Source organism: Cryobacterium sp. TS_SC_7, assembly GCF_056156285.1.
In genome coordinates this window covers 1-57,671 of sequence record NZ_CM149589.1, presented here as the reverse complement: position 1 = coordinate 57,671, position 57,671 = coordinate 1, and the positions used below count along the sequence as shown (strand labels likewise).

Below are 57,671 nucleotides of genomic sequence, written 5' to 3'. Positions count from 1 at the left end.
GCCGCGCACGCGAGCGGGCTGACTCCGGCTTGGCAGCGCCTGCTGGGCCTGGTGAGTGGGAGCCTGCTGCTCGCCGCGGGGCTCGGCAGCCTCGCGATCGCCGACGGCTCGACGCTGATCTTCGTCGGGCTCCTAGGGTTCGCCGCCTGGCTCGTCTGGCTGCTCGCGACCGGCGTGCGCCTGGTCCGGTCGTGACCGAAATGAGGTCGGCGCCGAGAGACCAATTTCATGTACCACCTACCCTGAAAGCACTCCGCCCTACGGGAGCGCCCCGAAGGCGTTCGCCAACAGTCACTCTGACAAACTGTCCTCGTGACCGCGGATATAGAGGTAGTCCAATTCAACGATCCACGCCTGCAGCATCTAACCGACGCGGGGTACGTCGTTGTCGGCGAATCGTGGGGCGCCCGCCTACGCCTCAGCGATCCACCCGACCTATCGGTGTTGAGCGCGGCGGTCGTCGCGGCAACGGAACAAGGATTCCTGATCGAGGAACTCGATCCCGGCTGGGCGCCTCAGGTCACGGTCCTGGAAGCCTTGAACCACGCCGACTACCCGTTTACGCCCACAACATCCGTGCCGCACCGCGACGAGTCCGACATGCGCGAACTGTGGAAATCGGGGTATCGCCTCTTTGGTGCCATCACTGACGGGCAACTCGCGGCCGTCAGCGTAATTGGCCTGACGGCCACGCGCGCGGAAACCGAATTCACTTCCGTCCACCGCTCCTACCGCCTCAGAGGGCTCGCCGTTGCTGTGAAGGCCGCATCGATCACGGCATTAGCCGACGAGGGAGTCAGAATCTTCGGCACCGGGGGTGCTCAAATTAACGCCGGCAGCATCCGCATGAATGAACATCTCGGCTATGCCATCGAAGAACGCTGGCTCAGCCTCACAATGTCGCAATAGAACAAGGACACACGCCCGGAGACCGTTCCCGTCAGCGTCTCACTCCTGAGCTGTCGGTGGCCCAACGCTCCCGGAGTTGCGGAGAGCATCTTCGATTTCCGAGTCCTTGAATCCAGCCACCTGAAGCGAATCGCGAATCCGCGAATCGGAAAGCTCTTGCCTTCTCCGCGCCCGCTCCGCAGAGCGAGTCTGTCGCCAATATCTGAATAGCTTGGCTGCCAGGATCACCGCATAGAGCACGATTCCAAGGACGACCAGTGAGAGCACGGCCCCAGCGAATGCGGTCACAATCTCCACTGCGAGGATCCTTTCTTGAGCTCCGTCCCGGCCACATCACGTAACTGTTTTGAACAGGTGGGATGCGAGCGGAGGACCCAAAGCGATTCCCCGATGTCCCCCTCGGTTAGCCACAGCCTATTGCCGCGGCCACGCATACCCAACCCAAGTCTCCGGCTCCGGCTCCGAAACAAGCACTCGGCAAGACTGCCAAGCTCGCAGGCCACTTACCAACAAACACACGCCCGGAGACCGTTGGGTTTATGAGCCCACGTGCCGGTGTCTCAGTAGGGTGGGGTCATGGTCAACGCTGCAGGTACCTACCCGGTCGTCTCTGCAGATTTGACTGACACGCTCAACGCCTGGAAACCCCTAGGGCACACCCAGGGCGCGCTGCGTGATGAGTACGTCTCCTTCGTCGGTGCCTTTCCTGGATCTGCGCTGGATCGCGACGGGGGTGCGGAGCACGTGACTGCGAGCTGTTTCGTTTTCACCCCCGATCTGGACCAGGTCTTGCTCTGCTTCCATAGGAAGGGCCGATTCTGGGTGCAGCTTGGCGGTCACGTTGAGGCAACGGACATATCAGTTGCCGCGGCGGCCCTCCGCGAAGCCCGTGAGGAAGGCGGCATCAACGACATCCGTCTGGTCGGCGCCATCCTTGATGTCGACCGTCACGCCCTGGGTGCAGGCTTTGCACGGTGCAGCGTTCATTGGGACATCGGCTTCGGCGCAATCGCGAGAACAGACCTAACCCCGTCCACCAGCACTGAGAGCGAGGATGTCGCTTGGTGGCCAGTAACAGAACTGCCCGACAACGTGCCTGTGAACTTTGAGCACCGCTTACGCAGGGTTCTTGACGAAATCAGGCACCAAAGCAGTGTCTAGCTCCCGGTGAGGGCGCCACAACGATCTTGCGCCGTGGAATCTGGTCATCGGCGATTGGGAGCGAGCCCTTTCGCCATCGCAAAAGCATCCGACACGAGAGTCCCCGCGGTCTCGTCCGGCAACACGTTTCTAGTATCTCTAGGTGCGCTCGGGGCTGAGATCGCGGAGCATGACGAGCTCGTGCTGGCCACCCGGCAGCAGATCGCCGGGTTCATCGGACGCGGCAAAGCCGTTTCGTTCATAGGTTCGTCGGGCTGCGACATTGGTCGGCATCACGGACAGAGCGAGCGTCGTCGCTCCAGCGCTCGCCGCCCAACGTGCGATCGCGGTGATGAGCGCCGTGGCGACACCACGACTACGAACGGCGGGGTCGACCCACATGGAGATGAGCTCGGCGCGGCTGGCGGCATCCGTGCACGGGATCCCCGTGGCCATGCCGACGGGGGTGTTCCCGTCGACATCGACAGCCAGAATATCGATCGCTCCCGGGATCGACAGCCGCTCACGCCAACGGTCATCCGACGCGTGTGCCCACTCCTGCAGGCGTGAACCGAAGGCGCCAGGCGCGTCGGTCAGCGCCGCGAGCCGCACCGGCCGCCAGACCCGCCAGTCGTCGGCGGATACGGTGCGCAGTTCGATGGTCATGCCCCGACCATACCGACAGGCACGACGACATGAGGACCGACAATCACGACGAGGAGAGCATCTCGACTGCACCCGCAAGGTCTATGCCCGCTGAAAGGCGGACCGCCTGGTCGCGCAGATCGACGATGTTACGGGCCTCCACGTTGGGCGCGAACGGAGAAGCGCCGTGTCCTGATGTGAGGGATCAACGACGCGATGGAACGAGCCGTAGGATCCGTTGGACGTAGTGCTGCACCGTGATGTTCGTGTCCGTGTGGCCGAGCAGCCCTGTCGCGAATTCGATGCTGGCGTTGGAGTTGACCGCGGTCGCAACAGTGCGGGGGAACATGTGCGGGGTCACACCCTCGGCGCCCGCTCCCCCGAGCACGTGACGCAATTTTCGACGCGCGTTCGCGGTGGTCTGCGGGGTGCCGTTCTGCTCTTGGGCTTCTACGTGGTCAACATTTCGATGTTGCGGACGGCATCGGTGAACGATTTGTCCGTGACCGTGCCTTGCTTCTGCTGCTCTCTAATCTCGCTGATGTTCTGCTTAGCCATATCGGCGATGTCACGCGCTTCCTTGGTCTTCAACGCGGCGGTTACTCGTTCCTGCATCGCTGCGATTACGGCACCACCCGCCGAACCAATTACTAGGGAAAGACCCACGAGTGTCCGTAGCTCGTAGCCCTCAATCTTTGCGCCGCCAAGTTCAAAGACACCGGGCTGAAAGAATAGGAGCGCAGCCGAAGCGGCAACCGAGCCCACAATCACGTTGGCCCAGACGCCGAGATCGAAGAACCCCTTCACCTTTCTTGGCTTCTCGATTTGACCGGCTGCGCCCCTCAAAAGCAGTTCTGCGACGAACCCACCGATTGCACCACCGCCAATCGTGATCCCGTAGATGGCCCACCATGCCCAAGGTTCAGAAAACAGAATCATTGTCTGGCTCCTTTCTCGTGGCCACAACGTATACCCCGGTCGGCGGTGCCAACAGCCTCATGTGTCGTCCAGCTAGATCGACTGAGCGTTGCTGATGAATCCACCCAGTCAGCCCCGAGAGTTGCCACAACAGACTCGGACAGAGCGAGCACAGCCGTCAGGGGCGAGAAACTTGAGCAAGGACTCAGCCGGCCAGCCGGCCATCCGGCCACCGGCGGCCGAGCTACGCGTTCAGCGCGATTGTCAGCCGTTCGATTCCACGGTCAGCCCCGTCGATGGCGGGGATGATTGTCCCATCTATGCGGATGGCCCCGATCGCGTTACCGAGCAGCTGGCGGTCCCGCTTGCTCATCTGCACGGCCAGTTGGTCTTCACGGGTGACCAGGGTGCTGAGGACGGCGAATGTCAACGAGGGCTTTGGTGACCTGATGGAGGATGGTCGGCTGCGCGCGCACATCCAAAACAGCATCCGCGTCGTCGGTCGGCCGATTCGGCGTGGTGTCGCGTTCGACGCACCAGAAGTGCACCATCTGGCCGCCAACCAGGCACCAGTTATTCGGCACCTTCTCGGATAGATCGAAAAGGGCGTGCCAAGCCAGTGAGGACCTCTGACCGAGTACCGGCATGTCGATGACCCTTGTGACAAGCCACAGCACCAAATGAATGTGTCAGCCGGTGCACAGTCGTGGATTGACCGCGGACCCGACGTGGTCCATGACGCCGACCGGCGCACCGCGCGTCACCTCGGCAGCCGCGTCGCCAAGCTCGGGCAACTCGCCATCTAAGCTGGACTGTTGCCCACGGAAGGAACCTCAATGAGCATGGAAGGCGCGGCCTGGAGCTCGCTGTACAAGATCTCTACCGCCAGGGACGGCAAACACGGCTTCTCCCGTGAGTCCGTGCGGCGGATCATGACGTTCGCGGTGCCCTACCGGTCCAAGCTGCTGATCTTCATCGCCCTCTCCATCGTGGGAGCTTTCCTCGCGGTCGCGACGCCGGTACTCGCCGGCCAGGTGGTCGACGTCATCGTCGCCCAGGGCGAGGTCACCACGATCGTTTGGATCGCCGTCGTCATCGCCCTCGTGGCCGTGGCCGACGCCGCCGTGTCACTCGTGACGCGCTGGTACTCGGCGCGGATCGGCGAAGGCGTGATTCTGGACCTCCGCACCTCCGTCTTCAACCACGTGCAGAAGATGCCGATCGCATTCTTCACCCGCACGCGGACCGGCGCCCTCGTGAGCCGCCTTAACAACGATGTGATCGGCGCCCAGCAGGCCTTCAGCGGCACGCTGTCCGGCGTGGTCACGAACCTCGTGGCGCTGACCCTCACCCTGATCGTCATGCTCAACACGTCCTGGCTCGTGACGGTTCTCGCCATGATCATGCTCCCCATCTTCCTGATACCCGCGCGCCGCATGGGCAGCCGCCTCGCCGCGCTGCGCCGCGAGGCCGCCGATCACAATTCCGCCATGAGCACGCAGATGACCGAGCGCTTCTCAGCGCCCGGCGCCACCCTCGTCAAACTGTTCGGCCGGCCCGACGAGGAGGCCGAGGAGTTCCGCGTCCGCGCCGCCCGCGTCCGCGACATCGGAGTCCGGACCGCGATGCTGCAGTTCGTCTTCTTCACCGCACTGATGCTCGTCTCCGCTCTCGCCCTCGCCCTCGTTTATGGGCTCGGCGGCTTCCTCGCACTCGCCGGCCAGCTGAATACCGGTGACGTGGTCACCCTGGCGCTCCTCCTCACCCGCCTCTACGCGCCGCTCACCAGCCTCGCAAACGCACGGGTGGAGATCATGAGCGCGGTCGTCAGCTTCGAGCGCGTCTTCGAGGTGCTGGACCTCGACCCGCTCATCAAGGAGAAGCCCGACGCCGTCGCCGTTCCCGAAGGCCCCGTGGCCGTCGAGTTCGACAATGTCCGCTTCGCCTACCCGTCCGCAGACAAAGTGTCCCTCGCCTCTCTCGAGGAGGTTGCCACGCTGGACACCCGCGGCGGCGAGGAGGTGCTGCACGGCGTATCCTTCAGGATCGAACCGGGGCAGACCGTTGCCCTCGTTGGGACATCCGGTGCCGGCAAGTCCACAATTGCGCAGCTCCTCTCGCGCCTGTATGACGTCGACAGCGGCGCTGTGCGCCTCGCGGGGACGGATGTCCGCGATGTCACTTTCGCCTCCATGCGGCACAGCCTGGGCATGGTGACGCAGGACGGCCACCTGTTCCACGAGACCATCCTCTCCAATCTGCGCCTCGCGAGGCCGGAGGCGTCCGACGACGAGGTGTGGGACGCCGTGCGCCGTGCGCGGCTCGAGCCGCTCATCCGGTCCCTGCCGGACCAGCTGGACACCATGGTCGGAGAGCGTGGCTACCGGCTGTCCGGGGGTGAGCGCCAGCGGATGACCATCGCGAGGCTCCTGCTCGCCCAGCCGCGCGTCGTCATCCTCGACGAGGCCACGGCGGCGCTGGACTCGACGTCTGAGGCCGCCGTGCAGGCGGCGCTCAGCGAGGCGCTCGAGGGACGGACGGCGATGGTGATCGCACACCGCCTCTCCACCATCCGCAGTGCAGACCTGATCCTCGTGGTTGAGGACGGCTCGATCGTGGAGCGCGGTACGCACGAGGAACTGCTGGCTGTGGGTGGGCGGTACGAGGAATTGCACCGGACCCAGTTCGCCGTGCAGACGGATGTTGCGGCCGACGAGGAAACGCTGAGCCTGACCTAGTCACGAGCCCGGGGCCTGACAGTACGCTTGGGTCACCAGGCCCCAGAGGCGCTGAATCGCTGAGGAGGCACCATGTTCAAGCCATCTCGATCAATCACCACGGCCATGCCGTCGGATCTCGCTATCTCGCGCGCTGCGGTCCGTCGCCCGCTTGAAGAGGTTGCCGCCGAAATGGGCATCGGTCCACACCTGCTGGAACCGTACGGAAGTGCGGCGTCGAAGATCTCCCTCGATGCGATCGATGAGCTCCGTGACCGTCCACGGGCCAAGTATGTCGTCGTCACCGCAATCACACCGACTCCACTCGGGTCGGGCAAGACGACCACTGCGATCGGGCTCGGTCAGGGCTTCCGGCACATCGACAAGCTCGGGATCGTCGCGATACGGCAGCCGTCGATGGGGCCGACGTTCGGCATCAAGGGCGGAGCCGCTGGTGGCGGCTACGCTCAGGTGGTCCCGATGGAGGCACTGAACCTGCACCTGACCGGCGACACGCACGCCGTTACCGCGGCCCACAATCTCTTGTCGGCGATGATCGGCAACCACATCCACAAGGGAAACCGTCTCGGGTTCGACCCCCATGAGATCACCTGGCGACGTGTCCTCGACGTCAACGATCGCGAGCTGCGCACCATCATCACCGGGCTCGGCGGTCCTGACGACGGCAATCCGCTCCAATCCGGTTTCGACATCTCCGCAGCCAGCGAGGTGATGGCGTTGTTGTCGCTGTGCACGTCGTTGCGGGATCTTCGTGAACGGATGGGAAGAATCGTCGTCGGCTACAACCGCGGCGGCGAACCGGTGACCGCCGAGATGCTCAAGGCGGCCGGCGCCATGACCGCGATACTCAAGGATGCCATCAAGCCGAACCTGATGCAGACCGTGGAGCAGACCCCAGTGCTCGTGCACAGCGGTCCGTTCGGGAACATCGCCACCGGTAACTCCTCGGTGCTCGCCGATCTGATCGGCATCCATGCCGGCGACTACCTCATCACCGAGGCGGGGTTCGGTGCAGACATCGGCGCGGAAAAGTTCTTCAATATCAAGTGCCGTGCCTCCGGGCTGGCACCGGATGCCGCCGTCATCGTCGCGACCGTGCGTGACCTGAAAACTCACTCAAACAAGTACCGGGTCGTCGCCGGCCGGCCTCTGCCACCGGAGATGCTTGCCGAGAATCCCGACGACGTCATCGCCGGGGCAGCGAACCTGCGCCGGCAGATCGCCAACATCCGCCGTCACGGAGTGACGCCGGTCATTGCGGTGAACGCATTTCCCACCGACTACGACAGTGAGCATCAAGCGATCATGCACGTCGCGGCAGAGGAAGGTGTGCGCGCGGCGATCAGCTACCACTTCACCGAAGGCGGCAGGGGTGCGGTCGAGCTGGCCGAGGCGGTTGCGGAGGCCTGCGCTGAACCGTCGAGCTTCCACCGGCTCTATCCCGACGATCTTCCCTTGGTCGACAAGATCGATGTGATCGCGCGCGAGATGTACGGCGCCGACGGCGTGGACCTCTCGCCTCTGGCCGCTCGGCAACTCGACAAGTACGAGCGGGCAGGCTTCGGCAGCCTGCCGGTGTGCATCGCCAAGACACACCTTTCCCTGTCGGCCGACCCCAAAATCAAGGGAGCACCCACCGGGTGGCGACTGCCGGTGCGTGAGGTGCGTGCGTCGATCGGGGCCGGGTTCATCTATCCCCTCTGCGGCGACATGCGCACCATGCCCGGTCTCTCGTCCGCACCGGCAGCCGAAGGCATCGACATCGACGAGAATGGCGAGATCGTCGGGTTGTCCTGATCTGCGGACCCGGCCGGGCTGCCGGTGGCTACCTCGGTCGTCCCCGGCGTGAGCTGCTCATGCGCCCTGCCCCAACCTGACGCGCCCGAAACCGTGCGGAACCGGCCAAATCGCGGCGGCACCTCAAGAATCGTTCCCGCGAACACACCCAACAACATCAGAAACCAGGAATCGCTCCTGAGAAGTCTCAGGAGCGATTTCTTTATTTCGACCGGACCGTTTCGTGAAGAGTTTCGCGAACGGCCCTTTGGTCCTCTGTGGGGGTTTCATGCAATCCCACAACCCTTGCTATGACTGGTGGCTTTTGCGGCGTGGGGCAGGGCGTTCCAAGCTAAGCGGGCTTTCTCTCCAGGACCATTGACTACATCGACGTCGGGCTTGGCCGGGATGTCGATCGGCTCGGCTGCGATGAGCGAGCGCTGTTGGCTTGCACGCAGGGGCTAGAGCGACTCCCCGCAACTCATGCAGGTGTCCTCCCCCTCCTCGTAAATCATTCCGCAGCAGTACTTGGGGCCCGTGTAGTCGGAGTAACAGTTTTCACACTGGCCTTCCTGCATATCCTCTTCGTCGACGTCGTCGCCGCACGAGTCGCATGTAAGTGTCGTCAGCGGGCTGCTGGAACTGTCCTTGTCGCTGGCCGCGGAGCCACCAAACAAACTGCTAAAGAATCCCACGTCTCTCCTTCGAGGGTGCTTCCGGGCAGGGAATCTGCCGCGCTACTACGGGCCTTACTTTACCGAGGTCCAACCCTAGGGCCGCGCATCCCTTCACATGCAGGTTCATAACGAAATGCCTGAAGAGATACTCGACCGGGCCGCCCAGAGCGTCCGGGAAACATCCCGTTGATCTGGGGTGCCCACTGCGGAGAATGCGACGATGGCTGTGCTTGGCGCCGGCGCGAATGCCTTCGCTCCTGGTTCATGGTGTCGTACGCCGCACTTCTGAAGGCGATCGTCATTGACCGCGAGGAGGGTCTGTCGCGCACAGAACGACTCGACCGGTTTAGGTTCTGGCTTGAGCATGAGTTACAGGTGTCGGCGAGCCGGGAAGCCTGGATCGGGTTCCTCCTCCTTGCTGGTACCGGTGACTACCCAGATCGCGCCAGGCGACTCCTCAAGGTGGCCGGAGGCCGAGACATTCGCGACTCGGTGTGGGGCGCCACATGGGATCTGATGTACTCGCGCATCCCCGCGGTGATGACTCAGCCGATGTTCCGCAAGGACTGGAAATTGCCCATCGCGTTCGTTACAGATGATTCTGGCCTCATCGATGCCCTAGCCGGCACCAGAACCGCATTCGTCGTCGAGAACGCCCACGGTGTGGGCTTCAGCGGTGACGAGATCGATATGACCGCGCTGCACGAAGACGCACGACCGCTCATCCGGTCGTATATGGCTCGTGAACGGGAACGTGTAATGCTCCACTCCCGCGGAATGACTCCGGCCGTACTGAATCGCGCCGCCTACTTGGCCCGCAGGTCGGAAGGTGAAATCACAAGGTCTCTGTGAAACGCTTTTGGCCAGCGGTTTCTCCAGGGCAAACTTCTGAGACATCGATGAATCGCTAAAGGTCCTCAGAAAATGTTGCCCGTCGTGCTCGCCCGGCGCACAACAAAACGGGGCGGCCGGAAGATCTTCGGGCACCACGGTAGACGTTGCACGAAGCCCCATGCGTCCGACGAGACAACGCCTGGGATTGTCCAGAGAGGTGAAAGTGATGGGCCAGTCACGGGAACATCAAATCTCTAACCCAAAAGTCCCGAAAAACCTTGAGTCTCCGGGACATCTGGCGAGCCATTCGCGGAAGCCAGTAGGGCGCGGATTGTCCGTGACTCTGGAACTCAGATTTCCTCCGCAGCTCTCATTCTTTTCCTCCGGCATTTCCGGGACCTGACCACTGACACAGATCGACCCAAGCGCGAAACGCGGATTCAGTGGCCACTCAGCGGTGTCGACGACCAGTGCAGCTTGTTTGAGATGGGATAGGACAATCGCTTCGTTCGCGGATCTGCGAGACGAGCCGAAGCGCTTCTCCCCCGAATGTCGCGCCCAAGCTGCCCGTAACGGCCGCGAGAGGTGGGCACCGACGATTCAGAGTGTGGTGAATTCTGTGGGTCTACGTCTGCTTGGGTGACTCCGGACTGTCGTGCCGACGATAACCGGCGAGCGGATCGGCCTGATGCGCCCAAGCTGTTCCCGGCAGCAGATCGCCGCCGTTTCCCGCAGACACGACTGTGCCGATGACGCGCGCGGCGCCGGGGATGTCATTGACCGCGTCAGGTCTCACGGTGAAAAGCAGCTTGAAGTCGACCGACCCGCCGAACACGATGTCAAGGGCGGGGATCCCGGCCAACTCGGCGACCGCCACGACCGCATCGTCAACGGGAACAGCCTGGAGGTCGAGATCGATGTGCACCCTGCTCGCCGTCTCAATTTGCTCCACCGTCGCGCGCAATCCGTCCGAAGTATCCTGACAGCTGGTGGCGAACCCGCCCGTGGATAGAAGGCGCCCGAGGGCCACCTCTGGTTCAACCCGTTTCCATGCGCGAGCTAGGCGGCGCTCATGCTCGGCATCGAGTTGCCAGCCGTGCATCGAACGACCTTCGAAGTAAATCATCGCCGCGAGAGCGATTCCCGTCGCTCCGCTGAGCACGACGGCGTCACCAGCCTGCGCGCCAGCGCGGGTTAGCGTTGCACCGACCGAGGTCAGTCCGATCGCCGACGCCGAAAGGATGATCCGCTCAGCGGTGCCAATATCGCCCCCGACGTTGTGGCAGCCGTAACGCTGGCAGCAGTCGCGGATTCCGCGCATGATTGCCGAGAAGTTGTCATCAGACAAATCTTTCGGGTACCGCACGACCGAGGTTAGCGCGACAGGTTGAGCGCCCATGGCTGCGATGTCGCTGATATTGGCGGCGGCGAGGTAATAACCGATGTCGTAGTGATCCAGGATTCCGAGCTGAAAAAGCAGAAACTCGCTGCCGCGTACGTAGTCGGAGGCCACGACGATCTCAGCCGACCCGTCAAACCGGAACCATGCTGCGTCGTCGGCTCGATCGGCGCCGCCGAGCAGTGTCAATTCCGCGTCAGGCTGGCGCCAGGTGCTCCCGCTCTGGCCGGCGAACAGCCCCGACGTGATCTGACGCACGCGCTCCGGCTCTGTTGAGTGCTTATGCGACATTGTCTGCGTCCCACTCCGAGATGGTGGCGGCCACGATATTCGGCATGATGCACGTGTCGGAGTAAGTCTGGGATGCAGAGAGTCCGAGCGTTCGCCCGACCAGCGAACGAGCATATTGGCGCGTCGGTGGACGCCAATTCACCGCCATGGTGACGGACTCGCTGGTTCCGACGAGCACGTACTCGCGTCCCGACGCCCCCGGGACTTCCGACCAGGTCACCGTCGTCGCCGCGTTCCCCGAGTCTCGGGCAAACTCGGACTTGAGATCGTCGGCGGCGAGGGGCAGTAGATGAAAATGAGCATGCGCGATGCACGGACCTTCCCGTTCGACCTCGAGGGTGCTTCCATGCTCAATGACCGCGGGGGCGCCGTACTGATTTGCGTAGCGGCTCAGGAACTGGGGAATTTCGTTGGCACGGGTGTCGCCCACGGAGAGGTAGTCGGCCATGCTCAACGCGTGCCTGCGCGCAAACAGCAGAAGGTGGCCCGATATAAGCGGCGCGAAGTCAGGAACAAGGACAAAATGTTCAGTCTGTGCAAGGACACGCCCTGCCGATGGCACTCCGCGAAAGAGGTAGTGCTCGGGGGCATGCGCGGCGTCGAACTCAACGCATATCTCGCAGTCGTGCGGCTCCATAGATTGCTCGGTCCGGGGTCAGAACTCGAAGATGGCGCGACGCCGCGTCGCGACGACGTTGATCCACTGGCTGGTACTCCGGATGCCGCCGCTGACCGAGTGCCACACCACGTCGAAGTCGTGATTGTCGAGGAACTGGAGGAGCTCCCCGGTCGGCCACCGCGAGAACTTCCGGGTCGCGGGCAGGCGGGACTGCTTAGAAGTCGGCTCATACGCCTCACCGAACTTCGTGGAGAAGGAGAGCACGCCGTTGGGGCGGAGCGCGGAGCGCGCCCTGGCTAGAAACTGGCTGAATTGGGGTTTCTCAAAGTGGCAGACGACCGCGTTCGCGAAGATTACGTCGAGGTCGACGGGGAACGGATCTCGAACGGCGTCAAGGTACTCGGCCGAATTGCCCTGCGCACGCAGCCGATCCACGAAGGGCTGAGCAACATCGGTGCGTTGCACGCGGTATCCGAGCGACTCGAAGTAGTCTGCATCGCGTCCGCTACCCGAACCCACCTCGAGTATGCGGGCCCATGTAGGAACCTCGAGTACCGTACGGTCCATCCATTCCTTCATTGCACCCAAGACGACGGTGGGCGTCGTTTCAAGGTACTCGGCGTGCGATTCCTGGTAGGCATCGCGCACCTCATCCAGACGTTCTCTACTCGAAGCCAGAAGTCGCACGCGTCCCCTCCCTGTGTTCGCCAGCCGGACCACTCGGCAGAACGAGCGTACCTCCAGTATGGTACTTGAAGCTGGTACCGCGTAGGCGGGAATCGATGGAGAGGCTCACATCATGACCTGGGGGGACACAGGAACAACAAGACCTACCGGCAGCAGAGCAACTCGCGTGCGTACCGCCCTGCAGGCAATTACGACGGAAGTGGCGCAAAATCAGCGCTTACTCGGTGCGCGTCCTGCGTGGGGACAGTTTCTAGACGTCCCGGCGAGCAACGGGCAGGTAGGCATCTACGGCACCTCATCCGCCATCCAGATCCTGACGAATGCCTCGCTCGGAGGCGCGAGCGCAAATGACGCGTTGCCTACCCTTCCCGGCACTGACCTCACTGACTTGAGCAACGCGTTTAACGATGACGACCTGGCTCTCACACTAAAGTGCTGCTCAATCATCGAGGCACGCGCCTCGGCGGGACCGTCGACCACGCTGACGCGCGTCGAGCAGGTGGTGCTGGCATCGTTTATCGGCAACGCTGACTTGTCGCAACCCGTGCCCGCATCGGTCGCCGGCCAATACATGGGGTGGGGCTTCGCCACGAAGTACGCGGCCGTGGACTTCCACGATGTGCGTGCAGACGTGTTGGCGACGGTGCATGTCGTACTGGCCCTACGTTCTGCGCGTGTCGAATTACGCGTGCCCGCGACGGAGAAGGAGGCGGTGAACCGTCGGATCGCCTACGCGATGCGCTGGGCCGCTGCTGAGGTGATCTCAGGTGCCGACTCGTCCCCCGTCGCATGGGCGCTCACTCTGCTCGCCGCCAAGACGTTTCTTGGTGAGCCGGCGGTGTTGGGTGTGCCGGCGGACAAGCTGGTGCGCGAGTTGCAGAAAACCTTGAGGAGCCGTCTGCGCGGAAACCGCATCGCAGATCTGCCGCGCGCCGAACCCCGCTTCTACGCGGTCCCCCGTAGCGGTGGCCGCACAGAAAACCATTACGCAACGTTCCCGGTGCACTACATCGTATCGTGGGCCCTCGCCGCCGGAGTCTTGCGGCGGATGCCGCGACAGAGGCAGATTTTCGACGTGTGCGACCTGTTAAGCCAGGCCGTGCACGCGCACGGCGCCCCCGTCTCGATGGCAACGGGGCGCAAGAGCATCACCGATTCGCTGTACGCCGCCAAGCTATTGCGGGCGGTGACGGCACGGGTCAACACGATCGACTCAAATTGGGCGCGACGCTGGGGGCCTCACATAGCGGCGGTCACTGCGACCACGCTGGCTTGCCTGGCCCTATTGGGCGGTGCGGTCATTGCCGGCGTCGTCTCCGTCTCGGGCGACCCCGAGGAGGTCCGAGGGATCGCGACGTGCGCGGTTGGTCTACTCCCGATCCCCGCCGTCGCGTTCGGCCGCCATGCGTGGAAGCTTGGCCAGCGTGGTCCCTGACGCCTGCGCATTAACCGGATTCCTGAGGCGGCAGTAGCTCGGCACCATCGGACTCCGTCACCTCGACAGCTTGGTCTCGTTGCCAGGCCTGAACGCACTCACCCACCGGCCCAGCGTGGCCTCGTTGATTCTGAATTCTCGGGCGACGGTCGCGAACGCCCTGCCAGTGGCCAACACCAACTTCACGGCCTCGTCGTAGTACTCACGAGCTAAGCCCGACGTGATCACTCTCTCTTGTGAGGTTTGTCCGCCCTCCTAGTCAAGGCCACTTCGCCCTTGTGTCGTCCAGGCCCCCATACGAGGTAACAACGCCGAGCGGCACGATCACTCTTGGTGAGAAACAGAGGCGCCTTCCACCAACAACGTGAGTCGAGCTGACCGATAGGACCGGTTATGTCAGCAGGGCCGAAACCCGCAAATTGCCCGAACGCGGACGATTTTCAACTTCGCCGGGAAAGGTCGAACTTCACCTCCGGCGTTTCCACCCACGATGTCTAAGAATTTCGGCGGTCCTGCCACCAACGCGCTGACTTCAGGGAGGGTGGTACCAGCACGACACCGGCAGTGAATCAGGGACAGTTCGGTCGCCGTGGTCGGCATCGAACGTCCCCGCGGGAAACAGCATTTCGTCCCGGCAGACCGCACCTCCAACGCCCCAGACGCGCCAACCACGATTGGGAGCGAAGGTAAGTGTCATAAAGAGCACGTTGCGTTATCTGAGTTCGTCGTCACCGCCCGTGCGTCGAGTCCTTTCCCAGTGCGCTGGCGGCCTCGTCGCAAAATGGCGGCCCTATGCTGCCGGTATGGAACATTCACGAGTTGCAATTCCCGAGCCGAGCTACCTTGCTCGTATTGGAGAGGTTGCGTACACCGTGTCTTCGATGGAATGGATGATTCTCGGTGATCTCCATCGGCTGGCCGACATCCTGCCTGACAGCATGTCGCTCAAGCAGTTAGAGCCGGACATGACGTCGGGTATAGCGACCAAGATCAAGGCGGCGACCGCTGAGATGACAGATGGACCAGTCAAGGAATACTCGGTGGCGGTTTACCGAGCGCTCTACGCGGCGGCCGCGATTAGGAACGACGTACTGCATGCCCGCCCCGCCACACACCCAAACGGCAGTCAGCTTCTGCTGCGTGCGGAAACGACGAACAGGCAAACCACCGGCACGCGCTTCTGGATCGACGAGGAATGGTTCGACGGTGCATTCGTCAAGCTGAACGAATCGATATCTGCGATGAACGACCGGCGACCACCTCTCAGTTGACCCGCTCGATGTGTGTCTCGAGACTGCACGTTCAGGGATCGTACGAGGACGAGGAGGCTGTACGGCAATGGGCTGCGCCTAAGCGCAATATGGCTTAGCCATTGTGCTCTCGAAGCTTCCCCGCAACGCCGCGATGGATGGGGGGGGGGGGGTCAGCGCTTCTTACCTCCGACACCCGGCACGGACGTGAGGTCTGCGTCGAATGTCTCAAGGTCGACGATGTCGGGACGAAGCACCCTGAGGCGGGTCGAATAGATCACGAGGTCGCCGACGGCGCACACAACACGTGCCCGCAAGCAGCATCACTCATACGGCACAGGACGGGACATCCCAACCCCGCCACGTTCAGAGCCGCGAAGTCTTGCCGTTGAGCCGAAGCCAGGCGTCGAAGTCAACGAGACGCACGCGACGCGCGGATGCGTCACGATACGCATCCTGCCATCGCTCGATCTTGGCGATGACGTAGCCCACGTATCCAGCACCGTGCTCGATCCAGAGCGCATCGAAAGAAGCAACCTTGGACGGTCTTCCGCCGAGCACCTCGCGCCACCCGAGCCCGGTTGCCTCGCCGACGGCCGCGCGAACACTGCGGTATAGGTGTCGCCACTCACGGGGAAGCAACGACTGGTTGGCCTCAATGCCTTGCAGCGCGCGCTCAATGTCTTGCGACCACTTGACGGGGTTCCGCGAGAAGTCAATTTTCCGCATCCGTCGATGAAGCGGTCGAAGGTCGCTCAGGAGGCTTTCCGCGCTTGCTCGGCGTCTGTCCCTTCGGTCGCGTGCGCGATCGCGATGACTCCCGTGGATGAACTCAAGGAGCGCCCCAGTGACGGACCCCACCGTGGCAGAGATGACATCTGACATTCGGCTTCCCCCTCAACACTTCCCGTCGACATAGTCGGTGGCACCACCGACATTCGACTTTGCGCGCACCCGAGGCGCGGCCGGGGTCTTTACACGCACTGTCGTTTGACGCATCACTGATGACCGTACCGTACGCCTGCGCGTGGACATTGAGTGGACGCGCGTCGGATTCGATCGCCTCGACTTCAGGGGTTGGAAGCGATTTGGATCTGTCGAACGGGGCGACCTGCCTCCGGGGCACGGCGTGTATGTCGTCGTGCGCGAGCCTGGTGAGCGACCGACGTTCCTCGCTGAGCGCGTCGGCGGGCCACAAACCGAACACCGGGTTGGATCCGAAAACCGAACACATTGGCGCCGACGGTCAAGCCCGCCCTGCATGCCGTGGCCGGCACCAGGGCAGTCTCCTGAAATCGAGCGTCCGCCCGGTGTCGCCGTTCGACTCAGTCGATGCCCCAGAAGTCGGCTGTGGCGAAGCCGGTCTGCCGCCAGAACGGGGGTACGTCTCGGTCCACTGCCGGCCACGTCCGAGGGCCTAGTCTCCTACTTGAACCGTCCAAAGCCGAACTAAGGAGAGCCGTGGCCCAGACACTGCGCGCTGCGCGATGGATTGCCGTCGGCATTCTTACATCGGCGCTCCTCCTCACTGGCTGCAGCTACGGAAGCAGTAGCCAGTCAAACCAGATGCCCGAGTGCGACGAGGTACTTGCGAGCGCTCTGCAGAGCGTGCGTATCGATGACACCTCTGGCGCGACCGACTCGATGTTTCAATGGCTAACCGAGAACTGCTCGTACGAATACAACATCCTCGTCGATTACACGTCGGCGAGAGTCTCAGCACAGGGGACGCTTGGACCTGACGCCTGCGACGAACTCAACCAGTACCTCGTGCTGGAAGCCATCGACCTGCTGCGCGCCGACGGACTTTGCACAAGCGGAAGCGCTGCAGCCGCTACGCCCGCGCCCGTCGAACAGCCTGGCGGCGGAATCGCGTGGAACGAGGCGGTCAGCTACGCCGGAACCGAGCAGCGCGTTTGCGGACCGCTCGCTGGAAACGGCTACTCCGAGGACGATCTCTTCCTCAACCTCGGGCTCGACTACCCCGATCCAGAGCGCTTCCAGATCGTGGTCTGGGACGTCGGTGGAATCGAACCCATCGCGTACGGTTCGCGGCTCTGCACGTCGGGCCTCATTACCGTGTACAACGGGGTCGCCCAGATCGAACTCGAAGACCCAAGTCTGATATCGATCTACGAGTAGTGCTCGCCGCTGTACTGATCTCGCCCGAGAGAATCACCAACCTGAGTACGTCCACCCACTGACCGCGAGGAACCCCATGTCTGTCCAATCTGCGACGAATGCACCCCCAAAACCGTTCCTCAAGAGGCCCTGGGTGTGGGTCGCCATCACTATCGCCGCTGTCTTTATTTTGAGCAATGCGAACGCGTTCCCCGGCGGTCGATACACGTGCACATGGAGCGGTGACGGCCCGAGCGGCGAGCTTGCCGGCGACCTCGTTGTAACAGTTGGGACGTGGCCCTCCACATACCCGTTGAAAGCAAGAATCTTCACCCAAAACGGACCGGTCACCGTCAAGAACTGGTCGCACGCCCACTCCTCGTGGTCCCGGGAGATCAATGCGGAGATTCCGATCGGGAGTGACCGATTTCAAGCGTTGTGCGAACTCGGCTAAGACTTACCCGCCGGCCCCTCAATTCGAGTGGAATGAAGGCGAAGTTGTGCCGATAAGGGCTCATATGTCCGCGGGACCGAAACGCGCCATCATCGGCGACGGTGCCCAGACATTGGCTATCGCCCGGCGGCGACCATGTAACTTCGGAACTATGCGGTCGCCATGTATTTGGAGCCCTCCCCTCGTCCTACTGGCCTCGCTATCGCTGGTGCGCGATCGCCTCCAGAGTCTTCATCAGCCGCTCGAGTTCCTGCGGTGCGCGGTCCACACCCCGGGCGGCCTCCCGCAGCAGGTCCGGGTTGATGACGACCTTGTAGGTCGCTTCGAGCCACTTTTTGAAGTCTCTGGGCGACCCGTTGCGGGCTGCGAGAGCGCCCGCATGCTCTACCCGGAGGATGTCCCAGGATGCGTGCGTGGCGATGAGGGAGCCGACCGGAACGTACTCGATGATGTCCTTGGCCTCCAAGCTGTACGGTGTGACGCGACTCTCGACCCCCGTCCGGAGCGCTGCGGTGAGCCACTCACGGAGGAATCGGGCTTCGTCCCCATCGCCGAGGACGGCGTCGGCCAGACCGGCGGTCGCTGCTTCGAGGGTGCCGGATGCTCGATTTTCGAGCGCCTGCGCCCACGCCGCCCCAAGTTGCTGTAGGTCCTGATTGTCGACAAGGGCAACGAGGTGCGCGCCGGTGAAGTCGAACAGCACCCTGCTATCGATCGTCCCGGGGAGCTTCGTGGCCCCGCGCAGCGGCAATATTTGGACCCGGGCCGCACGCAGTCGATCTCCGAAGAAGGCGTCGAGCAGCGCTTCATCATGCGCACCTTCCACGAGTAGGAAGATTCGCGGCCATCGCAAGAGGTCACTCGGCGACAACCCGAGCTCACCAAGTGCTGCCTTGTCAGCAAGGTTAAGCTCGCGGACCACAGAAGCACCATTCTTTCCACCGCCTCGTTTGACTTCGATGATGCGTGCTTCCCGCGCATCGAGCAATTCCGGGGAGTGAGTGGCGGCAACAATAATTCTGCGTGGATCCCGTGCTCGGTCGACCAGGGCGCGAGCGGTGTGCGCCTCGGCGGATCGGTGGAGTGCGGTTTCCGGTTCGTCCAAGATCGTGACGACGGGTCGAAGTTCGTCGCCGGGCCGGGATGTGTGCTCCCGTCGATGCCAGTAGAGCGCATCGTCAACGGCTGCACCGGCCCAGATTCGTTCGGCTCGAGAAAGGTTTTCGAAGTTGACCAGCTGACCGCCTTCCCCGCGTCTAAATAGCCATTGCGCCGCTGGATTGGAAAAACGCGTGATGGCGGGGGTCAGCTGAAGCACTGGCGTCGGTGCGTCGATCATCATCTGCTCAATCGCTGCTTTCGCTCGCACCTCCAGTTCAAGCGAGACCTCCCCCGCCAATCGATCGACGAGCCTCGTCAGCACGGCGATCTCGTCCACGTCGTGTGAGCTGTCATCACCCCCGGAACGCGAGCGCAACTTGTGTTCGATGAGTCTCCGCGCACTCTCTAAATCCCATCCGCCCGAAAGAGCATCACGAACGCTTTCTCCCGGGGCCGACTTGTCCTCCAAAGTCCTTGCAATAGAGGCAGCACGGATCACGATCTCGCCGAGGTAATCGATCGTGTCCGCATTCGGATCACCAGTCGCCAGGAGAACATCGATACCGAGATCGAGCGCTCCTTGAATCGGGAAGGCATGGAACGGTTCGAAGGATGATGCATCGCCGGAGTACGGAATAAATGTCGTTGTATAGAATCGGCGGCGCTCTCGCGTGAGAAGGTGGTCCGCCTTATTACCTCGGAGCGGTGTGTTCCATACTGCTTCTTGGAACACATCCATGCCTTCGTCGGAGTATTCCAGCGCTTCGATTTCGTCGCCCGCGCGGTTCAACCGTTCTAGAGATTCACGGACCTCTGGTCCGGTTGGGTCCGCCACGGGCCAGACATCCCAACTGGGATCGGCCGAGGTGCCGGCGGGATGCATCAGGAAGAGGCGGTCTGCGGCGACCTCGTCACGGAGCTCTGCTCGTTCGTTGCGCGCGTCAAACTGAGCCCGAATAAACCGGTCAGTGACTTCATTTGCTTTGCTGACGGTAATGAATTGGCGATTCTCCATTGAAAACTCGAAGTCAGCAGGCACTGCGAATCTTTCGGCAATGGCCACCAGCAGCCCTGCGCCGGGAGTTGGTTGCTCGTCCTGGGACCTATCGTGTTTCAGATCCAGTTCAGTGGGCACCTGCAATCGCACGATCATGCTGACGTCAATGTGCGACTTCACTCCAGTGAGGGCGGCACGCATGCCTTCGGCTAGGCGAGTCTTCCCGGCTCCGTTTAGGCCGTACAGGACAGTCAGACCCTCGCAAAACGGAAGGAACGCTCCTTCGAGTAAAGGGTCACCCGTGAATTCAAAACCAACGACGCAATGCTGCATATGTGCAGGCTAGCAATGCGAATGGGTGGCGGTGGCCACGCCGAGCGGCTAGGGCGGACATAACCCCAGACGTCCTCTAGCGACTGCATGAAGACTACAACCTGAACACCTTCACTGCCGGCGATGAAGACGGAAGGTCCAACCTTGCTGTCGACGTCGCTCGGAAAAGAACCCCGGCCTCCGCCCAAAGGCGGACTGAGATGCCGTCATCCGATGGCTCTAAGACGACATCGTCGCCGGTCAGCTGCGCAAAGTGAACGCTCAAGACGCACGCGCGCTTCTGCGGAAGAACGCCCTTCCGCTGTTTCCCGCGCCGACCGGGCACTGACACGGTTTGCCAAGGGCGACAGCTTCGTCGCCGAGGGCTACGTGCGCAACTTTCAGTTTGGGCGCGACGGTGAGGTCGTCAATCGCGAGGAATTCGTCGCGAAGAAGATCGGCCACGACCTTGCACGCACCAACTGTGACGTCGACCGGACCCGCCGTTCAGTTGCAGGCACCGAACGGGATGCTCTAGCCGCCAAGAAGGCAGTTTTGCTTGAGGCTGAGCACGCTCGCGCCGGCTCCGCCGTGCTCGGAATGTGAGGCCAACGATGGCAGCGTCCCTGGTCGACTGGGCATCGGGCGACCAGGGTGCCTCATTCGGCGAAGATGAACTCGACGGGCCACTCTCGGCAGAGCCGCCGCATCCCATCAATTGGAATCTCCTCAGCGCAGACGACGCCGAAACAGAGTGGATCGAACTCAACCGGTGGGTGAACTGGCTACGACGGACCTACGGGCTCCCGGCATCCGTCGTGCCTCCCTTCTGGCATCGCCACCCTAAACTCGTCTGGGAACTCTCCGCACTGCACCTGCACTGGCTCTGCGCATACGACCCCGACCAGCACGGCTCGGCCCCATACGGATGGCACCGCGACTTCGCCGACGCTCGCCAGCGCCTCCACGACTGGGTTGCGACATCGGGGACGCGCCTGGACCGAGACCGGCCGACGCGTCAGACGGTTTGGCCGGGCGAACCGGCTGCGGATGCCGTTGACGAGGCGGTGATCAACGATCGCGACGAGGACTTCGTGCAGTTCGTCGTGGATGACGTCGCCAGGCGGCGTGATGCTGAGACTAAGTTCTATGCACGCGCCGGATCTCATTGATTCGTCGACTCATCAGTGCTTACTCGACTAGCAGCAGATGCCCTCCCCAGGGTCCGCGGCGAGACTATGACGGCTTGGCAGCCCGCTCCAGGTGGCGCATCGATTCAAATCTCTACCCAGCGGGGTAGTTCACGAAATTCAGGGTATCCAGTGTTGACACTGGCCCTTTAGCCGCAACCTGACACCGTGCCAACTGTTAGCAAGCATCGGAATGCGCATGCAGTGTCCACAACTGATAATCGGTCAAATGTCGATGTGGTGCGGGCGTCAATTCCAACCAGGAGCTGATGCTGGACGGGGCAACCACGTCGCGCCAGTCATCGTCGGCGACCTCGATTGCCTCGTCGCGGGGTGAGCAATTGCAAGCGCGATCAGGATCTTATAATTCCGAAATGCGCGCGGCGGCGCTCGTGAACGGTCCGAACCCGATAGGTTCACAAAATGCCATTGAAAGAACTTCGCGCATATCCAAGAGGTGGGGTGCCGGAGTTGGCCAACGCCTACCGATACCTCCGCGGCGCACACAGAAGCGTGAGCGGGCTACTCGACGTCGCTCAATCCCTTTCGGACCTCCGGCGGGCCGGCAATGGGTCTGGATCGGGACGCATGGCGGAGGAGGAAGTGGACGTACTGCGTTCAGCTATTGTCTTCACCTCGAGCGGACTAGACGCATCGATGAAACGGGCTGTCAACGACGTCGGCCGGTACCTGATCCCGAAAGCGGGAACAGGAGCCCAAGCTCAATACCGACAGTTTCTCAAACAGGAATTATCGGCAGACTCAATAGACGCCAATCTGAGGAACGCCGTGAGTACGGACGACGCTACCGGAGAACTTCTCAAGTATTATCTCGCCGCACGAACGAAGGCTAGCTTTCAAGGCAGTGGAGATTTGAGAACGCGAGCGTGCCGTGCACTTGGGATCTCGGACAAGCAGGTCCCTGAGACCGATCTGAAGGCACTCGACTCATTCTTCAAGGCACGGAACAGCATCGTGCACAGCATGGACTATGACCAGGTTTCCAATCCCACCAGCCGAGCGCGCGTCCACCGCTCGGTCGCTGAGACAACAGCCCAGTGCGATCGAGTGTTCACCGCGGCGACAGAGATCCTGCATGCTGCTGCTGACGTGATCCTGCACGCGCGCCGATCCTGATTTGCGCGCCAGCTCCTATGAACCGGCGGTTTCCAGACCTCATCAACCTTCATATCTTGCTTGGCGGCGCGCTCACAGAGTCTCCGTCTCCGACGGGTGGTCCACGGGGCCGCTTTGGCGTCCGGCTCGGCGTGATTGCCTGTGAGGGTTGCCATTGCAGCAGACGGAGTGTCCTGCCAAGTGCGACTTGTCGGAGCCTCGGGAAAGTAGATGGGGCCCGCCATGATGGCGATCAAACTAGGTCGTCATGTCTCGCCCTGCGCCTGCTCGGAAAAAGGCTTTTCTGAGGACACATTGCGGAACTGGCTACCGCCCTGGGGAAGGCGATCGTGAACGAGAACCTTGGTAGGGACACTTCTCGATCGGATGCTCGCACTACGCCAGGTTTTCGTGGAGGCTGCGCACCGCAAAATCCCGACGTTGCGCCTCCGTGAGGTCGGGGCTGGTGCGGTCCGACACGTCATAATCGGGGCTAATGCTGGCAGTCGGAAGTTCCGCCAGCATAGGGGCCGTCATGACACCTTCAACAGCGAACCGAAATTCCTCGCTGCGGAAGACTACGTCGTAATCGATGCCGACTCCGACCCACTCGTTGTAGTAAACATATGAGGTTGCGACGTCGATGAGCGATTCCACTCCCCCGATGCGTTCGGAGAGGAAGCCGCGGTGGTCCTCGACGCTTTGGAGCCACAGACAGAAACTTGTCATCGGGAGAAGCTCTTCCCTTGCGAGAGATGCACCCAAGGCCTCTGTGCGCACCTCATTGATCCATCGTCGGGCTACCGCGCTATAGAGACCTTTCACAACAACGCCTTCATGTTCTCGAGATCGATTGGCCGCGTACGCACTAGCCGCGAGTATCTGATACCCAAATCGAGCGACTAGGGCTCCTTCTGACACAAGCCTTGTCTCAAGCGCCAGGAAGATCTCTCTAGCGAGCCATCGATCAGACCCAGAGCGTTGGAATAGATGCGCATTCGATACGGACTGCAGGCTCGTGTGAATACTTTCTACGAAGTCGAGAATGGCAAGCGATGTGATCGAGCTTCCGCCTCGGAGCTTCCCGGCGATCTCCAACGCAAGCGCCGAACGTTCCTGATCATCCCCGAGGATGATCGCTCTCAGTTCCGCGCCCTCGTCGCCGTCAGCGTGGCCGTTGACAAGTGCAAGCAGTGCAGCGTTTGTCCTTCGCTCACTTACGTCATCGTCGGCAAGCCCGACCTGGAAATATCGGTCGAAACAGCGGGCCATCTGCATCCGCCACCGCCGGCCGGAGAAAGCTGCAGTCAAACCTTGCGGGTCGAACAAGAAACGGACTGCATCTTCTGCCGGCTTCCTGTGCCCGCGCTGCACGAGCTTGCCGATTCGAAGCATTCTCTCCGCTTTCATCTCGTCGGAATCGTTCTCCCGCCATGAGAGGTATTCGTCTGGATTGAGGCGAATGTTGTCCCAGATCGAATGATGCGCAATCCGGAGCCAGGTCAACGCCGTGAAATCGAGAAAATCAACTTCCGCTCCCACTACGAGTGTCGCAAGGCTCAGCATTTGTTCGCGTAAACGCTCGGCCGCTCTAGGCGTTTCAAGGCCGGATGCTAGTATTCCGACGAGTTGCTCATGGTCCTCCGCAAACAGTCCACCGGAGTTTTCGGGTTGGGCACCGAGAGTATCCAGAATCGCCCTGCTCCAGCGACGTCGGACAACCATTGGGGTGGGAGGTACTTCGAAGGGATATTGGACAATCTTCTCCATGAACTCCGAGCTTCCGCCGTTCATGGCCGTTGAATCGAGAATCTCGTCGATCGTGGTTTGGTCATAAGCAATGAGGTAGTGCACATTAGTGAACCGCCCGAGTAGGCGAACTACGCGCAGAAGGGAACGCAGCTCGTCGGCATCTAATCGGTCGACGTCGTCAACGATCACCAGGACCCGCTCGTGTTGGGCGGCGATCTCGGCGCTGAGTTTGCCGAATTCCGTATGCCACGCAGGGCGCTCAGTCAGTGATGCGATCGCTTGCTCGGCGACGGTAGCTACAGCATCTCCGACGACAGGGATTACCTTGAGTGCCGGTGTGCCAAAGCGTGAGTAAAAAGCGAGCTTCTCCTTCAATGTCTTCGACTGAGGAAATGCTTCCGACAGAGCAGAAATGAATTCTGCCGTGATGGACCCGACATCTGCAACCGACCATGGACTGAACCAAACACATTTCCACTCGCAGAGCTGCCCCGTAATTTCTCTTAGAAGGGTGGTCTTGCCGCTTCCCCAGGGCCCGAGGACCCCGAATACAGTCGATCCCTGTCCGTCAACGCAGTGATCGATGCGATCAGCTACTACGCGCGCGAACTCAGCGCGACCAGTGATATCGGTTCTGGGACGCGACTCATCACTCCACGGCGGTATAGAGGTGGAAATGTCCGTCATCTGGATATCCAACCATGCTTAGTCAGGGGCCCACCACGAAAATCGGTCGGGGCTTCTCGTGAGAATGTAATCGCTATAGCAAATCGTTCAGGGTCGCGAACCAGAGACTACATACGGAAGTTCGGATGATGCTGCCACAGCGCCAGGACCGTGCTCAGTCTTCATCCTTCGCGAAGGCCCGGTCGAGTAGCGCAGCAGTCGCCGGGTTCACCAGCTCGCTCCGTTGGGTGTAGTGCTGCACGGTGATCTTCGTGTCCGTGTGGCCGAGCAGCTCTGCGGCGAGTTCGATGCTGGCGTTGGCGTTGACCGCGGTCGCAACTGTGCGGCGGAACATGTGCGGGGTCACACCCTCGATCCCTGCTCCCCCGAGCACGTGACGCAACTGACGACGCACGTTCGCGGTGGTCAGCGGTGTACCGTCCCTGGATTGGAACAGCAGATCATCCAGGCCCATGCTCCCGGCATTGGCAAGACGCCGGCGGACCGCGTCGGCGGTGAACGTGGGCAATGCCACAACGCGGCGCGACTTGGCGGTCTTGGGGTGGTCCTGCCGGAAGGTCTGCTCACCGTTGCGGCTGATAATGGTGCCGGCCAGGCGGATGGACGGTATGGCGCTGGTGATGTCGATGTCCCGGCGGCGGATGGCCAGCACCTCGCCGATTCGGGCCGATGTGCCGAGCATCACCTCGATGATCGCACTGAGCTGACCGTCGGGCTTGGGGCCGGAGATGTGGTCGGCGGCGCTCTCCCACCGGGCGATCGCCGCGCGGATCACGTTCACCTCCGGTGCCGTCAGCGCATCGGGGAGATGCGGTTCACGGTACAGGCGGGACACGTGGTCCATCGGATTGCTCGGGAGAATCTCATGCCGCACTGCCAGCTCAAGCGCCAGCCGCAGAACGACACGACCTTGCTTTGCCCGGCTGTGGGAGAGCTTAGCCAGTTGCTTGATGAAGTGATCGCAACGGGCGACGCCAATCTCTCGCAGCGTGAGACTGCGAAACACCGGAAGTACGAGAGTGCGCATGTTGCGCTCGTACAGATTCCGGGTCGTCCTCGAGATTCGATTCTCCATGTCGATGTCCTCGAGCCAGTACGTCGCCAAGTCTCCGAACGAGCTGTCCGGCGTCAGCGACGTGTTCGTCGGCTGCTGCAGGTATCTCGTCGTGAGCTTGCTCTTCAGCGATCGCTCAGCCGCCCTGGCGGTGTCTCCGGTGGCCTGAACCTGGCGCGTCTGACCGTCCCAGTCCCGGTAGCGGGTCCGAGCCTCGAACCGGCCAGACGGCGTCACCCGGATGGTGATGTCGCCGAAGGTGCTGATCGTCAACCGTGGCCGCGACATGTCAGCTCACCGCCGATCGGTGCGTCGGGGCGGGCTGGAGGGTTCGCGCTGCTCGGCAATCCAGGCCCGCACGTCGGAGATGGCGAACTTCAGGTGCTTGCCGAACCGGTACGCCGTTGGGCCTTTGCCGTGCACACGCCAGTCGTAGACCGTGGAGATCGGGATGCCCAGGTAGGACGCCAACTCGGCGACGTCCATCAGGGGTTCCAGGCCCCACGCGTCGGTGGCGGGGGTATCGGAGGAGGTTGGGTATTCGTTGTGGATGCTCATACCCAGAAGGTGCGCGCCACAATCCTGCACGATCGGAGCGGACCGAGAGCGACGTCACCGCCCCGGATGGGAAGGCCGTCTCAGCGGCTCCAGTGAGGAGTAAAAGATGGGTTTGTGTTGGGGTAGTCAATTCTTTAACCAAAAAAGTCCCGGAAACCCTTGAGTTTCCGGGACATTTGGTCGGGCTGACAGGATTTGAACCTGCGACCCCTTGACCCCCAGTCAAGTGCGCTACCAAGCTGCGCCACAGCCCGCCGCTCCTGCGCGATTCCGACTAACAGAACCAACAGGAGACAACTCGAATAGCTTACCGCGTCCGGAGAGCACTCGCGCACAGTATGGGGCCTCAGCGGGCAAATCCGGGCGATGAATCGGGTGGAGCAGGGCTCACCGGGGGCGCGCAGGTGGCGTTCAGGGATTCCCGCGCGCGTTGATAGCGGGCTCATAGGTTGCGAACGTACCTTGGCAATCGGCCGAACGGGTCGCATCACGAGAGAAGGAATTATGGCGAACAAGACTGCAGGCATCCTGACCAAACTCAACCTTCCCCTGGTGGCGCTGTGGGTGGCCGGCGTGATTGTCACCGTGGTGGGGTGGCTGGTGCTGAGCTCGTCTAACAGCGCTCAGGCCGAGTTTTACACCTCGGCGTCGCAGGATTACGCGGGGTACTTTGCCGCGCAGTCCGGGAGCACGGTGGGGAGCGTGTTGATTGGGGCGGGAGTGGTGGGGATGCTGCTGGCGCTCGCGTCGCAGGTGCGGGTGCGGGGTGCCGTGGTGGCGAGTGTTGTGGAGGACGTCGTTGTTGTTGACGATGAGGAGGAGTTTGAGGACGAGGTGGGAGTGACGGTGATGCCTGTTACGGATGCTGCGGAGTCGGGCGTTGAGAGCGGCGAGGGTGAGAAGACGGAGAGCGAGTTGGAGGAGAGTGTGCGCGCGTCTTGAGGTTGGGTCGCCGGGTCTCGACAAGCTCGACCACCGGTTTGCTCGACCAGCGGGGTGAGCGGTGGTCGAGCCCGTCGAGACCGGGGCGAGCGGTGGTCGAGCCTGTCGAGACCGGGACGGGTCACTTCAGTAGGGCGGCGATCTCCGTCGCGGTGAGCGGGGTCCACGGGGAACCGTCGGGGTTCGACGAGGCGGCCTCGGGACTCTCGGCCTGGTTCCACCACTTGGCCTCGAAGGGCACACCGTCCATCAGGATGCGCGCACCCTTCTCGTACGTGGCGGCACCGTCCCAGGCAGGATAGGTGTCAGCCGGCAGGGTGGCCGCCTCGAACGGCTTCTCCCCCGGCAGCACCGGACCGATCAGCGTCCACGGCGTCTCCCACGAGTTCAGCACGGGATTGTCGGGCAGGTCGCCGCGCGTCCACCACTTGGCCTGGTACACATTGCGGTGCCAGACCACCTTGGACTCGGCGAGGTACGACGACTCCTCGGCCCAGATCGGGTACGGGCTCGTCGCCGGGTCATCGGTCAGGTCACCGATCAGGTCCGCCTCATCCGTCGTCTGGGCTGACGCCCCGGCCTCGGGGCGACCGTCGAAGCCCTTCGCGAGCACGTCGGCGAACCGGGTGTCGCCCTGGTCGACGCCACTGCACGAGTTCGACACCCGCTTGAGGTCGACATAGTTCGAGCCGCAGGTCTGGTCGCGGTTGAGCGACCACAGCGACATGCGCCCGATCCGGGTCTCCTGCGCGAACGCACTGAACTCGGCGGCGTCCTTCAGGCTGAAGATCTCCCCCTCCACGTCGTTCTGGCCGATCATCGGCGTGGCACCGATCTTCGTCCACAGCGTGGCCGCGGTGAGGTCGATGCCGGCCAGCTTGTAGAGCCCGCCCAACTGCTTGTGCGCGGCCTGCAACGCCTGAATCGACGCCTCGGCCATGCTGTCGCCCTCGGCCCGGCTGGCGCCGTAGTCCATCGTCATCAGGTTCACGCCGGCCAGGTCCACACCGGCTTCGAGCATCTGGCTGACGGATGCCGCGCCGTCGGCGGTCATCCCGGCCGGAGACACGGGCAGGGTGAGCCACACCGCCAGGTCCTGCCCGGCCGCGCTGCGCTTCTCCTGCAGGGTCGCCATGGCGGCGGCCCGGCGCTCACCGGCCGCGGTGTCCGTGAGGTTGCCACCCTCGATGTCCAGGTCGATCGTGGTCACCTTGTAGCGGTCGATCACCGCGGTGTACGCCTCGACCAGCTGGGCCGGGTCGGTGCAGCCGGTCGACAGTTCGTCGTTCAGCAACCCGCCGAACGAGACCACGATCTGCCCGCCGAGCTGCTCGGCCCGGGCGAGACGCCGGTCGAGGTCGAGCCCCTCCGCCGCTCCGTCCAGGGTGTAGTAGGTACCCCAGGTGGGCGTGCAGGCATCCGTCTTATCGGCCACGATGAACGACAAGACCACGTCGCGGCCGGCCTCGGAATCGGGCGTCTCGAAGTTGTACACGGGGGTTGCGGTCAGGTCGGTGTAGCCGGCGAACCAGGGCTCGTAGGCGTCGGCCGCCTGGGCGCTGCTCCACAGCTGGAAACCGAAATAGCCGCTGACACTGAGGATGGCCACGAGCACCATCGACAGCAGCACCCGCAACGGGGACAGCCGGCGCGTACGTCCGGTCGAGTGTGCCTTCGCGGTCGCTGCGCTCATGAACGGCTCCGAATGCTGTGCAGGTCAGCGCCGGCAACGGATGCCGACCGCACCCCCGAGGGAACCTCGCCCGGCGCATACCCATGGTAGATCACCGCACGCCAGTCCAGCGCGGCATCCGGTCGACCGGCGGTCGCCTGCTCGGCGGATGCCCGCGGCTTGCGGTCCACGTACATCCACTGGGTCAGGCCCAGCCACACGTCGACGACGGAGCTCCACAGGCCGATGTTGGCCAGGATCGCCGCCAGCGCGAACACCGCGTTGAACGCCGCGAACGCCGCGTTGCCCCAGTTCTCGGCGAGCAGGTCACGCCACAGGGTGAGCGCCGAGAACGCGACGATCAGGTAGGGCGCCAGCACGAACAGGAGCGGAGCGGCGGTGCGGTTCTTCACCTTCGGGGTGCGGGCGAAGGGGATCTTCTTGCTCGTCAGCGCCTGCTCGAGCGATTTGAGCACACCGGCGAGGTTCACCGGCAGCAGCACCAGGTTGAACCCGTAGATGCGGAAGATGTCGCTGAACTTGTAGCCGCAGTAGCGCAGGTCGCTGCCCATGGCCAGGAAGTACGGCAGGGCGGCGAGCACCACGACGGGGCTGAGCAGCTTGCTGTCGTAGGGGTAGGCCAGCAGGAACACCAGGCCGAAGCTGGCCCAGGTGATCGAGGTCATGTAGTTGATGCGCAGGAACAGCTCGGTCAGCTGCACCGGGTGCCCCTGACGCTTGCGCTCCCGCACCTGGCGCCACAGCTTGGGCAGGATCAGCAGCCCGCCGTTCGCCCAGCGGCGGCGCTGCACGATCAACGAACCGAAGTCCGGCGGTGTGGCGCTGTAGCTGAGACGTTCGGGGTAGTTGGCGAGCGTCCAGCCGTGGGTGCCGAGGTCGATGCTCGATTCGGTGTCCTCGATCACGGTGCGGTCCTGCACGTAGCGGCGCACCTCGAAGCCGCCGACGGTCTCGACCTCGACGATGTCCTCCATCGCCCGCTTGCGGATGACGGCGTTGGCTCCCACCCAGAAGGCGGCGCCGTAGAACGACATGCCCTGGTGCAGGATGTGCTGAATGTCGGTGGTCGCCCCGGCGAGACGTTCGATGCGGGTGGGCGCACCGCGGAACGACGAGTACGGGGTCTGCGTCACCGCGACGCGGGCGTTGTCGGGCTGCTCGAGAAAGTAGACCAGGCGCAGGCAGTAGTCGCGCAACAGCAGCGAATCGGCGTCCAGGGTGAGCAGGTAGTCGCTGTCGGGCACGACGACGTCGGCGCCGGCGGCGTCCCGGCCGGTCAGCGCCCGCAGAACGGTGCCGGCCGGGGTGTTTTCACTGCGGTACGAGCCGCCCATCAACCCGATGTAGGCGTTGAGGTTCATGGCCTTGTTGGCCTCATGCGACAGGGAGGCGTAACGCTTGCGCTCGAAGGTGGCCAGGTCGGCCGAGAAGGTCCAGACCAGACGGCGGTGCAGTTCCAGCATCCGCTGCCCGGTGGGGGCCGTGTTCTCGTCGGCCGCGGCGTGCAGGGCCGTGGCGGTGATGGCCAGTTCGGCGGCGAGCCCACCGAGCACCTGCTCCACGAAGAACGTGTCCACGTGGTCGGCCACGGTCTCCGCGGCGGCCATCCGGTCGAGCCAGGAGACGGCCCAGCGGTAGTCGCCGGCGAGCTCGCGCACGGCGTCGGCGCTCACCTCCGGGTTCGCCGCCAGTTCGAGCTCGCAGATCAGCAGCTCGTTCGCAAAGCGGGACCGCGGCTCCTCGAGCGCGTCGGCAATGCCCTGGGCGATCGCCCGGGACACCGCGAGCTGCGCGGCGACGGCCGGGTCGGCCGGGTGAGGCGGGTCGTCCAGGAGCAGCACCACCCGCAGCGACGGGTATTCCTGCAGGGCGGCCGACCACAGGGTGCCGCGCACGACGCCGGGCTCCTCGCTGTAGGACGGCACCAGCACGGTCATCGAACCCTGATTCACGGCGAAGTGGCTGTCCAGCTCGGCGCGGGGCACACGCACGTGGTCCCGGAACCGGCGCAGGGCACCCTGACGCATGATCAGGTACATCAGCGCGGAGAAGGTGAGGAACGTGACGACGACCACATAGGAGATGGCCTCGGTGGTGAACCGGAAACTCTGGGTTCCGTTGTTCAGGAACTCACGGATGATCGTGTACACCAGGTAGACGATCCAGGCGAGAACGGTGACCAGGATGGCCACCCGACCCCAGGTGATCTTGGCGTCACTGGGCCGGTCATGCACGATCGGGAGCGGTGTGGTGCTGCGTTCGGCACCGAATTGACGTTTGCGGGCAGGCGAAGTTTTCGGCTTCGTGAGCATGGAGAATCCTCGGTTAGGGCCAGGGATTGAATCGATTCGCGAGATATCGGGTCAGGCGAATCGGCGGATCGTCGGGAGAGGTCCCGGAGTGTTCAGGCGAAGCGGATTTCGGGTCCAGTGCCGTCGGGCATGCGGGCTGGGACTGCTGTGAGAGTCTCTGAAATTGACTCACGATAAATTTAGACGCGCCCCCGGACAAACCAAAGACCCCGAACGGGGGGTGTGGAGTTCCACGCCTGTCCGGGGTCTGGTGTTGAGCGACTGCTTAGCGCTTGCGCTTCTCGCGCACGCGCATGCTGATGTTGATCGGGCTTCCCTCGAAGCCGTACACCTCGCGCAGGCGACGCTGGATGTAGCGACGGTAGCCCGGGTCGAGGAACCCGGTGGTGAAGATGACGAAGGTCGGCGGGCGGCTGGACGCCTGGGTGCCGAACAGGATGCGGGGCTGCTTGCCGCTGCGCACGGGGTGCGGGTGCGACGCGGCCAGCTCGGCGAGGAACGCGTTGAACTTGCCGGTGGCAATGCGGGTGTCCCAGGCTTCGAGAGCGGTCTCGAGGGCCGGAACGAGCTTCTCCATGTGGCGGCCGGTCTTGGCCGAGATGTTCACGCGCGGGGCCCAGGACACGTGCGCCAGGTCCTGCTCGATCTCACGTTCCAGGTAGCGGCGACGGTCGTCGTCGATCTGGTCCCACTTGTTGAACGCCAGCACGAGGGCGCGACCGGATTCGAGCACCAGGTCGATCACGCGCACGTCCTGCTCGCTGATCACCTCGGTCACGTCGATCAGGACCACGGCCACTTCGGCCTTTTCGAGGGCGGCGCTGGTGCGCAGCGACGCGTAGAAGTCGGCGCCCTGAGAGAGGTGCACGCGACGACGGATGCCGGCCGTGTCGACGAAGCGCCACACCCTGCCGCCGAGCTCGACCTGCTCGTCGACCGGGTCGCGCGTGGTGCCGGCGAGCTCGTTGACGACAACGCGCTCCTCGCCGACGACCTTGTTCAGAAGGCTCGACTTGCCCACGTTCGGGCGGCCGAGGATCGCGACGCGGCGCGGTCCGCCGACTTCCTGCTTGGCGACGGCGGAGATCTCGGGGAGTTCCTCGAGGATCGCGTCGAGCAGGTCGGCGACGCCGCGGCCGTGCAGGGCCGAGACGGGCCAGGGCTGGCCGAGGCCGAGCGCCCACAGGCTCGCGGCTTCCGGCTCCTGGCGAATGTCGTCGACCTTGTTGGCGACGAGGAAGACGGGCTTGCCGGCCTTGCGCAGCAGGCGCACGACGGCTTCGTCCGTGGAGGTGGGACCCACGTTGGCGTCGACGACGAACATGACGACGTCGCAGAGTTCGATGGCCAGTTCGGCCTGGGCGGCGACGGAGGCGTCGATGCCCTTGGCGTCGGGCTCCCAGCCGCCGGTGTCGACGAGACTGAAGCGGCGTTCGTGCCATTCACCCTTGTAAGTCACGCGGTCGCGGGTCACCCCGGGGGTGTCCTCCACGACGGCCTCGCGGCGGCCGAGGATACGGTTCACGAGCGCCGACTTGCCCACGTTCGGGCGGCCGACGATGGCGATGACCGGCAGGGCCGGCAGGTACTGGATGGCGTCGGGGTCTTCCGTCACCGAGTCGAGAACGTCGAAGTCCTCGTCGGCGAGATCGTACTCATTGAGCCCGGTGCGAAGCGCGGCGGCGCGTTGCGTCACCAGATCGTCATCGAGGTCGTCCAAGCGCGTTACCAGCTCGGAGTCGAGGTCGGGGATCGTGTCGTCGAAGTCGTTGTTGTTGGTCATGCGATGGCCTCGCGGTATGTATTGATGACGTCGAGGACCGCGTCAATGGTCTGTTCGAAGTCGAGATGGGTGGAGTCGACGGTGGTCACACCGTCTGCGGCGCTCATGAATTCGACTACCTGTGAGTCAGCGCGATCCCTCGATCGCATCTGTTCCGCCACGGTTTCAGCCGATTGGGTCGATATTTCCGCAGAGCGCCTAGCCATTCTAGCCTCCTCGGAAGCCGTGAGCAGTATGCGGATCTCCGCGGTGGGGGCCACCACTGTGGTGATGTCCCGGCCTTCGATCACGATTCCGGTGCGCTGGGAGCTCGCCGCGATGCTGCGGAACAGCTCGGTCAGGTGCGTGCGCACCTCCGGGATGCGGGCCACGGAGGAGACGAGGGCGGAGACGGCGGGATCGCGGATCGCGTCGGTGACATCCGTTTCGCCGACCCGCACGACGTGCTCGTCGGGGGCGATGCCGATGGAGTAGACGAAGTCGCCCAGGGCGGCCACGACGGCGTCGGTGTTCTCGGTGTCGATCCCCCGGTCGCTGACGAACCAGGCGAAGGCCCGGTAGGCAGCGCCGGTGTCGAGGTAGTCGAAGCCGATGCGGCGGGCGGCGGCGCGGCTGACGCTGGACTTGCCGCTGCCGGCCGGTCCGTCGATCGCGACGATGTGGGGGCTTGAGTGACGACCCATGATTAACCAGCAATCCGCCAGCCGCGGGCGGCCAGCTCTTCGGTGAGGCGACCTACGGCCTCAGGGAGTACAGAAATTTCGGCCAGGCCGATTTGGGCGCCCGGAGAGTGCTCCAGGCGCAGGTCTTCCATGTTCACGTTCAGCTCGCCGATCTCGTGCAGCAGCCGGGCGATCTGGCCGGGCCGGTCGTCGATCATCACGATGAACGAGGCGTAGCGGCGGTCCTGGCCGTGCTTGCCGGGCAGGCGGGCCACCCCGGCATTGCCGCCGGTGAGTTCCTCGGCCACCTTGCGCCGTGCTCCGGGCGCGGCCGGGTCGGCGAGCGCGTCGATGAACCGGTCGAGGTCGTCACGGTAGGCCAGCAGGATGTCCCGCACGGGTTCGGCGTTCGCGCCGAGGATCTGCACCCACAGATCCGGGTCGCTCGCGGCGACGCGGGTCACGTCGCGCAGACCCTGCCCGGCGAGGTTCAGGGCCGAGCCGGGGGCATCCGTCAACCGGCGGGCCATGATCGTGGAGACGACCTGCGGCACGTGAGAGATCAGCGCGACGCCGCGGTCGTGCTCCTCCGGGCTCATCTCCACCAGGGTCGCGCCCAGGTCGAGGATGAGGTCGTCGATCGCGGTGGCCTGCTGGTAGCTGATCGCGTCGTGCGCGGCAACCACCCAGGGGCGGCCGACGAACAGGTCGGCGCGGCCGGAGAGCGGTCCCCCGCGTTCGCGGCCGGCCAGCGGGTGACCGCCGATGTAGCGGGACACGTCGGCCCCCATCATTCGGAGCTCCTGCAGCGGGGCCAGCTTGACGCTCGCGACATCCGTCACGATCGCCTGCGGGAAGGCGGCCAGCTCGCGCGCGACGATCTCGGCCGTCACGTCGGGCGGCACGCAGACCACGATCAGCTGGGGCGCATCACCGGGTCGCCCGGCCCGGCCGGCGCCGTAGTCGACGGCGATGCTGAGGTTGGTCGGTGACGCGTCGGCGAGGATGACGTCGATGCCGCGCGCGCGAAGGCCCAGGCCGATGCTGGTGCCGAGCAGGCCGGCACCCACGACGCGCACGGGCCCGATCAGGCGAGATTCAACCACGTGGAGCTCCTGGACTAGATCTTCGTTTCGGCCCGCGACACGGTGAGCAGCTGGCCGAGTTCCGCCTTGGTCAGGTCGCGCACATCGCCCACGCGCAGCGTGCCGAGGTGCAGCGGGCCGAACTGGCGGCGCACGAGGTCGACGACGGGGTGGCCGACGGCCTCCATCATGCGGCGCACGATGCGGTTGCGGCCGGAGTGCAGGGTGAGCTCGACCAGGCTGAAACCGTCGCCGGGAGGGCTGGTCAGGAGGCGCGCCTTGTCGGCGGAGATGGGGCCGTCGTCCAGCTCGATCCCGTTCTGCAGCAGCTGGATGGTCTGCGGCGACACGCGACCCTCGACCTTGGCGATGTAGGTCTTCAGAACCCCGAACGACGGATGCGCGAGCACATGCGCGAGATCGCCGTCGTTGGTCAGAATCAGCAGGCCGCTCGTCATCGCGTCGAGGCGGCCCACGTTGAACAGGCGCTCCTCGAACTGGTCGGTGAACTCGCGCAGGTCGGGGCGTCCGCTCTCGTCCTGCATCGACGAGACCACGCCGACGGGCTTGTTCAGCATCACGTAGCGGCGGCTGGTGTCCAGCTGCACGGCCACGTTGTCGACCATGATCAGGTCGGAGTCCGGGTGGATGCGGCGGCCCAGCTCGGTGACGACCTTGCCGTTCACGCGCACGCGACCGGCGGCGATCATCTCTTCGGACACGCGCCGCGAGGCGACGCCCGCGGAGGCCATGACCTTCTGCAGGCGCACGCCGTCGGCGGCGGCCTCGGGGTTGGTGGGTGTCCCCTGAATCCCCTGGTTGTCGTTCGTCATGGCAGTTCCTCAAATCCGTTCGCGCCGTCATTGAGCAACGGCGATAGGTAGGGCAACTCGTCGAGCGAGTTGATTCCGAGCTGGGCTAGCAGAAGGTCTGTGGTGCCGTAATTGATCGCACCGGTCTCACTGTCGGTGAACGCTTCGGTGATCAGACCGCGGCCGAGCAGCGTGCGCACGACCGAATCCACATTTACGGCACGAATCGAGGCTACAGCCCCGCGGCTGATCGGTTGCTTGTACGCGATCACGGCGAGGGTTTCCAGCGCCGCCTGCGAGAGCCGGCTCGGGTTCTGGGTGACCACGAAGTCGGCCACCGTCACATCGTGTTCGGGGCGCACATAGATGCGCCAGCCGCCGGCCACCTCGCGCAGCTCGAAGCCGCGGCGCACGGTGCCGGCGAGGCCGTCGAAGTCGGCCACGAGCCGGGCGACGGATGCCCGCGTCTCGGCCAGCGTGGCATCGACCGCGGCCGCGAGCTGCAGCAGTCCCTGCGGCTCGTCGGCGACCATCAGGATGGCCTCGAGGGTGCGTTCGAGCGGGCGGCGGCGGGCATCCGTGCCCTCGTCGTTCACTGTGTTCTGTGCGTTCTGTGCGTTCTGTGCGTTCACTGCCGCGGTCGCTGTCGCGGTCGCTGTGTCACTGTTCATAGTCGGCTCCGAGGTTGGCGAGGGTGTCGTCGGACCAGTTCTCCGCACTCCAGTGCAGGCTGAGGTCGCCGAGCGGCACGAGCTGGTCGAAAGAGAGGGCGCCGAGGCGGTAGAGCTCGAGCACGGCCAGGAAACGGGCGATCACGACGCCCTTCTCCTCGGCCCCCACGATCAGCTCGCGGAACGTGAGGGTGTCGCCGCCGCGCAGCATCCGCACCACGTAGGCCGCCTGCTCACGGATGCTGACCAGCGGCGCATGCAGGTGCTCGAGCCCCACGCGGGGCAGCTCACGCGGAGTGAGGGCGAGGGCGGCCAGGGCGGCGAAGTCGCCGAGGGACAGGGTCCAGACCAGTTCGGGCGTCTTTCGGCGGAACTTCTCCTCCAGCCGCACCGCCCGCCCGTGCCGGGTGGACTCGGTGTCGAGTCGCTGTTGGAACCAGGCGCTCGCGCTCTTGAAGGCGCGGTACTGCAGCAGCCGGGCGAACAGCAGGTCGCGGGCCTCGAGCAGGGCCACGTCCTCCGCGTCGACGAGTTCACCCTGCGGCAGCAGCCCCACCACCTTGAGGTCGAGCAGGGTGGCCGCGACCACCAGGAACTCGGTGGCCTGGTCGAGCTCCTCGTCCTGGTCGAGGCCGCGCAGGTAGGCGATGAATTCGTCGGTGACGCGGCTGAGCGAGATCTCGGTGATGTCGAGTTCGTGCTTGCCGATCAGGGACAGGAGCAGGTCGAACGGCCCCTCGAAGTTGCCGAGGGCAACCGAGAACGACTTCGGTGCGGCCGCGTCAGGCGACGGCGCCACGCTGGATCAGTTCCCGCGCCGCCTGCTTGTAGGCCTTGGCCGCCGCGTGCTCGGGCGCAAACTCGGTGATCGGGATGCCCGCGACGCTCGCGTCGGGGAATTTGACCGTGCGGCCGATGACCGTTTCGAGCACGCTGTCGCCGAACGCGTCCACGACCCGCTCGAGCACCTCGCGGGAGTGCAGCGTGCGGGAGTCGAACATGGTGGCCAGGATGCCGTCGAGTTCGATGGCCGGGTTGAGCCGGTCGCGCACCTTGTCGATGGTCTCGATCAGAAGCGCCACCCCGCGCAGGGCGAAGAACTCGCACTCGAGCGGGATCAGCACGCCGTGGCTGGCCGTGAGGGCGTTGACGGTGAGGATGCCCAGCGACGGCTGGCAGTCGATCAGGATGACGTCGTAGTCGCCGGACACCTTGCGCAGCACACGGGCCAGGATCTGCTCGCGGGCGACCTCGTTGACCAGGTGCACCTCCGCGGCGGACAGGTCGATGTTGGCCGGGATGATGTCGAGGTTGTGCACCGAGGTCTTCTGGATGGCGTCGGACGGGTTGACCGAGCCGCTGAGCAGCAGGTCGTAGATGGTGGTCACATCGTGGGTGGGCACACCGAGACCGGCGGACAGGGCGCCCTGCGGGTCGAAGTCGATGGCCAGCACGCGACGGCCGTAGCCGGCGAGGGCGGCACCCAGGTTGATGGTGGTCGTCGTCTTGCCGACGCCGCCCTTCTGGTTGCACAGCGAGATGATGCGCGCCGGGCCGTGGCCGGGCAGAACCGGGGGCTCGTCGAAGTCACGCTTGGGGCGGCCGGTCACACCGACCGGTACCTCGTCTAAACCGGGAAGTCGCGTCCGGTCATCTTGCTTGCGCGCCACTGAGATGTCCTCGATCCGTCTTACACCTGTCACTGTGTCCACTGTAGCGATCGGATCGGGCAAGGTGCGGCACGGATCGCCGAAAATCGCCGGTCTGCGGCCTGAATCCGGCGGGAATCGGGCGTGTCATCCGCTGGATGGGACGGAACGGGGTCGGTCACAGGGTCGTGAGTTAAGATTTTGAAGTGCCTCTCCTCATCACACCCCTCCGGATCGCTCTCGTCTGCCTGCACACTTCGCCGGGCGCTGAGCCTGGCTCGGGTGACGCCGGAGGCATGAACGTGGTCGTGCGCCACCAGGCCGAGGCTCTCGCCGCCGCCGGCCACCACGTCGAAATCCTCACCCGGCGGTCCTCCCCCCTGTCGGAAACGGAGCAGCTGAGCCCCGGGGTGACGCTCCGCTTCCTCGACGCCGGCCCGGCTCGGCCCGTGCCCAAGGGCGACCACGAGAACTTCATCGACGCCTTCCGACTGCAGATGGATGCCCTCGGACCCTACGACGTCATCCACTCGCACCACTGGTTCTCCGGGATGGCCGCGCTGCCGCTCGCCCGCCGCCGCCGCGTTCCGCACGTGCAGAGCTTCCACAGCATCGCGGCCGACCCGTCCACGCCGCTGTCGGCGGGCGAGCGCCCCGAGTCCCCCGGCCGGATGGCCGGCGAGGAATGGCTCGCCCAGGAGTCGGACGCCCTGGTCGCCATCAGCGAGGCCGAGGCGCACACCATCGTGCAGCGGCTCGGCGGTTCGCCCGAGCGCATCACGATCGTTCTGCCCGGTGTCGACGGGATCCTGTTCCGGCCGACGGACCTGTTGCCGGCCGAGCCGCGGGACTACGCGGCGGGGCCTCGGGACATCCGCGGCTACGCCGTCGTCGCCGGCCGCCTGCAGCCGCTGAAGGGTCTCGACCTGGCCATTGAGGCGATCGCGGCCGTGCCCGAGGCGATCCGGCCCGAACTCGTGATCGCCGGCGACGCGTCGGCCGACTACGACGGCTACATCGACGAGCTGCGGGCCCTCGCGGCCCGGCATGGGATCGAGCGCAGCGTGCGATTCGTGGGGCCGCAGTCCCGCTTAGACCTGGCCCTGCTGCTCAGCGGAGCCCGGATCGTTCTCGTGCCCTCACACTCCGAGACCTACGGGCTCGTGGCCCTCGAAGCGGCCGCGAGCGGCGTGCCCGTGGTGGCCGCGGCGGCCGGCGGACTGCGCGAAGCGGTGCTCGACGGCGATACCGGCGTGGTGGTCGACTCGCGCGACCCGCAGGTCTGGGCCGGGGCGCTCACCCAGATCCTCTCGAACCCCGCGTTCGCCCGGCGCCTGTCGCTGGCCGCGCGCGAGCGGGCCGAGCACCTGGACTGGCCGCGATCGGCCGACGGCCTCGTCACGGTCTACCGCTCGTTGGTGCGGCCCGGGGCCGGCGACCGCAGCCCCTCACTGCTGCGCGCGTGAGCCTGCTCGACGGGGTTCCCACCGTTCTGTTCGTGCACGCCCACCCCGATGACGAAACCATCGCGACGGGTGCGCTGATCGCGGAGCTGGTGGCCCGCGGCATACGCGTGTCGCTGCTGACCGCCACACGCGGCGAGCAGGGTGAGGTTGTGACCGGGCCGCTGTCGGTGCTCGAGGGCACGGAGGCGCTCACCCGCGAACGCGAACGGGAACTCGCGGGCGCCACAGCGGCCCTCGGCATCGCAGCCGGAGACCGGTTCTGGCTGGGGGCCGCGCCCGCTCGCGCTCGTGGCCTCTCACCGCGCGCCTACCGGGATTCGGGCATGACCTGGATCCGCCCCGGCCTGGCCGGGCCCGCCGCCGACATCGACGACGACGCTCTGGTGCGGGCGCCGCTGGCCGAGGTGACGGCGGATGTGGCCGCGCTGGTGGCGGAACTTCGGCCGGCGCTGGTGATCAGCTACGACAACGGCGGCGGGTACGGGCATCCGGATCACGTGCGCATGCACGAGGCGGCGCTGGCGGCCAGTCGCACGGCCCGGGTCGCGTTCGCCGAGGTCGTGCACTCGATGGTTGACGGTGCGGAGTGGTTCGACCTGTCGGAGCACCTCGCCACGGTGACGGATGCCCTGCGCTGCCACGCGAGCCAGCTCACCGTCGACGGCGCGCACATCGTGCATTCCGGAGGGCAGCGCGAACCGATCATCACCGCGGTGGGCTTGCGGTTGCTCTGAGGCCGACCTGGACCGGTGACCCCGCCGCGATTGTTCCCGGTCCGGACAACTGTTGCCGGCACACGGGCAACAATTGTCCGGAACGGGAACAGTCAGGCGCGTTCGCGGGCCGGGTCACCGGGTTTCGGCAGGCTCAACCACCGACGGGGGCCGCACCGGCCGCGAACGGGGTGCTCGCGGCATCCGTCGCGTAACTTCGGAGAAAAGCGCGACACGCCGTATTTCGTCGCTGCACGAACGGCGTGTTGCGAGAATCTCCGAAGTTGGCAGCGCGACGGATGCCCATGGGCGGCGGGCGGCACGCGGGCGGCGCGCCGGCTCCCGACCGCTAATGTTCCCGTTCCGGACAACTGTTGCCGGCACACGGGCAACAGTTGTCCGGAACGGGAACAGTCACGCGGCATTTCGGGTCAGGTCACCGTGTCTCAACAGGCTCAACCACCGATCGGGCGCCGCCATGGCCGCGGGCGGATCCGGCTGGACGGCTCGCTGGGCAGCTGCAGGCCGGCATTCCTAAAACGAGCACCGAACGTGCATAACTCCTGCAAATTCTCAGGATCGGCACCGGAACCCCCGGAAACACGCAGGCGATTACGGTGCCTCTCTCAAATTGCAGGAGTTATGCAAGGACGGCCTTGGTGACGGATGTCTGGGGGCGGGGCTCGGAGGCCGAGTCACCGGGTTTCGACAGGCTCAACCACCGACCGGGTCAACCAACGGGGGGGGCAAGTCACCGGGTTTCGACAGGCTCAACCACCGACCGGGTCAACCAGCGGAAGGGGGCAGGTCACCGGGTTTCGACAGGCTCAACCACCGACCGGGTCAACCAACGGAAGGGGGCAGGTCACCGGGTTTCGACAGGCTCAACCACCGACAGGCTCAACCACCGACCGGCTCGACCACCGCGGGCGGCTCGACCACCGTGGGCGGCCCGACCAGCGGCGCAGGGCGGGCGACCCGGGCTCGGGGGTGCGCCGTCGTGTACATGTCGCGGAGGGTGTCCGCGGTGACGAGGGTGTAGATCTGGGTGGTGGCCACCGATGAGTGCCCGAGCAGCTCCTGCACCACGCGCACATCGGCCCCACCCTCGAGCAGGTGCGTGGCGAACGAGTGCCGCAGCGTGTGCGGCGACACGTGCCCCTCGAGTCCGGCTCTTTCGGCGGCGGCCCGGATGATCAGCCACGCGTTCTGCCGGCTCAGCCGCTTGCCGCGCAGGCCCAGGAACAGGGCCGGCGTCGCCGGACCGCGCGCCGAGAGCAGGGGTCTCCCCCGCACGAGGAACGTGTCGATGGCCGTGCGCGCGTAGCTGCCCACCGGCACGATGCGCTGCTTGTCGCCCTTGCCGGTCAGACGCACCACCTCGGGATCGAGCACGTCATCCACGTTGAGGTTGACCACCTCCGAGACGCGGGCTCCCGTGGCGTAGAGCAACTCCAGCAGCGCCTTGTCGCGCAGGTTCGCCACCTCGTCGCCGTCCGTCGCCGCCAGCAGCCGGGTCACCTGCTCGATCGAGATGGCCTTTGGCAGCCGGGTGCCGAGCTTCGGCGGCTTCGACTCGTGCGCGACATCCGTTTCGACCACGCCCTCCTCCAGCAGGAACCGGTGGAACCCGCGAACGGTCGAGAGGATGCGCGCGATCGACGCCGGCGTCAGCGGCGACTCCTCGCGGGAACCGAGGTACCGCACATATTCGGAGATGTGCCGGCTGGTCACCTCGGCCAGGCCGGTCAGGCGCTCGGCCCCGAGCCAACGACTGTAGATGGCCAGGTCGCGCCGGTAGGCGGACACCGTGTTGGTGCTCAACCCACGCTCAATCGCCACGTGGCGCAGATACGAGTCCACGGCCGCCGCGACGACCGGCCCGACAGGCGGCACAACGCCGACGGGCGGCACAACGCCGACAGGCGGCACAACGCCGACAGGCGGCACGCGACTGCCCGCGGCAACGCCGACTTCGACGCCGGAACCGTCCCCCGCACCGCTCACATCGTTAGGCGAGGCCAACCGGTCACACCGTGTGGTCCCAATTGACGGGATGCCGCGGCCACGGCTCGTCCGCTTCTCCGAGGGTGCTCCACCCGCGGGCGCGGGCGGCCTGGGCGGCGAGCACGCCGATCACCAGCGACGGGTTCTGCACCCGGCGGGCGAGCACGGCGTCGACACAGTCGTCGAGCGGTACCCAGCGCACCTCGATGTCGGCTTCCTCCTCGGTGCGCTCGAAGACGTCCGCAGCCGCGGCGAGACCGCGGGCCAGGTAGATGCGGATGACCTCGTTGGAGCCGCCGGGCGAGGTGGCGAACTCGCCGAGCACATTCCACTCGGTGGCGACAAGGTCGGCCTCTTCGGCCAGCTCCCGCTGCGCACCGACGAGCGGGTGTTCGCCGTCTTCGTCGAGCAGACCGGCCGGCAGCTCCCAGTCGCGGGTGCGCACGGGGTGCCGGTACTGCTTGATCAAGAGCACCCGGTCCTGCTCGTCGAGGGCGAGGATCGCGACGGCGCCCGGGTGGTCCAGGTACTCCCGCATGATGCCGGAGCCGTTGTACCCGAAGGTGTCGCGGCGCACATCCCAGACCTTGCCGTCGAACACGATCGCGCTGGCCGAGACCGCCGCGAAGGCCGGCTCATCCGCCAGCGGGGCGGAGGCCGATTCGCCGGACTTCTCGGCGGTCACGTTCGAGGCGGTCACGCTGGCGTCAGTCACGACTCAGGCTTCTTCCTTGGCTTCGACCTCGAACAGGCGGCTGGCCTGCTGGCGGTCCAGGGCGGCGCTGATCAGGCCGCGGAACAACGGATGCGCGTGGCTGGGCCGGCTGCGCAGCTCCGGGTGCGCCTGCGTTCCCACGTAGAACGGGTGCTCGTCGCGCTTCAGCTCGACGTACTCGACCAGGTGGGAGTCGGGCGAGGTGCCGGAGAACCACATGCCGGCATCCGCGATCTGACCGCGGAACGCGTTGTTGACCTCGTAGCGGTGACGGTGACGCTCGGACGCCTCGGGGGCGCCGTACAGCTCGGCCACGATGGATCCCTCGGCCAGTGCGGCCGGGTAGAGGCCGAGGCGCATGGTGCCGCCCAGGTCGCCGCCGGCGATGATCTCGACCTGCTCTTCCATGGTCGCGATCACCGGGAACTCGGTCTCCTCGTCGAACTCCGACGAGGATGCGCCGGCGAGGCCGGCCTTGTTGCGGGCGTATTCGATGACCATGCACTGCAGGCCGAGGCACAGGCCGAGCACGGGGATGCCGTTCTCGCGGGCGAACTTGAGGGCGCCGAGCTTGCCCTCGATGCCGCGCACGCCGAAGCCGCCGGGAACGCAGATGCCGTCGAGCTCGCCGAGCAGGCGGGTCGCGCCCTCCTCGGTCTCGCAGTCGTCGGAGCCGATCCAGGTGATGTTGACCTTGGTCTGGTTGGCGAACCCGCCGGCGCGCAGCGCCTCGGTGACGGACAGGTAGGCGTCGGGCAGGTCGATGTACTTGCCGACCAGGCCGATGGTGACGGTGTGCTTGGGCTCGCGCACGGCGTCGAGGACCTTCTGCCAGCCGGTCCAGTCGACGCTGGTGACGGGCAGGTCGAGGTGGTCGGTGATGTATTTGTCGAGGCCCTGGTCGTGCAGCATGGTGGGGATCTCGTAGATGCTGGGCACGTCGACCGCGTTGACCACGGCGTCTTCGTCGACGTCGCACATCAGCGCGATCTTGCGCTTGTTCGAGTCGGAGACGGGCCGGTCGCTGCGCAGCACGAGCGCATCCGGCTGGATGCCGATGGAACGCAGGGCGGCGACGGAGTGCTGGGTGGGCTTGGTCTTCTGCTCCCCCGCGGCACCGAGGAACGGCACCAGCGACACGTGAACGAAGAAGACGTTGTTGCGGCCGAGTTCGTGGCGCACCTGGCGTGCCGCCTCGAGGAACGGCTGGGACTCGATGTCGCCGACCGTGCCGCCGATCTCCGAGATGATCACGTCGGGGCGCAGCGCGTCGCTGGCCTGCAGGCGCATCCGGCGCTTGATCTCGTCGGTGATGTGCGGGATGACCTGCACGGTGTCGCCGAGGTACTCGCCGCGGCGTTCCCGGGCGATCACCTGCGAGTAGACCTGGCCGGTCGTGACGTTCGCGGCCTGGTTGAGGTTGATGTCGAGGAACCGCTCGTAGTGCCCGATGTCCAGGTCGGTCTCGGCGCCGTCGTCGGTCACGAAGACCTCGCCGTGCTGGAACGGGTTCATCGTGCCCGGGTCCACGTTGAGGTAGGGGTCGAGCTTCTGCATGACCACGCGGAGACCGCTGGCCGTGAGCAGGTTGCCGAGGCTTGCCGCCGTCAGGCCCTTGCCCAGAGAAGAGACGACACCACCGGTCACAAAGATGTGCCGCGTCGTGTCGTTGCGTACTGATTCGTCCGTGCTTTTATTTTCCACCACGGGCTTCGACTCTAGCATTGAGGGCTGACCTAACGGTTGGTGCGAGCGAGGTTCATGAGCTCCCGGGCGTGTTCGAGTCCGCTCGCGGAATCGGGCAGGCCGGAGAGAAGTCGTGCCATCTCGGCGGCGCGCTCGTCGCCGTGCAGCTGGCGCACACTGCTGGCGGTGACGGAGCCGTCACTGTCCTTGACGACGCTGAGGTGGTTGCCGGCGAACGCCGCGACCTGGGCGAGGTGGGTGACCACGATCACCTGGGCGGTTTCGGCGAGCCGGGCGAGCCGGCGGCCGATCTCGATGGCCGCGGCACCGCCCACGCCCGCGTCGACCTCGTCGAAGACGAACGTCGGCACGGGGTCGGTCGCGTTGATGACGACCTCGATCGCGAGCATCACCCGGGACAGTTCGCCCCCGGAGGCGCCGCGCGCCAGGCTGCGCGGCTCCGACCCTGCGTGCGGGCGCAGCAGGATCTTCACGGTGTCGCGTCCGGTGGCGGTGATCTCGGCGCCGCCGTCGACCTCCACCACGAGCGACGCGTTCGGCATCGCCAGGGCCGCCAGTTCGGCGGTCACGGCCGTTCCGAGGGCCTCCGCGGCAGCCAGGCGGATGCCGGTGAGCCGGTCGGCGAGGTCGTCGGTCGACTGGCGCGCGGCATCCGTTTCACCCCGGAGCGTGTCGATGCGGTCGGAGTCGCTGTCGAGTTCGAGCAGGCGGGCGCTGCCGGTGTCGAGGAAGTCGATGGCCTCGTCGATGCCGCCCGCGTACTTGCGGGCCAGACCGGTGAGTGCGGCGCGGCGCTCCTGCACGACCTCGAGTTCGCGGGCACCGTCGGCGTCGAGCCCGGCCAGGTAGCTGGAGAGTTGGGCGGCGATGTCGGCGACCAGGAAACCGGCGTTCGCGAGAGCCTCGGCGAGGGGCGGCAGGGCCGGGTCGTGCTCGCCGGCCCGTTCGAGCTGACGCCGGGCGGAGTCGAGCAGGGCCACGGCGTCGGGCAGGTCGTCGAGGTTCTCCTCGGCGGAGAGGAATTCCCGGGCCTGGGCGGCGGCGACGCGCAGCTCCTCGAGGTTGCCGAGGCGTTCGGCGCGTTCCCCGAGCGCCTCGTCTTCGCCGCGCTGCGGGGCGACCAGCTCGATCTCGTCGATGGCGGTGCGCAGCTCCCCGGCCTCGCGGGTGCGCTGGTCCTGCTCGTCGACGAGCCGGTCCAGGTCGGCCTGGTGGCCCTGCCAGCGGTGGTACGCCTCCTGGAACAGGGCGAGGGTCTCGGCGAGCGGCGGACCGGCGAACCGGTCGAGCGCGGCGCGCTGGGCGACGGATGTGCGCAGTCGCACCTGGTCGGACTGGCCGTGCACGACCACGAGGTCGCCGCCGAGGTCGCTGAGCACGCTGGCGGGGGCGCTGCGTCCGCCGACCACGGCCCGGCTGCGTCCCTCCGCGGACACCGACCGGCTGAGGATGAGTTCGGGTCCGTCGAGGTCTCCCCCGGCGTCGCGCACGCGACCGGCGACGGTGCCGTCGGCGGGGATCAGCCAGCGACCCTCGACCGAGCTCTTCGGCTGTCCCTGGCGGACCAGGCCCGGGTCGGCACGCTCACCGAGCAGCAGGCCGAGCGCGGTGACCACCATGGTCTTGCCGGCGCCGGTCTCGCCCGTGACGGCGGTGAAGCCGGGACCGAGCGGCAGGGTGGCCTCGGCAATGACGCCGAGGTCGCGGATGACGAGTTCCTCGATCATGCGAAACGCCTATTCACGCCCGACCGGGCCTCTCCAGCCCGTGACGGGCAGGTTGAATTTGTTGACCAGGCGGTCGGTGAACGGGCCGCTGTGCAGGCGGGCCAGGCGCACGGGAACGGGCGAGCGGCGCACGATCACGCGCGATCCGGGCGGCAGGTCGTGCACGCGACGTCCGTCGGCGCAGAGCACGGCGGCCCCGCCGGTGCGGGCGAGGACCTCCACGGCCAGCGAGGAGTCCGGGCCGACGACGAGCGGGCGGGCGAAGAGGGCGTGGGCGCTGAGCGGCACGAGCAGCAGCGCGTCGAGCGTCGGCCAGACGATCGGGCCGCCGCCGGAGAACGCGTAGGCGGTGGAGCCTGTGGGCGTGGACATGACCACCCCGTCGCAACCGAAGGAGGACAGCGGGCGGCCGTCGACCTCGATGACGACTTCAAGCATCCGTTCGCGGCTGGATTTCTCGACCGTGGCCTCGTTCAGAGCCCAGGTCTCATAGATGACGTCGTCGCCGAGTTTGACCCGCACGGCCAGGGCCATGCGTTCTTCGACCAGGTAGTCGCGCAGCAGGGCGCGGCGCACCGCCTCGCCCAGGTCGTCACGCTCGCTCTCGGCGAGGAACCCGACGTGGCCGAGGTTGATGCCGAGGAGTGGCGCGGAGCAGCCGCGCACGATTTCGGCGGCGCGCAGGATGGTGCCGTCGCCGCCGAGCACGATCACGAGCTCGAGCTCGGTGGTGGCCACGGTCTCGTGCAGGATCGCCAGCTGGTCGTCGAGGTGCGGGCAGTGCGCGAGCAGGTCGGCGCGCTCGGTGCGGGCCAGCACCGGCACGGCGCCCGCGGCGAGCAGCTGCTGGCAGACGGTGACGGCGGCTTCGAGGGAATCCGTGCGACCGGTGTGCGCGACGACAAGGATGTTGCGCGGTGCGCTCATTTCGTCACTCCCACCAGTGCTGTCGTGCGTTCGATCCATTCTGTCGGATTGCTGCCGACCGCGCTCGACAGCCAGCACAGGTATTCGCGATTTCCGGCACCGCCGGCGATGGGCGACGCGATCAGGCCGTTGGTCTTGAGGCCGAGGTCCCAGGCTGCCCAGAGCACACCGGCGATCGCATCGGCGCGCAGACCCGGATCGTGCACGACACCCTCACGGATGCTGCCCTTCCCGACTTCGAATTGCGGTTTGATCAGCAGCACGAAGTCGGCGCCCTCGGCTGCCGTCGCCACCAGGGCCGGCAGCACGGTGGTCAGTGAAATGAAGGAGAGGTCTCCGACGACCAGGTCGGCCCGCTGCGGCACGCCGGAGGCCGCGGCGATCTTCTCGGCCGTGGCGTAGCGCAGGTTGAAGCCCTCGACCAGCACGAGCCGCGGCTCGCTCGTCAGCTGGGGTGCCAGCTGCCCATGCCCGACGTCGACCGCGATGACCTGGCCGGCGCCGCGCTCGAGCAGCACCTGGCTGAAGCCGCCCGTGGACGCGCCGGCATCGAGCACCGTGCGCCCGTCGACCGGAATGGCGAAGGCGTCGAGCGCTGCGATGAGTTTGTGGGCGCCGCGGCTGACGTAGTGGTCGGTGGCCGCCACCTCGATCACCTGGGTGAGGCGCACCTTGGCGGATGCCTTGACCACGGGCACGCCGTCGACCGTGACCAGTCCGGCCACAATCAGCTGCGCGGCGACGGTGCGCGACCGGGCCAGCCCGCGCTCGGCGAGGGCCGAGTCGAGGCGCTGGTCGGGCATCCGGTCGCCGGTGACGCTGGGATCGGTGGGGCTGGCGTCGGGCACGCTGCTCTCCGGGGCATCCAGCGGGGTTCCGTCGGAACCCGTCATGACCGGCCCACCCGGGGTACGTCTCCGCCTTCGAGATCGCGCTGCAGCCGGTCGTGCTCCTGCACGTAGGCTGCCGCGCGTTCCTCGAGCGGCAGGCCTTCGATCGCGGCCAGCCGCGAGAGAAGATCGGGGGTTTCGTCGTGCGTCGTCACCTGGGGCTGATTCACCCTCTCCACGTTACCGTCCGAGATACAGTCGCTCCGGAACATTCAGCCCGTAGATGGGTCGACCGGATGCCCAGATCACGGCGCAGGCGGCGCGCAGCAGGTTGATCGCCCCGTCGCCGTCGGCCACGACCTCGACGTCGGCACCCACGATGCGCACCGTGGCCCCACTGACCGTGGCGGAGGAGCCGTCCTTGGAGAACACCGTCTCGGGGTAGGGCTCGTGCAGTTGGCGCAGGTCGTCGAGGATGAACGTCGGCCGCGACTTGGCATCGGCGGCCAGGGTCTGCTTGGCCTTGTCGATACCGGTGAGCACGAGGGCGGACGGGATGCCGGCCCGGTTCGCGCCCAGGATGTCGGTGTCGAGGCGGTCGCCGATGAACAGGGGCGCCTGGGCGCCGAACCGGGTCACGGCCTCGGTGAAGATGGCCACCTCGGGCTTGCCGGCCACGATGGGCAGGCGTCCCACGGCGATGTGCACGGCCGAGACGAGCGTGCCGTTGCCGGGGGCGATCCCCCGGGCCACCGGAATGGTCCAGTCGGTGTTCGTGGCGATCCAGGGGATCTCCACGCCGTCCTGGTTCGGGTGCAGGGCGAACGCGGCCTCGGCCAGATCCTTCCAGCCGAGGTCGGGCGAGAAGCCCTGGATCACGGCGGCCGGAGCGTCGTCAGCCGAGCGGGTGACGACGAAGCCACCCTTCTCGACCTCGTTCAGCAGACCTTCGCCGCCGATCACGAGGATGCGCGAACCGGCCGGCACCTCGTTCGCGAGCAGGTGCACGGCGGCCTGGGGCGAGGTCACGACATCCGTCGCCACCGTGTGCAGACCCAGGTCGGAGAGGTGGTCCGCCACGGACTGGTCGGTGCGCGATGCGTTGTTGGTGAGGTAGCCCACGCGCACGGTTTCAGCCGCGCGGTTCAGGCTGTCGACCGCGAACGGGATGGCGGCCGGACCGGCGTAGACCACGCCGTCCAGGTCGGCCAGCACCACGTCGACGCCGGTGAGCGGGGTGACCGGCTCACGCACGCGGCGACGCCTCAGCATCGTGCTCCGCCTCGTCGTCGGTGGAGTCGGTGTTCTCGGAGTCGGTGTCCTCGTCGGACTCGTCGGACTCGTCGGACTCGCCCGCGAACTCTTCGTCCGAGACGTCAGTCGCGTCGTCGTCGTCCGATTCTTCCTCGTCGATCTCAAGGATCTCCATGGTCTCGTCGAACGCGGTCACGCCCGACACCGCGGCGTCGGCCCGTTCGGCCCGCTCGTTCCACAGGTCGGCTTCGTCCTCGCGGCCCAGCTCGCCGAGAACCTCGGCGTAGGCGGCGAACAGTTCGGCGCTGTAGGAGAACGCGGTCTTCGGGTTCAGCTGCGGGATCTCGAGTTCGCTGAGGGCCGCCTCGGTCTCGCCGAGGTCGAGACGGGCACCGGACATGGCGATCGCGAGGGCCACCTGAACGGATGCCGGCAGCGAGGCCCGCTCGACGGAGCGTCCCAGCTCGAGCGCCCGGTCGGGGCGACCCACGCCGCGCTCACTGTCCACCATCAGCGCAAGCTGATCGTTGGAACCGGAGATGCGGCGGTAGGTGCGCAGTTCCCGCAGCGCCAGGGCGAAGTCACCCGTGGCGTATGCGGTGATGGCGAGGCTCTCACGCACAACGGCGATCCGGCCGGCGCGTCGCGCGGCGCTCATGACATGGCGGTGAGCCAGCTCGGGGTCCTCGTCAATGACCCGGGCAGCCATGGCCAGGTGACGGCCGACGGCCTCGGCGTTGTCCTTGCTGAGGGTCTTGAGCTCGTTGCGGGCGATCCGGTCGAGGTCCTGCGACGTAATGTCGTCTGGAAGCTCGGGGTCGTCGTGGCGGGGGCGCACCGAACGCAGCTCGCGCTGCATGCGCTGCTCTTCGGTCATCTCCTCTTCGACGACACGGGCATCGCGGTCACCGCGGGCCGGGGCACCGTCCCGAGTCCACAACTTCTTCCCGGCGTCTCCGCGCGGGGCGCCGGCCCGGTTCGGCGAACCGCCGCGCTGGGTCCAGGGCTTGTCGCCACCCTGCTGCGGTCGGTCGCTGCGCTGGGGGCGTTCGCCGTCCTTGGCCCACGGCTTGCGCTCGGCGCCGCCGCTGGAGGGGCGATCGGAGTTGCCACGGTAGGGAGGACGGTCGCCGCCCTGCTGCGGACGCTCGGAATTGCCACGATACGGAGCACGGTCGCCGTCCTTGGCCCACGGCTTGCGCTCGGCGCCGCCGCTGGAGGGGCGATCGGAGTTGCCACGGTAGGGAGGACGGTCGCCGCCCTGCTGCGGACGGTCCGAGTTGCCACGGTACGGAGGACGCTCACCATCACGCTGAGGACGCTCGGAGTTGCCGCGGTACGGAGGACGCTCGCCACCCTGCTGCGGACGGTCGGAGTTGCCGCGGTACGGAGGACGCTCGCCACCCTGCTGCGGACGGTCGTTGTTTCCACGGTAGCCACCGGTGGAGGGACGGTCGGAGTTGCCACGGTACGGAGGACGCTCCCCGTCACGCTGCGGACGCTCGGAGTTGCCACGGTACGGAGGACGCTCCCCATTATTGGAGGGACGCTCGGAGTTGCCGCGGTATCCCCCGGTGGACGGGCGATCGGAGTTGCCACGGTAGGGGGGACGCTCGCCGCCCTGCTGCGGACGGTCCGAGTTGCCGCGGTAGGGAGGACGCTCACCGTCACGCTGCGGGCGATCGTTGTTGCCACGGTAGCCACCGGTGGACGGGCGATCGGAGTTGCCACGGTAGGGCGCACGCTCTCCACCGTTGGAGGGGCGCTCAGAGTTGCCGCGGTAGGGAGGACGCTCACCATCACGCTGCGGACGGTCCGAGTTGCCTCGGTGCGGGGCACGGTCACCACCCTGCTGGGGGCGGTCCGACCGACCCTGGTAACCCCCGTTGGAACGACGTTCGCCTCGTCCGCCGTCGCGTGATTCGTTGTCGTTCGTTCCTGAAGGGCTCACTGTGTCTCCTGTGTAATTTGGCCTGTCATGACGACCGGCTTGTCCAGCGTAACTTAACGCAAAATGGCCACCCCTTGAGGTGGCCATTTTGTGTGTTTCAAGTTAAGTCCGGCGGTGTCCTACTCTCCCACAGGGTCCCCCCTGCAGTACCATCGGCGCAGAGAGTCTTAGCTTCCGGGTTCGGAATGTGACCGGGCGTTTCCCTCTCGCTATAGCCGCCGAAACATCTTTCGATGAATCGATTCTATATTTTTTAGTTATAGAGCCCTCACACAGTTGTTGCCGGTGAGGGCGTTGTTCTCGACCGTACATCGAGAACCACATAGTGGACGCTTGCAGCTTATTCAAACTGTTGTGTTATCAAATTATTGGCTTATTAGTACCGGTCAGCTCCAAGGGTCTTTAGTCCCCTCTTCCACATCCGGCCTATCAACGCAGTAGTCTAGCTGCGAGCCTCTCCCCCGAAGGGATGGAAATCTCATCTCGAAGCCGGCTTCCCGCTTAGATGCTTTCAGCGGTTATCCGTTCCGAACGTAGCTAATCAGCGGTGCTCCTGGCGGAACAACTGACACACCAGAGGTTCGTCCATCCCGGTCCTCTCGTACTAGGGATAGATCTTCTCAAATTTCCTGCGCGCGCAGCGGATAGGGACCGAACTGTCTCACGACGTTCTAAACCCAGCTCGCGTACCGCTTTAATGGGCGAACAGCCCAACCCTTGGGACCTACTCCAGCCCCAGGATGCGACGAGCCGACATCGAGGTGCCAAACCATGCCGTCGATATGGACTCTTGGGCAAGATCAGCCTGTTATCCCCGAGGTACCTTTTATCCGTTGAGCGACAGCGCTTCCACAAGCCACTGCCGGATCACTAGTCCCGACTTTCGTCCCTGCTCGACTTGTCAGTCTCACAGTCAAGCTCCCTTGTGCACTTACACTCGACACCTGATTGCCAACCAGGTTGAGGGAACCTTTGGGCGCCTCCGTTACTTTTTAGGAGGCAACCGCCCCAGTTAAACTACCCACCAGGCACTGTCCCTGAACCGGATCACGGTTCGAAGTTAGATATCCAATATGACCAGAGTGGTATTTCAACGATGACTCCACCTGAACTAGCGTCCAAGCTTCAAAGTCTCCCACCTATCCTACACAAGCCACACCGAACACCAATACCAAGCTGTAGTAAAGGTCACGGGGTCTTTCCGTCCTGCTGCGCGTAACGAGCATCTTTACTCGTAATGCAATTTCGCCGAGTTCGCGGTTGAGACAGCTGGGAAGTCGTTACGCCATTCGTGCAGGTCGGAACTTACCCGACAAGGAATTTCGCTACCTTAGGATGGTTATAGTTACCACCGCCGTTTACTGGGGCTTAAATTCTCAGCTTCGCCTTGCGGCTAACCGTTCCTCTTAACCTTCCAGCACCGGGCAGGCGTCAGTCCGTATACATCGTCTTGCGACTTGGCACGGACCTGTGTTTTTAGTAAACAGTCGCTTCCCACTGGTCTCTGCGGCCTTCGAACGCTCCAGGAGTAAATCCCTTCACGCCTCAGGCCCCCCTTCTCCCGAAGTTACGGGGGCATTTTGCCGAGTTCCTTAACCACGATTCTCTCGATCTCCTTAGTATTCTCTACCTGATCACCTGAGTCGGTTTGGGGTACGGGTGACTAAAACCTCGCGTCGATGCTTTTCTTGGCAGCATAGGATCACTGATTTCGTCCGTGAGGACTACCCATCGGGTCTCAGCCTTATATGAGAGACGGATTTGCCTATCTCTCGGCCTACATCCTTAGACCGGGACAACCATCGCCCGGCTCAGCTACCTTCCTGCGTCACACCTGTTAATACGCTAACCGCACCAGCATAGGGTCGCACGCTAGGCCCCACGCTTCACCCCGAAGGGATCCATCTAGGGGATTCAGATGCTTAGCATTACTGGATTAGTTTGGGCGGTTTTTCGCCAGTACGGGAATATAAACCCGTTGTCCATCGACTACGCCTGTCGGCCTCGCCTTAGGTCCCGACTTACCCAGGGCGGATTAGCCTGGCCCTGGAAACCTTGATCTTTCGGAGGACGGGTTTCTCACCCGTCTTTCGCTACTCATGCCTGCATTCTCACTCGTGTAGCCTCCACGGCTGGTTTACACCGCCGCTTCGCTGGCCACACGACGCTCTCCTACCCATCAACACGGCTGAACCAACACAACAAGTGTGCGGCTTACCAAAAATATCAATGCCACAACTTCGGTGGCGTGCTTGAGCCCCGTTACATTGTCGGCGCGGAATCACTTGACCAGTGAGCTATTACGCACTCTTTCAAGGGTGGCTGCTTCTAAGCCAACCTCCTGGTTGTCTGTGCAACTCCACATCCTTTCCCACTTAGCACGCGCTTTGGGACCTTAGTTGGTGGTCTGGGTTGTTTCCCTCTCGACGATGAAGCTTATCCCCCACCGTCTCACTGCTGCGCTCTCACTTACCGGCATTCGGAGTTTGGCTGACGTCAGTAAGCTTTTAGGCCCCATCGGCCATCCAGTAGCTCTACCTCCGGCAAGAAACACGCAACGCTGCACCTAAATGCATTTCGGAGAGAACCAGCTATCACGAAGTTTGATTGGCCTTTCACCCCTATCCACAGCTCATCCCCTCCATTTTCAACTGAAGTGGGTTCGGTCCTCCACGACGTCTTACCGTCGCTTCAACCTGGCCATGGATAGATCACTTCGCTTCGGGTCTAGGACATGCGACTGAATCGCCCTATTCAGACTCGCTTTCGCTACGCATTCCCCTCTCGGGTTAAGCTCGCCACATATCACTAACTCGCAGGCTCATTCTTCAAAAGGCACGCTGTCACCAGAACAAAGCTGGCTCCAACGGTTTGTAAGCAAACGGTTTCAGGTACTATTTCACTCCCCTCCCGGGGTACTTTTCACCTTTCCCTCACGGTACTTGTTCACTATCGGTCATGTAGGAGTATTTAGGCTTATCAGGTGGTCCTGACGGATTCACACGGGATTTCTCGGGCCCCGTGCTACTTGGGATACTCTTCGGGCGATTGCTGCATTTCGACTACGGGGTTCGCACCCTCTATGACCAGGCTTTCAATCCTGTTCGTCTATACAACGTTCTAACCCTCACTGTTCGGCAGAAGCAGCAGAAAAGTCCCGCAACCCCGACCATGCAACGCCTGCCGGCTATCACACATGATCGGTTTAGCCTCATCCGGTTTCGCTCGCCACTACTAACGGAATCACTATTGTTTTCTCTTCCTGTGGGTACTGAGATGTTTCACTTCCCCACGTTCCCTCTACCCGCCCTATATATTCAGGCGGGAGTCACCAGGTCACTCAAAGAGGCCTGGCGGGGTTTCCCCATTCGGAAATCCTCGGATCACAGTTCGTTTATCAACTCCCCGAGGCTTATCGCAGATTACTACGTCCTTCTTCGGCTCTACATGCCAAGGCATTCACCGTTTGCTCTTAGAAATTTGAAATCACATGAGTTTGAATCGATTAAGAATCGTAAAACTCGAAAGTCTCACGATCGAAATTGACCAATGATCACAGCACTGAATAAATTCAGTGCTTAGATCTTTGTAATTTGCTGTCCGAAGACAGTCAAATTTAAGATGCTCGCGTCCACTGTGTAGTTCTCAAAGTACGGGCGGTACCCTCACCTGCCCACGATTGATGTGAACAGGAAAAGGTCCAGAGGAAAAGTCCAACCAGGGTCTCGACAAGCTCGACCACCGATTGTTCCGGTCCCTCAGGACCCAACAGCGTGCATATGCGTTTCGTTCACCGACAAACCATTCCAACTCCCGAAGGAGCGTACCGGGTTCAGCGGTGTTCTCAACGCATCAATGTCAATGTTCCACCCATGAGCGCCACCGGGAAACATGTGTTCCCGTAATGGCTTGGCAGTGTTACCCCGCTGTATACAGACGGCACTGCTGTGCTCCTTAGAAAGGAGGTGATCCAGCCGCACCTTCCGGTACGGCTACCTTGTTACGACTTAGTCCTAATCACCGATCCCACCTTCGACAGCTCCTCCCCTTGCGGGTTAGGCCACTGGCTTCGGGTGTTACCGACTTTCATGACTTGACGGGCGGTGTGTACAAGGCCCGGGAACGTATTCACCGCAGCGTTGCTGATCTGCGATTACTAGCGACTCCGACTTCATGAGGTCGAGTTGCAGACCTCAATCCGAACTGAGACCGGCTTTTTGGGATTCGCTCCACCTTGCGGTATTGCAGCCCTTTGTACCGGCCATTGTAGCATGCGTGAAGCCCAAGACATAAGGGGCATGATGATTTGACGTCATCCCCACCTTCCTCCGAGTTGACCCCGGCAGTATCCCATGAGTTCCCACCATTACGTGCTGGCAACATAGGACGAGGGTTGCGCTCGTTGCGGGACTTAACCCAACATCTCACGACACGAGCTGACGACAACCATGCACCACCTGTATAGAGACCTTGCGGGGCGACTGTTTCCAGACGTTTCCTCTATATGTCAAGCCTTGGTAAGGTTCTTCGCGTTGCATCGAATTAATCCGCATGCTCCGCCGCTTGTGCGGGCCCCCGTCAATTCCTTTGAGTTTTAGCCTTGCGGCCGTACTCCCCAGGCGGGGAACTTAATGCGTTAGCTGCGACACGGAGACCGTGGAATGGTCCCCACATCTAGTTCCCAACGTTTACGGCATGGACTACCAGGGTATCTAATCCTGTTCGCTCCCCATGCTTTCGCTCCTCAGCGTCAGTTACGGCCCAGAGATCTGCCTTCGCCATTGGTGTTCCTCCTGATATCTGCGCATTCCACCGCTACACCAGGAATTCCAATCTCCCCTACCGCACTCTAGTCTGCCCGTACCCACTGCAGGCCCGAGGTTGAGCCTCGGGTTTTCACAGCAGACGCGACAAACCGCCTACGAGCTCTTTACGCCCAATAATTCCGGACAACGCTTGCACCCTACGTATTACCGCGGCTGCTGGCACGTAGTTAGCCGGTGCTTTTTCTGCAGGTACCGTCACTTTCGCTTCTTCCCTACTAAAAGAGGTTTACAACCCGAAGGCCGTCGTCCCTCACGCGGCGTTGCTGCATCAGGCTTTCGCCCATTGTGCAATATTCCCCACTGCTGCCTCCCGTAGGAGTCTGGGCCGTGTCTCAGTCCCAGTGTGGCCGGTCACCCTCTCAGGCCGGCTACCCGTCGTCGCCTTGGTGAGCCATTACCTCACCAACTAGCTGATAGGCCGCGAGCTCATCCTTGACCAAAATTCTTTCCACCCCCAGAGATGCCTCCAAGGGTCGTATCCGGTATTAGACGTCGTTTCCAACGCTTATCCCAGAGTCAAGGGCAGATTGCTCACGTGTTACTCACCCGTTCGCCACTAATCAGAGAAGCAAGCTCCTCATCATCGTTCGACTTGCATGTGTTAAGCACGCCGCCAGCGTTCGTCCTGAGCCAGGATCAAACTCTCCGTAAATGTTTGATTGCACGACCCGACCCTTCGACAAGCTCAGGGACCGAGACGGCACATCTAGTGTGACTGACCGCCGGAATAGGCGGACCAGACACAAGTTTGAAACTGACAGAACAAATCATTACTGACTTGCTTTGTTGTTTAAATGTTTTCCAAAGGAATCTCCTGATCCTTCACCGCTAGAAACGGATCCAAATCACGAGGTTTTTGGCATTTGACATTGTGCACGCTGTTGAGTTCTCAAGGATCGGACGCACCCGACTTCAGGCCCTATAATGGGCTGTCGCTTCGGGGCAACTTGTATAACTTACCTGCCCGGCCAGACCCTGTCAAATCAAGGCCGGCAGCCTGTTTCGAGTGCACTAAAGCGACTCACAACAACCACCAACCAAGCCATAACAAGAAGCCGGGGAAAGTTACTATCTTAGGCCTCCCCCGCACCGATCCGAAACGGATACACGCACTGGGCGAAGCTAAAAACTTTGGTTCCACGTGAGGCCGGGAAGCTCTGCGGCTTTCCGCACCTGTGGGGTACGTTTGAATACATTACGGTCCCCGCGCGGGGCCGTCAAAACCAGAAACCGCCCGGGCGTGTCACACCCCGAAAGGCAGAACGACCGGGCGGCATCC

Annotated in this window: 46 protein-coding genes, 1 tRNA gene and 3 rRNA genes (1 of these 50 running past the window's edge); 15 read left to right on the top strand and 35 right to left on the bottom strand. The window is 64.2% G+C overall.

Going from position 1 to position 57,671, the window contains the following annotated elements:
* The 3 genes from AC0J5J_RS00250 to AC0J5J_RS00240 all read left to right on the top strand — a co-directional run.
* On the top strand, positions 1–195 hold the end of the coding sequence (locus AC0J5J_RS00250; protein ID WP_474898859.1) for a hypothetical protein. 501 nt of this gene lie to the left of the window's left edge; the window shows 195 of its 696 coding nt (coding positions 502–696); its start codon lies beyond the left edge, outside the window; the stop codon is at positions 193–195.
* A 117-nt stretch (positions 196–312) separates the two neighbouring features.
* Positions 313–909 carry a GNAT family N-acetyltransferase gene (locus AC0J5J_RS00245; protein ID WP_474898857.1) on the top strand — a complete coding sequence of 199 codons (597 nt, stop codon included), beginning with the start codon at positions 313–315 and terminating at the stop codon, positions 907–909.
* 576 nt (positions 910–1,485) lie between these two features.
* Positions 1,486–2,070 (top strand): NUDIX domain-containing protein, encoded by a 585-nt coding sequence (locus tag AC0J5J_RS00240; RefSeq protein WP_474898855.1) that lies wholly within the window; start codon positions 1,486–1,488, stop codon positions 2,068–2,070.
* A 138-nt stretch (positions 2,071–2,208) separates the two neighbouring features.
* Here AC0J5J_RS00240 and AC0J5J_RS00235 read toward each other — a convergent pair whose 3' ends face one another.
* The 4 genes from AC0J5J_RS00235 to AC0J5J_RS00220 all read right to left on the bottom strand — a co-directional run bounded on the left by AC0J5J_RS00235 (position 2,209) and on the right by AC0J5J_RS00220 (position 4,042).
* The gene (locus tag AC0J5J_RS00235) at positions 2,209–2,715 is read right to left on the bottom strand and encodes a GNAT family N-acetyltransferase (protein WP_474898853.1); all 507 of its coding nucleotides are present in this window, start codon (positions 2,713–2,715) and stop codon (positions 2,209–2,211) included.
* Between the two features lie 184 nt (positions 2,716–2,899).
* A complete protein-coding gene (locus AC0J5J_RS00230; protein ID WP_474900175.1) occupies positions 2,900–3,190 on the bottom strand; it encodes a tyrosine-type recombinase/integrase in 291 nt (96 codons plus the stop codon).
* Entirely contained in the window at positions 3,145–3,633 is a 489-nt protein-coding gene (locus AC0J5J_RS00225; protein ID WP_474898851.1) for a hypothetical protein, read from the bottom strand. Before AC0J5J_RS00225 ends, AC0J5J_RS00230 begins: the two co-directional genes overlap by 46 nt.
* A 223-nt stretch (positions 3,634–3,856) precedes the next feature.
* Positions 3,857–4,042, bottom strand: a complete 186-nt coding sequence (locus AC0J5J_RS00220) for a hypothetical protein (protein ID WP_474898850.1) — start codon at positions 4,040–4,042, stop codon at positions 3,857–3,859.
* 406 nt (positions 4,043–4,448) lie between these two features.
* Here AC0J5J_RS00220 and AC0J5J_RS00215 point away from each other — a divergent pair, with 406 nt between their 5' ends.
* The 3 genes from AC0J5J_RS00215 (at position 4,449) to AC0J5J_RS00205 (ending at position 9,655) form a co-directional block, all read left to right on the top strand.
* Complete coding sequence (locus AC0J5J_RS00215) at positions 4,449–6,350, top strand: ABC transporter ATP-binding protein (RefSeq protein WP_474898848.1); 1,902 nt, start codon at positions 4,449–4,451, stop codon at positions 6,348–6,350.
* Positions 6,351–6,455: 105 nt separating this feature from the next.
* Positions 6,456–8,147 carry a formate--tetrahydrofolate ligase gene (locus AC0J5J_RS00210; protein ID WP_474898846.1) on the top strand — a complete coding sequence of 564 codons (1,692 nt, stop codon included), beginning with the start codon at positions 6,456–6,458 and terminating at the stop codon, positions 8,145–8,147.
* A gap of 920 nt (positions 8,148–9,067) precedes the next feature.
* Positions 9,068–9,655 carry a hypothetical protein gene (locus tag AC0J5J_RS00205; protein WP_474898845.1) on the top strand — a complete coding sequence of 196 codons (588 nt, stop codon included), beginning with the start codon at positions 9,068–9,070 and terminating at the stop codon, positions 9,653–9,655.
* 607 nt (positions 9,656–10,262) lie between these two features.
* Here the strand turns inward: AC0J5J_RS00205 and thiL are convergent.
* Genes thiL through AC0J5J_RS00190 form a run of 3 tightly spaced genes read right to left on the bottom strand, consistent with a single transcriptional unit; the run spans position 10,263 to position 12,633 of the window.
* Positions 10,263–11,294, bottom strand: a complete 1,032-nt coding sequence (gene thiL, locus AC0J5J_RS00200; RefSeq protein ID WP_474898843.1) for a thiamine-phosphate kinase — start codon at positions 11,292–11,294, stop codon at positions 10,263–10,265.
* Between the two features lie 22 nt (positions 11,295–11,316).
* Positions 11,317–11,964, bottom strand: a complete 648-nt coding sequence (locus tag AC0J5J_RS00195; protein ID WP_474898841.1) for a hypothetical protein — start codon at positions 11,962–11,964, stop codon at positions 11,317–11,319.
* 18 nt (positions 11,965–11,982) lie between these two features.
* Entirely contained in the window at positions 11,983–12,633 is a 651-nt protein-coding gene (locus AC0J5J_RS00190; RefSeq protein ID WP_474898839.1) for a class I SAM-dependent methyltransferase, read from the bottom strand.
* Positions 12,634–12,799: 166 nt separating this feature from the next.
* Here AC0J5J_RS00190 and AC0J5J_RS00185 point away from each other — a divergent pair, with 166 nt between their 5' ends.
* Complete coding sequence (locus AC0J5J_RS00185) at positions 12,800–14,068, top strand: hypothetical protein (protein WP_474898837.1); 1,269 nt, start codon at positions 12,800–12,802, stop codon at positions 14,066–14,068.
* A gap of 57 nt (positions 14,069–14,125) precedes the next feature.
* Here the strand turns inward: AC0J5J_RS00185 and AC0J5J_RS00180 are convergent, their stop codons facing one another.
* A complete protein-coding gene (locus AC0J5J_RS00180) occupies positions 14,126–14,254 on the bottom strand; it encodes a transposase (protein WP_474900174.1) in 129 nt (42 codons plus the stop codon).
* 617 nt (positions 14,255–14,871) lie between these two features.
* On the opposite strand from AC0J5J_RS00180, the gene AC0J5J_RS00175 reads away from it, so the two are divergent.
* Positions 14,872–15,339: a hypothetical protein gene (locus AC0J5J_RS00175; protein WP_474898835.1), complete on the top strand. Its 468-nt coding sequence runs from the start codon at positions 14,872–14,874 to the stop codon at positions 15,337–15,339.
* Between the two features lie 345 nt (positions 15,340–15,684).
* On the opposite strand, the gene AC0J5J_RS00170 is transcribed toward AC0J5J_RS00175, so the two are convergent.
* Positions 15,685–16,047, bottom strand: a complete 363-nt coding sequence (locus AC0J5J_RS00170) for a hypothetical protein (protein WP_474898833.1) — start codon at positions 16,045–16,047, stop codon at positions 15,685–15,687.
* A gap of 732 nt (positions 16,048–16,779) precedes the next feature.
* Here AC0J5J_RS00170 and AC0J5J_RS00165 point away from each other — a divergent pair.
* Positions 16,780–17,460: a hypothetical protein gene (locus AC0J5J_RS00165; RefSeq protein WP_474898831.1), complete on the top strand. Its 681-nt coding sequence runs from the start codon at positions 16,780–16,782 to the stop codon at positions 17,458–17,460.
* Between the two features lie 632 nt (positions 17,461–18,092).
* Here the strand turns inward: AC0J5J_RS00165 and AC0J5J_RS00160 are convergent.
* Complete coding sequence (locus tag AC0J5J_RS00160) at positions 18,093–20,192, bottom strand: AAA family ATPase (protein ID WP_474898829.1); 2,100 nt, start codon at positions 20,190–20,192, stop codon at positions 18,093–18,095.
* Between the two features lie 255 nt (positions 20,193–20,447).
* On the opposite strand from AC0J5J_RS00160, the gene AC0J5J_RS00155 reads away from it, so the two are divergent.
* The 3 genes from AC0J5J_RS00155 to AC0J5J_RS00145 all read left to right on the top strand — a co-directional run bounded on the left by AC0J5J_RS00155 (position 20,448) and on the right by AC0J5J_RS00145 (position 22,630).
* A complete protein-coding gene (locus tag AC0J5J_RS00155) occupies positions 20,448–20,909 on the top strand; it encodes a hypothetical protein (protein ID WP_474898827.1) in 462 nt (153 codons plus the stop codon).
* A gap of 8 nt (positions 20,910–20,917) precedes the next feature.
* The gene (locus AC0J5J_RS00150; protein WP_474898825.1) at positions 20,918–21,475 is read left to right on the top strand and encodes a hypothetical protein; all 558 of its coding nucleotides are present in this window, start codon (positions 20,918–20,920) and stop codon (positions 21,473–21,475) included.
* A gap of 606 nt (positions 21,476–22,081) precedes the next feature.
* Positions 22,082–22,630: a hypothetical protein gene (locus AC0J5J_RS00145; protein WP_474898823.1), complete on the top strand. Its 549-nt coding sequence runs from the start codon at positions 22,082–22,084 to the stop codon at positions 22,628–22,630.
* A 375-nt stretch (positions 22,631–23,005) separates the two neighbouring features.
* Here AC0J5J_RS00145 and AC0J5J_RS00140 read toward each other — a convergent pair whose 3' ends face one another.
* From AC0J5J_RS00140 to AC0J5J_RS00125, 4 genes are all read right to left on the bottom strand, one after another.
* Positions 23,006–25,048, bottom strand: a complete 2,043-nt coding sequence (locus AC0J5J_RS00140) for a KAP family P-loop NTPase fold protein (RefSeq protein WP_474898822.1) — start codon at positions 25,046–25,048, stop codon at positions 23,006–23,008.
* A 154-nt stretch (positions 25,049–25,202) separates the two neighbouring features.
* On the bottom strand, positions 25,203–26,375 hold the full coding sequence (locus tag AC0J5J_RS00135; protein ID WP_474898820.1) for a tyrosine-type recombinase/integrase: 1,173 nt from the start codon (positions 26,373–26,375) through the stop codon (positions 25,203–25,205).
* Positions 26,376–26,396: 21 nt separating this feature from the next.
* Positions 26,397–26,660 (bottom strand): helix-turn-helix domain-containing protein, encoded by a 264-nt coding sequence (locus AC0J5J_RS00130; RefSeq protein ID WP_474898818.1) that lies wholly within the window; start codon positions 26,658–26,660, stop codon positions 26,397–26,399.
* Positions 26,661–26,837: 177 nt separating this feature from the next.
* Positions 26,838–26,914 (bottom strand) — tRNA-Pro (locus tag AC0J5J_RS00125).
* Positions 26,915–27,164: 250 nt separating this feature from the next.
* On the opposite strand from AC0J5J_RS00125, the gene AC0J5J_RS00120 reads away from it, so the two are divergent.
* Positions 27,165–27,602 (top strand): hypothetical protein, encoded by a 438-nt coding sequence (locus AC0J5J_RS00120; RefSeq protein WP_474898817.1) that lies wholly within the window; start codon positions 27,165–27,167, stop codon positions 27,600–27,602.
* 121 nt (positions 27,603–27,723) lie between these two features.
* Here the strand turns inward: AC0J5J_RS00120 and AC0J5J_RS00115 are convergent, their stop codons facing one another.
* The 9 genes from AC0J5J_RS00115 to AC0J5J_RS00075 form a co-directional block, all read right to left on the bottom strand.
* Positions 27,724–29,295, bottom strand: a complete 1,572-nt coding sequence (locus AC0J5J_RS00115; protein WP_474898815.1) for a chitinase — start codon at positions 29,293–29,295, stop codon at positions 27,724–27,726.
* Positions 29,292–31,607, bottom strand: coding sequence for a glycosyltransferase family 2 protein (locus AC0J5J_RS00110; protein WP_474898814.1), 2,316 nt, complete (start codon positions 31,605–31,607; stop codon positions 29,292–29,294). The genes AC0J5J_RS00115 and AC0J5J_RS00110 overlap by 4 nt, the downstream gene beginning before the upstream one ends.
* Before the next feature lie 265 nt (positions 31,608–31,872).
* A complete protein-coding gene (gene der, locus AC0J5J_RS00105) occupies positions 31,873–33,390 on the bottom strand; it encodes a ribosome biogenesis GTPase Der (protein ID WP_134422283.1) in 1,518 nt (505 codons plus the stop codon).
* On the bottom strand, positions 33,387–34,073 hold the full coding sequence (gene cmk, locus AC0J5J_RS00100) for a (d)CMP kinase (protein WP_474898812.1): 687 nt from the start codon (positions 34,071–34,073) through the stop codon (positions 33,387–33,389). The genes der and cmk overlap by 4 nt, the downstream gene beginning before the upstream one ends.
* A 2-nt stretch (positions 34,074–34,075) precedes the next feature.
* Positions 34,076–35,158 (bottom strand): prephenate dehydrogenase, encoded by a 1,083-nt coding sequence (locus AC0J5J_RS00095; RefSeq protein ID WP_134422279.1) that lies wholly within the window; start codon positions 35,156–35,158, stop codon positions 34,076–34,078.
* A 14-nt stretch (positions 35,159–35,172) separates the two neighbouring features.
* Positions 35,173–35,970, bottom strand: coding sequence for a pseudouridine synthase (locus AC0J5J_RS00090; RefSeq protein ID WP_134422277.1), 798 nt, complete (start codon positions 35,968–35,970; stop codon positions 35,173–35,175).
* Positions 35,967–36,620, bottom strand: a complete 654-nt coding sequence (scpB, locus tag AC0J5J_RS00085) for an SMC-Scp complex subunit ScpB (RefSeq protein WP_474898810.1) — start codon at positions 36,618–36,620, stop codon at positions 35,967–35,969. Before scpB ends, AC0J5J_RS00090 begins: the two co-directional genes overlap by 4 nt.
* Positions 36,610–37,419 carry a segregation and condensation protein A gene (locus AC0J5J_RS00080; protein ID WP_474898808.1) on the bottom strand — a complete coding sequence of 270 codons (810 nt, stop codon included), beginning with the start codon at positions 37,417–37,419 and terminating at the stop codon, positions 36,610–36,612. Before AC0J5J_RS00080 ends, scpB begins: the two co-directional genes overlap by 11 nt.
* The gene (locus AC0J5J_RS00075) at positions 37,403–38,290 is read right to left on the bottom strand and encodes a ParA family protein (protein WP_134422550.1); all 888 of its coding nucleotides are present in this window, start codon (positions 38,288–38,290) and stop codon (positions 37,403–37,405) included. Before AC0J5J_RS00075 ends, AC0J5J_RS00080 begins: the two co-directional genes overlap by 17 nt.
* A gap of 185 nt (positions 38,291–38,475) precedes the next feature.
* Here AC0J5J_RS00075 and AC0J5J_RS00070 point away from each other — a divergent pair, with 185 nt between their 5' ends.
* Positions 38,476–39,735, top strand: coding sequence for a glycosyltransferase (locus AC0J5J_RS00070; protein WP_474898807.1), 1,260 nt, complete (start codon positions 38,476–38,478; stop codon positions 39,733–39,735).
* On the top strand, positions 39,732–40,469 hold the full coding sequence (locus AC0J5J_RS00065) for a PIG-L deacetylase family protein (protein WP_474898805.1): 738 nt from the start codon (positions 39,732–39,734) through the stop codon (positions 40,467–40,469). Before AC0J5J_RS00070 ends, AC0J5J_RS00065 begins: the two co-directional genes overlap by 4 nt.
* 879 nt (positions 40,470–41,348) lie before the next feature.
* Here AC0J5J_RS00065 and xerD read toward each other — a convergent pair.
* From xerD to AC0J5J_RS00005, 12 genes are all read right to left on the bottom strand, one after another.
* A complete protein-coding gene (xerD, locus tag AC0J5J_RS00060; RefSeq protein ID WP_474900173.1) occupies positions 41,349–42,362 on the bottom strand; it encodes a site-specific tyrosine recombinase XerD in 1,014 nt (337 codons plus the stop codon).
* Positions 42,363–42,477: 115 nt separating this feature from the next.
* The gene (locus AC0J5J_RS00055; protein ID WP_474900172.1) at positions 42,478–43,101 is read right to left on the bottom strand and encodes an NUDIX domain-containing protein; all 624 of its coding nucleotides are present in this window, start codon (positions 43,099–43,101) and stop codon (positions 42,478–42,480) included.
* Positions 43,102–43,173: 72 nt separating this feature from the next.
* Positions 43,174–44,895, bottom strand: coding sequence for a CTP synthase (locus AC0J5J_RS00050; protein ID WP_134422269.1), 1,722 nt, complete (start codon positions 44,893–44,895; stop codon positions 43,174–43,176).
* Between the two features lie 11 nt (positions 44,896–44,906).
* Positions 44,907–46,604, bottom strand: a complete 1,698-nt coding sequence (gene recN / locus AC0J5J_RS00045) for a DNA repair protein RecN (RefSeq protein ID WP_474898803.1) — start codon at positions 46,602–46,604, stop codon at positions 44,907–44,909.
* Positions 46,605–46,613: 9 nt separating this feature from the next.
* Positions 46,614–47,531, bottom strand: a complete 918-nt coding sequence (locus AC0J5J_RS00040; protein ID WP_134422265.1) for an NAD kinase — start codon at positions 47,529–47,531, stop codon at positions 46,614–46,616.
* A complete protein-coding gene (locus AC0J5J_RS00035; RefSeq protein ID WP_474900171.1) occupies positions 47,528–48,334 on the bottom strand; it encodes a TlyA family RNA methyltransferase in 807 nt (268 codons plus the stop codon). The genes AC0J5J_RS00040 and AC0J5J_RS00035 overlap by 4 nt, the downstream gene beginning before the upstream one ends.
* A gap of 86 nt (positions 48,335–48,420) precedes the next feature.
* The gene (locus tag AC0J5J_RS00030; protein WP_474898801.1) at positions 48,421–48,591 is read right to left on the bottom strand and encodes a hypothetical protein; all 171 of its coding nucleotides are present in this window, start codon (positions 48,589–48,591) and stop codon (positions 48,421–48,423) included.
* Positions 48,592–48,601: 10 nt separating this feature from the next.
* Positions 48,602–49,633, bottom strand: a complete 1,032-nt coding sequence (locus tag AC0J5J_RS00025) for an HAD-IIA family hydrolase (RefSeq protein ID WP_134422263.1) — start codon at positions 49,631–49,633, stop codon at positions 48,602–48,604.
* Complete coding sequence (locus tag AC0J5J_RS00020; protein ID WP_474898799.1) at positions 49,608–51,566, bottom strand: tetratricopeptide repeat protein; 1,959 nt, start codon at positions 51,564–51,566, stop codon at positions 49,608–49,610. Before AC0J5J_RS00020 ends, AC0J5J_RS00025 begins: the two co-directional genes overlap by 26 nt.
* A 106-nt stretch (positions 51,567–51,672) precedes the next feature.
* A 5S ribosomal RNA gene (gene rrf, locus AC0J5J_RS00015) occupies positions 51,673–51,789 on the bottom strand.
* Between the two features lie 133 nt (positions 51,790–51,922).
* Positions 51,923–55,052 (bottom strand): 23S ribosomal RNA (locus AC0J5J_RS00010).
* A 472-nt stretch (positions 55,053–55,524) separates the two neighbouring features.
* Positions 55,525–57,044, bottom strand: a 16S ribosomal RNA gene (locus tag AC0J5J_RS00005).
* Together the 16S, 23S and 5S rRNA genes form the textbook arrangement of a ribosomal RNA operon.
* Between the last annotated feature and the right edge of the window lie 627 nt (positions 57,045–57,671).

Bases quoted from the DNA above. Each gene is read 5' to 3' on its own strand.
- AC0J5J_RS00240 (WP_474898855.1), top strand. From the start codon at position 1,486: ATGGTCAACGCTGCAGGTACCTACCCGGTCGTCTCTGCAGATTTGACT.
- AC0J5J_RS00235 (WP_474898853.1), bottom strand. From the start codon at position 2,715: ATGACCATCGAACTGCGCACCGTATCCGCCGACGACTGGCGGGTCTGG.
- AC0J5J_RS00225 (WP_474898851.1), bottom strand. From the start codon at position 3,633: ATGATTCTGTTTTCTGAACCTTGGGCATGGTGGGCCATCTACGGGATC.
- AC0J5J_RS00215 (WP_474898848.1), top strand. From the start codon at position 4,449: ATGAGCATGGAAGGCGCGGCCTGGAGCTCGCTGTACAAGATCTCTACC.
- AC0J5J_RS00210 (WP_474898846.1), top strand. From the start codon at position 6,456: ATGCCGTCGGATCTCGCTATCTCGCGCGCTGCGGTCCGTCGCCCGCTT.
- AC0J5J_RS00205 (WP_474898845.1), top strand. From the start codon at position 9,068: ATGGTGTCGTACGCCGCACTTCTGAAGGCGATCGTCATTGACCGCGAG.
- AC0J5J_RS00195 (WP_474898841.1), bottom strand. From the start codon at position 11,964: ATGGAGCCGCACGACTGCGAGATATGCGTTGAGTTCGACGCCGCGCAT.
- AC0J5J_RS00175 (WP_474898835.1), top strand. From the start codon at position 14,872: ATGGAACATTCACGAGTTGCAATTCCCGAGCCGAGCTACCTTGCTCGT.
- AC0J5J_RS00170 (WP_474898833.1), bottom strand. From the start codon at position 16,047: ATGCGGAAAATTGACTTCTCGCGGAACCCCGTCAAGTGGTCGCAAGAC.
- AC0J5J_RS00160 (WP_474898829.1), bottom strand. From the start codon at position 20,192: ATGCGTGCCGCCCTCACTGGAGTGAAGTCGCACATTGACGTCAGCATG.
- AC0J5J_RS00155 (WP_474898827.1), top strand. From the start codon at position 20,448: ATGAAGACGGAAGGTCCAACCTTGCTGTCGACGTCGCTCGGAAAAGAA.
- AC0J5J_RS00150 (WP_474898825.1), top strand. From the start codon at position 20,918: ATGGCAGCGTCCCTGGTCGACTGGGCATCGGGCGACCAGGGTGCCTCA.
- AC0J5J_RS00145 (WP_474898823.1), top strand. From the start codon at position 22,082: ATGGCGGAGGAGGAAGTGGACGTACTGCGTTCAGCTATTGTCTTCACC.
- AC0J5J_RS00140 (WP_474898822.1), bottom strand. From the start codon at position 25,048: ATGACGGACATTTCCACCTCTATACCGCCGTGGAGTGATGAGTCGCGT.
- AC0J5J_RS00130 (WP_474898818.1), bottom strand. From the start codon at position 26,660: ATGAGCATCCACAACGAATACCCAACCTCCTCCGATACCCCCGCCACC.
- AC0J5J_RS00120 (WP_474898817.1), top strand. From the start codon at position 27,165: ATGGCGAACAAGACTGCAGGCATCCTGACCAAACTCAACCTTCCCCTG.
- AC0J5J_RS00115 (WP_474898815.1), bottom strand. From the start codon at position 29,295: ATGAGCGCAGCGACCGCGAAGGCACACTCGACCGGACGTACGCGCCGG.
- AC0J5J_RS00110 (WP_474898814.1), bottom strand. From the start codon at position 31,607: ATGCTCACGAAGCCGAAAACTTCGCCTGCCCGCAAACGTCAATTCGGT.
- der (WP_134422283.1), bottom strand. From the start codon at position 33,390: ATGACCAACAACAACGACTTCGACGACACGATCCCCGACCTCGACTCC.
- cmk (WP_474898812.1), bottom strand. From the start codon at position 34,073: ATGGGTCGTCACTCAAGCCCCCACATCGTCGCGATCGACGGACCGGCC.
- AC0J5J_RS00090 (WP_134422277.1), bottom strand. From the start codon at position 35,970: ATGACGAACGACAACCAGGGGATTCAGGGGACACCCACCAACCCCGAG.
- scpB (WP_474898810.1), bottom strand. From the start codon at position 36,620: ATGAACAGTGACACAGCGACCGCGACAGCGACCGCGGCAGTGAACGCA.
- AC0J5J_RS00050 (WP_134422269.1), bottom strand. From the start codon at position 44,895: ATGCTAGAGTCGAAGCCCGTGGTGGAAAATAAAAGCACGGACGAATCA.
- recN (WP_474898803.1), bottom strand. From the start codon at position 46,604: ATGATCGAGGAACTCGTCATCCGCGACCTCGGCGTCATTGCCGAGGCC.
- AC0J5J_RS00040 (WP_134422265.1), bottom strand. From the start codon at position 47,531: ATGAGCGCACCGCGCAACATCCTTGTCGTCGCGCACACCGGTCGCACG.
- AC0J5J_RS00035 (WP_474900171.1), bottom strand. From the start codon at position 48,334: ATGCCCGACCAGCGCCTCGACTCGGCCCTCGCCGAGCGCGGGCTGGCC.
- AC0J5J_RS00025 (WP_134422263.1), bottom strand. From the start codon at position 49,633: ATGCTGAGGCGTCGCCGCGTGCGTGAGCCGGTCACCCCGCTCACCGGC.